The organism is Novosphingobium sp., from assembly GCF_036803765.1.
Classification (GTDB): Bacteria; Pseudomonadota; Alphaproteobacteria; order Sphingomonadales; family Sphingomonadaceae; genus Novosphingobium.
The window spans coordinates 54753-112423 of the sequence record NZ_DAIRTS010000009.1 but is presented as its reverse complement, the minus strand read 5'-3'; the positions used below and the strand labels follow the sequence as shown (position 1 = coordinate 112423).

The 57671-nt window shown below is 63.1% G+C and carries 44 protein-coding genes and 1 pseudogene (1 of these 45 only partly in view); 19 read left to right on the top strand and 26 right to left on the bottom strand.

Features of this window, described 5'->3' with window-relative positions; genetic code table 11:
- Nucleotides 1-483, bottom strand: partial view of a TIR domain-containing protein gene (locus tag V7Q48_RS08355; protein WP_333837473.1) — the start only. 1443 nt of this gene lie to the left of the window's left edge; only the first 483 of its 1926 coding nucleotides appear in the window; it begins with the start codon at nt 481-483; the stop codon falls past the left edge of the window.
- 195 nt (nt 484-678) lie between these two features.
- On the opposite strand from V7Q48_RS08355, the gene V7Q48_RS08350 reads away from it, so the two are divergent.
- The 8 genes from V7Q48_RS08350 to V7Q48_RS08315 all read left to right on the top strand — a co-directional run bounded on the left by V7Q48_RS08350 (nt 679) and on the right by V7Q48_RS08315 (nt 10421).
- Nucleotides 679-1797, top strand: a complete 1119-nt coding sequence (locus V7Q48_RS08350) for an AlbA family DNA-binding domain-containing protein (protein ID WP_333837472.1) — start codon at nt 679-681, stop codon at nt 1795-1797.
- A 20-nt stretch (nt 1798-1817) separates the two neighbouring features.
- The gene (locus tag V7Q48_RS08345; protein WP_333837471.1) at nt 1818-2516 is read left to right on the top strand and encodes a hypothetical protein; all 699 of its coding nucleotides are present in this window, start codon (nt 1818-1820) and stop codon (nt 2514-2516) included.
- Between the two features lie 42 nt (nt 2517-2558).
- Entirely contained in the window at nt 2559-3599 is a 1041-nt protein-coding gene (locus V7Q48_RS08340; protein ID WP_333837470.1) for a DUF3800 domain-containing protein, read from the top strand.
- 205 nt (nt 3600-3804) lie between these two features.
- The gene (locus V7Q48_RS08335; protein ID WP_442947109.1) at nt 3805-6780 is read left to right on the top strand and encodes a TrlF family AAA-like ATPase; all 2976 of its coding nucleotides are present in this window, start codon (nt 3805-3807) and stop codon (nt 6778-6780) included.
- A gap of 32 nt (nt 6781-6812) precedes the next feature.
- Nucleotides 6813-7766: a hypothetical protein gene (locus V7Q48_RS08330; protein ID WP_333837466.1), complete on the top strand. Its 954-nt coding sequence runs from the start codon at nt 6813-6815 to the stop codon at nt 7764-7766.
- 52 nt (nt 7767-7818) lie between these two features.
- Nucleotides 7819-8568 carry a GNAT family N-acetyltransferase gene (locus V7Q48_RS08325; protein WP_333837465.1) on the top strand — a complete coding sequence of 250 codons (750 nt, stop codon included), beginning with the start codon at nt 7819-7821 and terminating at the stop codon, nt 8566-8568.
- 82 nt (nt 8569-8650) lie between these two features.
- On the top strand, nt 8651-8950 hold the full coding sequence (locus tag V7Q48_RS08320) for a hypothetical protein (RefSeq protein ID WP_333837464.1): 300 nt from the start codon (nt 8651-8653) through the stop codon (nt 8948-8950).
- A 43-nt stretch (nt 8951-8993) separates the two neighbouring features.
- The gene (locus V7Q48_RS08315) at nt 8994-10421 is read left to right on the top strand and encodes a hypothetical protein (protein ID WP_333837463.1); all 1428 of its coding nucleotides are present in this window, start codon (nt 8994-8996) and stop codon (nt 10419-10421) included.
- Here the strand turns inward: V7Q48_RS08315 and V7Q48_RS08310 are convergent.
- From V7Q48_RS08310 to V7Q48_RS08295, 4 genes and pseudogenes are all read right to left on the bottom strand, one after another.
- Nucleotides 10414-10643, bottom strand: a pseudogene (locus V7Q48_RS08310) (arsenic resistance protein); the annotation flags it as partial. The gene V7Q48_RS08315 and the pseudogene V7Q48_RS08310 overlap by 8 nt on opposite strands.
- Before the next feature lie 206 nt (nt 10644-10849).
- A complete protein-coding gene (gene rpsI, locus V7Q48_RS08305) occupies nt 10850-11416 on the bottom strand; it encodes a 30S ribosomal protein S9 (RefSeq protein ID WP_333837462.1) in 567 nt (188 codons plus the stop codon).
- Nucleotides 11334-12458 (bottom strand): hypothetical protein, encoded by a 1125-nt coding sequence (locus V7Q48_RS08300; protein WP_333837461.1) that lies wholly within the window; start codon nt 12456-12458, stop codon nt 11334-11336. The genes rpsI and V7Q48_RS08300 overlap by 83 nt, the downstream gene beginning before the upstream one ends.
- Nucleotides 12455-13654, bottom strand: a complete 1200-nt coding sequence (locus V7Q48_RS08295) for a hypothetical protein (RefSeq protein ID WP_333837460.1) — start codon at nt 13652-13654, stop codon at nt 12455-12457. The genes V7Q48_RS08300 and V7Q48_RS08295 overlap by 4 nt, the downstream gene beginning before the upstream one ends.
- A 166-nt stretch (nt 13655-13820) precedes the next feature.
- On the opposite strand from V7Q48_RS08295, the gene V7Q48_RS08290 reads away from it, so the two are divergent.
- Nucleotides 13821-14273, top strand: coding sequence for a hypothetical protein (locus V7Q48_RS08290; RefSeq protein ID WP_333837459.1), 453 nt, complete (start codon nt 13821-13823; stop codon nt 14271-14273).
- 49 nt (nt 14274-14322) lie between these two features.
- On the opposite strand, the gene V7Q48_RS08285 is transcribed toward V7Q48_RS08290, so the two are convergent.
- The 19 genes from V7Q48_RS08285 to V7Q48_RS08195 all read right to left on the bottom strand — a co-directional run bounded on the left by V7Q48_RS08285 (nt 14323) and on the right by V7Q48_RS08195 (nt 43183).
- Nucleotides 14323-15759 carry a hypothetical protein gene (locus V7Q48_RS08285; protein WP_333837458.1) on the bottom strand — a complete coding sequence of 479 codons (1437 nt, stop codon included), beginning with the start codon at nt 15757-15759 and terminating at the stop codon, nt 14323-14325.
- Between the two features lie 124 nt (nt 15760-15883).
- The gene (locus V7Q48_RS08280; RefSeq protein WP_333837457.1) at nt 15884-17104 is read right to left on the bottom strand and encodes a hypothetical protein; all 1221 of its coding nucleotides are present in this window, start codon (nt 17102-17104) and stop codon (nt 15884-15886) included.
- Nucleotides 17101-18228, bottom strand: coding sequence for a hypothetical protein (locus tag V7Q48_RS08275; protein WP_333837456.1), 1128 nt, complete (start codon nt 18226-18228; stop codon nt 17101-17103). Before V7Q48_RS08275 ends, V7Q48_RS08280 begins: the two co-directional genes overlap by 4 nt.
- A gap of 21 nt (nt 18229-18249) precedes the next feature.
- Nucleotides 18250-18900: a gasdermin gene (locus V7Q48_RS08270; RefSeq protein ID WP_333837455.1), complete on the bottom strand. Its 651-nt coding sequence runs from the start codon at nt 18898-18900 to the stop codon at nt 18250-18252.
- Nucleotides 18869-19090 (bottom strand): hypothetical protein, encoded by a 222-nt coding sequence (locus V7Q48_RS08265; RefSeq protein ID WP_333837454.1) that lies wholly within the window; start codon nt 19088-19090, stop codon nt 18869-18871. Before V7Q48_RS08265 ends, V7Q48_RS08270 begins: the two co-directional genes overlap by 32 nt.
- 473 nt (nt 19091-19563) lie before the next feature.
- Nucleotides 19564-19839, bottom strand: coding sequence for an HU family DNA-binding protein (locus V7Q48_RS08260; RefSeq protein ID WP_333837453.1), 276 nt, complete (start codon nt 19837-19839; stop codon nt 19564-19566).
- 178 nt (nt 19840-20017) lie between these two features.
- Nucleotides 20018-20524: a hypothetical protein gene (locus tag V7Q48_RS08255; RefSeq protein WP_333837452.1), complete on the bottom strand. Its 507-nt coding sequence runs from the start codon at nt 20522-20524 to the stop codon at nt 20018-20020.
- Between the two features lie 27 nt (nt 20525-20551).
- Nucleotides 20552-20740 carry a hypothetical protein gene (locus tag V7Q48_RS08250; protein ID WP_333837451.1) on the bottom strand — a complete coding sequence of 63 codons (189 nt, stop codon included), beginning with the start codon at nt 20738-20740 and terminating at the stop codon, nt 20552-20554.
- Nucleotides 20741-20758: 18 nt separating this feature from the next.
- Complete coding sequence (locus V7Q48_RS08245) at nt 20759-21412, bottom strand: OmpH family outer membrane protein (protein ID WP_333837450.1); 654 nt, start codon at nt 21410-21412, stop codon at nt 20759-20761.
- Between the two features lie 4 nt (nt 21413-21416).
- Nucleotides 21417-22322, bottom strand: coding sequence for a SapC family protein (locus V7Q48_RS08240; protein ID WP_333837449.1), 906 nt, complete (start codon nt 22320-22322; stop codon nt 21417-21419).
- Between the two features lie 88 nt (nt 22323-22410).
- Complete coding sequence (locus V7Q48_RS08235) at nt 22411-34479, bottom strand: filamentous haemagglutinin family protein (protein WP_333837448.1); 12069 nt, start codon at nt 34477-34479, stop codon at nt 22411-22413.
- A gap of 107 nt (nt 34480-34586) precedes the next feature.
- On the bottom strand, nt 34587-34898 hold the full coding sequence (locus V7Q48_RS08230; protein ID WP_333837447.1) for a hypothetical protein: 312 nt from the start codon (nt 34896-34898) through the stop codon (nt 34587-34589).
- Between the two features lie 360 nt (nt 34899-35258).
- The gene (locus tag V7Q48_RS08225) at nt 35259-37004 is read right to left on the bottom strand and encodes a putative porin (protein ID WP_333837446.1); all 1746 of its coding nucleotides are present in this window, start codon (nt 37002-37004) and stop codon (nt 35259-35261) included.
- Nucleotides 37005-37138: 134 nt separating this feature from the next.
- Nucleotides 37139-37840, bottom strand: a complete 702-nt coding sequence (locus V7Q48_RS08220; RefSeq protein ID WP_333837445.1) for a TonB-dependent receptor — start codon at nt 37838-37840, stop codon at nt 37139-37141.
- Nucleotides 37840-38121: a hypothetical protein gene (locus V7Q48_RS08215; RefSeq protein WP_333837444.1), complete on the bottom strand. Its 282-nt coding sequence runs from the start codon at nt 38119-38121 to the stop codon at nt 37840-37842. The genes V7Q48_RS08220 and V7Q48_RS08215 overlap by 1 nt, the downstream gene beginning before the upstream one ends.
- A 14-nt stretch (nt 38122-38135) precedes the next feature.
- Nucleotides 38136-38555, bottom strand: coding sequence for an ExbD/TolR family protein (locus tag V7Q48_RS08210; RefSeq protein ID WP_333837443.1), 420 nt, complete (start codon nt 38553-38555; stop codon nt 38136-38138).
- A 29-nt stretch (nt 38556-38584) separates the two neighbouring features.
- Nucleotides 38585-40321: a DUF2341 domain-containing protein gene (locus V7Q48_RS08205; RefSeq protein WP_333837442.1), complete on the bottom strand. Its 1737-nt coding sequence runs from the start codon at nt 40319-40321 to the stop codon at nt 38585-38587.
- 2 nt (nt 40322-40323) lie between these two features.
- A complete protein-coding gene (locus tag V7Q48_RS08200) occupies nt 40324-41916 on the bottom strand; it encodes a ShlB/FhaC/HecB family hemolysin secretion/activation protein (RefSeq protein ID WP_333837441.1) in 1593 nt (530 codons plus the stop codon).
- A 382-nt stretch (nt 41917-42298) separates the two neighbouring features.
- The gene (locus V7Q48_RS08195) at nt 42299-43183 is read right to left on the bottom strand and encodes an AraC family transcriptional regulator (protein ID WP_333837440.1); all 885 of its coding nucleotides are present in this window, start codon (nt 43181-43183) and stop codon (nt 42299-42301) included.
- 251 nt (nt 43184-43434) lie between these two features.
- Between V7Q48_RS08195 and V7Q48_RS08190 the strand changes: the two genes are divergently transcribed.
- The 8 genes from V7Q48_RS08190 (at nt 43435) to V7Q48_RS08155 (ending at nt 55199) form a co-directional block, all read left to right on the top strand.
- Nucleotides 43435-44097 carry an energy transducer TonB family protein gene (locus V7Q48_RS08190; RefSeq protein ID WP_333837439.1) on the top strand — a complete coding sequence of 221 codons (663 nt, stop codon included), beginning with the start codon at nt 43435-43437 and terminating at the stop codon, nt 44095-44097.
- A gap of 64 nt (nt 44098-44161) precedes the next feature.
- The gene (locus V7Q48_RS08185) at nt 44162-44920 is read left to right on the top strand and encodes a TonB family protein (RefSeq protein ID WP_333837438.1); all 759 of its coding nucleotides are present in this window, start codon (nt 44162-44164) and stop codon (nt 44918-44920) included.
- Between the two features lie 100 nt (nt 44921-45020).
- Nucleotides 45021-45632, top strand: a complete 612-nt coding sequence (locus tag V7Q48_RS08180; RefSeq protein ID WP_333837437.1) for an RNA polymerase sigma factor — start codon at nt 45021-45023, stop codon at nt 45630-45632.
- A 31-nt stretch (nt 45633-45663) separates the two neighbouring features.
- Nucleotides 45664-46650 (top strand): FecR family protein, encoded by a 987-nt coding sequence (locus V7Q48_RS08175; protein WP_333837436.1) that lies wholly within the window; start codon nt 45664-45666, stop codon nt 46648-46650.
- A 225-nt stretch (nt 46651-46875) separates the two neighbouring features.
- A complete protein-coding gene (locus tag V7Q48_RS08170; RefSeq protein ID WP_333837435.1) occupies nt 46876-47679 on the top strand; it encodes a LysR family transcriptional regulator in 804 nt (267 codons plus the stop codon).
- A 57-nt stretch (nt 47680-47736) separates the two neighbouring features.
- The gene (locus V7Q48_RS08165) at nt 47737-48657 is read left to right on the top strand and encodes a DUF7146 domain-containing protein (RefSeq protein WP_333837434.1); all 921 of its coding nucleotides are present in this window, start codon (nt 47737-47739) and stop codon (nt 48655-48657) included.
- 31 nt (nt 48658-48688) lie between these two features.
- On the top strand, nt 48689-50776 hold the full coding sequence (locus V7Q48_RS08160; RefSeq protein ID WP_333837433.1) for a ParB/RepB/Spo0J family partition protein: 2088 nt from the start codon (nt 48689-48691) through the stop codon (nt 50774-50776).
- Between the two features lie 130 nt (nt 50777-50906).
- Nucleotides 50907-55199 (top strand): strawberry notch family protein, encoded by a 4293-nt coding sequence (locus tag V7Q48_RS08155; RefSeq protein WP_333837432.1) that lies wholly within the window; start codon nt 50907-50909, stop codon nt 55197-55199.
- A gap of 21 nt (nt 55200-55220) precedes the next feature.
- Here the strand turns inward: V7Q48_RS08155 and V7Q48_RS08150 are convergent, their stop codons facing one another.
- Nucleotides 55221-55514: a thermonuclease family protein gene (locus V7Q48_RS08150; protein ID WP_333837431.1), complete on the bottom strand. Its 294-nt coding sequence runs from the start codon at nt 55512-55514 to the stop codon at nt 55221-55223.
- A gap of 113 nt (nt 55515-55627) precedes the next feature.
- The gene (locus V7Q48_RS08145; protein WP_333837430.1) at nt 55628-56149 is read right to left on the bottom strand and encodes a MucR family transcriptional regulator; all 522 of its coding nucleotides are present in this window, start codon (nt 56147-56149) and stop codon (nt 55628-55630) included.
- Nucleotides 56150-56181: 32 nt separating this feature from the next.
- On the opposite strand from V7Q48_RS08145, the gene V7Q48_RS08140 reads away from it, so the two are divergent.
- Together V7Q48_RS08140 and V7Q48_RS08135 are read left to right on the top strand one after the other, a co-directional pair.
- On the top strand, nt 56182-56307 hold the full coding sequence (locus V7Q48_RS08140) for a hypothetical protein (RefSeq protein WP_333837429.1): 126 nt from the start codon (nt 56182-56184) through the stop codon (nt 56305-56307).
- A gap of 71 nt (nt 56308-56378) precedes the next feature.
- Nucleotides 56379-57572, top strand: coding sequence for a DUF932 domain-containing protein (locus V7Q48_RS08135; RefSeq protein ID WP_333837428.1), 1194 nt, complete (start codon nt 56379-56381; stop codon nt 57570-57572).
- Nucleotides 57573-57671 lie beyond the last annotated feature (99 nt).

Here is a 57671-nt window from a genome sequence, read left to right as displayed (position 1 = left end):
GGGCTTTGGGAGCGCATCGGCAACCGCGCCAGTGATCAGTGTCTTTAGAACTGCGCTGCTCTGCTGCCAGAGCTTGGGATGCGCCGTCTCGACGTCGGGGAATTTGCGCAGTAGCGCGATCAGGTCCTGTGGCCCGAAGATATCGCCAGAGCTCTTGAGCGCCGGGCCGATCGCGGCGGCAATCTGGGTCTTGTTGGCGGGCGTAAGCGCAGCCGACGTGGCGAGAACATAGCGCTCCGGATTCAGAGCATCGATAGCGCTCCGCTCCTGCTTCATCTTCGTTCGCAGCTTCGCGTAACCCGACCGATAATAATGCTTCGCCTGCAGGATGACATCTCCATCCGCTGCAGCGTGCCGCCCGTCCATTCCATCGTCGGGTCCGTCTGGAAAGGCTTCGAAACGGACTCCGAGTTCGCGACCGAGCAAATCCCGGGTCAGATCTTCAAATTCGGAGGGGGAGAGAGACGAAAAATCATGGGTCATGTTCTCTAATTGTCCCCGAGCATCTCTGCATGGTCAAGCAGAACATACCTGGACCATTCTCGGCAGTCGTGAGCTTCACTTGCTCAATTTCGGACAGAAAACGTCACGCTGAGGCATCATCCCAAAGCTTGCAGCCTTCACTAACCGCGGTGGCATTGCCGCAGACGCAACAGCGCCGGGATGCTACACGGCCTCATGATCGAACAGCCTCTGGACCAAATCACGCTCGACCACATCGAAGCATTGGTGACTTTTCAGCGAAGCGAAAGTCGAACGCTGGACTTCAAGGAAGCGTTTCCGGCCGGTGACCATAAGGGTGTCCGCGATTTTCTGGCCGATGTGACGGCGTTCGCCAACACTGACGGCGGCGACATCGTCGTCGGGGTGCGCGAGGACAAGAATGGCACGGCCGCTGAAGTTATCGGGATCGCCCGCGATGGGCTCGATCAGGAACTGAGGCGTATCGACGACCAACTGCGGGCGCTCGTCGATCCCCGCGTGCCTCAATTCACGGTGCGGGAACTGGGGCGGCCCGACGGGAGGGTAGTCCTCGTTATGCGTGTCGGCGCGAGCCTGATCGCTCCGCACCGGGTCGCCCACGACAAGAGCAGTCGCTTCTACAGGCGCGCGAACCGGAGCAACTTCGAAATGAGCACCGCAGAGATCCGGCAGGCTTTCGCCGCCTCTCAGGATTTTCCCAAGCGTGTCCGCGAACTCCATCACAAGGCGGTCGAGGCGATTACCGGCAAGGACATGCCGACACGGCTTCTCGACCGGCCGGCGCTGATCTTGACTGTCGCCCCGCTGTCCGTGCTTCGTGAGGCGCGTGACATCGCGGTTTCACGCGATTACGCCGTCTTGCCGCCGGATCCGATGGGCGGCATCCACTATCGCGTCGGCCTCGACGGTTTGATCGTCCTGGTCGATGTCGATGAGAAACAGGGTGCGCGTGCCTGGTCCGTCAATCACCGCCTCGGCTATGTTGATCTCGCCTGGACAATCGGCCGCGAGGCGGATGGAAAAAAGACCGTCTATCCCAAGACCGTCGTCGATCACCTCCCAGGCGCGGCGCGGAGCACGATTGCGCGCCTTCGGCACTACGGAATCGAGGGGCCGTGGATCGCGATGGCCACTCTCAAGGGGATCAAGGACTATCGGATGATCCTTGGCGATGGCTACCCGGTCGGTCCCGCCTGGCAGGACTCGGCCTATCTTGGGGAAGTCGTCGATGATGTAATGGCGGAAGATGCGCTTCTGCCGCTCATCAACGGGTTCTGGCGTCTGTTCGGGGTGGATCATCCACCGAAGCTTTAACTCCCAGCCGGAGATCAGGATTGGACGCGCTCATATTCCTCAAAAGCCGCACGGCCTTCATCCGCTTCTTCTACGAGACGAGTGCCGAAGGCTTTGTCGACGTAAAGCGTCGGATCGACAACGCACTCCCGCCCTTCGACAATCCTCCCTATAGTGAGGACGGCGAGCCTGCATATCTTGTCGAATGGCTCGACGCGGACACCGGCCTCGAAGTTCTCGGCCTTGCCTGCATCTCGATGCTGTCGGACGCGCTGAAGCTCTATTTCAACACATTGGCGGACCGGGTGATCCGCTTCTCGTTTGAGAACAAGAAAGCGGCCTTTCGGGGTGGCTTCGTCCCCGCCTATTTCGAGGCTTTGGGCGAGATTCTCGATACGGACTGGAGCGACTGCCCTGCTGACCGGGCATTGATCGAACAGATCGTCCTTGCGCGCAATCGCGGCCAGCATGGGGAAGATCTGACATCGTTCACGGTTACCCACGACAAGGCGACACTGGACAAGCACCCCAGACCCTTCTTCATCAGCGATACAGAGATGTCGGCGGCTACGACCGAGGCGGGCTCGCTGGCATCGCTTCTGATGCCCACGATCAAGATCAGCGCAGCGGGGCTCGAAAAGGCCATTGGCGAAGTCGACTTGCTGGCGGAATGGATCGATGCCCGGCTCGACCGGGCCTATGAATGGCGCAAACGCCAACACAACAGACCATCGTCCTGACGCTGGTACTGGCGAAAGACGCTGCAAACACGAAACGAGCCAATGCACATCTTCATCGACGAATCGGGAAATTTCAGCGGCACCGGGCAGGAAGACTCCGCAGTTTCGGTGATCGGCGCGTTGGCTATCGAAAGCGCGCGGCTACCCAAGCTATTCGCCAAATATGAAAGGCTGCGATCGGGCTTCCCCAAGAACAAAGCAGGCGAAGTCAAAGGCAGCAAGCTAAACGAACAACAAGTTGCCGCCGTCGTCGAACTTCTGCGACGCAACGGCGCCATCTTCTGCGCCGCGATGATTGACATGGCCGATCACCAGAAGGCGGACATCGCCGCGCACCGCGAGAAGCGGATCGAGAGCATGGGCGCGGGACTTACCGATGAACATCAACCCGAACTGCGCGCGGCCGTCGCGGATCTGCAAGCGCGCATGGCGGGGTTCTCGGACCCGCTCTATGTGCAGATGGTCCTCACCATCGACATGCTGCGCGACGTTCTGGAAGAAACAGTCAACTACCATGCCCAGCGCAATGCGAAGGAATTGGGGGCATTCCATTGGATCGTTGACGGCAAACAGCCCAACGGGGTGACGAACTGGGAAGACTGGTGGTCGAAAACCATCGTCATCTGGCTGCAAGCCATGGCGCTCGAAAAACCCGGCGCAATTATGGCTGACGGGGATTACAGCCACTTTGAGCGCTATCGCTTCGACGAATTGCCCGCCTATCTGGCAGAAGAAGTCCGCAAGCGTGGAATTCGAACCACCGGGGGTATCGACCTTGGCAGGTTGTTCACCGAGAACTTCCGCTTCTCAAGCGAGATCGAGCCTGGCCTTGAGCTGGTCGACATCGTGACGAACGCGCTACGCCGCGCCCTTGTCGGAAATCTGGGCGAAGCCGGCTGGCTTCCATTGCGCTCCTTGATGATCCATCGCGCAGATCTCTATGTTCAGCCGCGCAGCCTGCTCATCGCAGATAAGAAGCTGACCCGAACCTACAAGCGAACGCTCAATCATTTTCGCGAAGGCGGCAGACTCATGATTGCGCCGCGATTCAGATCGACGAAACGACCTGCCTCTTCAGTATAGTTTGCCACCTTATCCGGATCTCTGAATAACACTCGATCCTCATGGCCCATGTAATGCGGCGCCCAAGCATGTCGCCAGCCTGAGTGGCTTCCCTCGTTCGCGATGCTGTGGAAGTCGTTTCATTCTTTGTGCGAGTTCAATTCCAACTGGTCACATCATCGTCTATGCAGACGCATAGCCGGGGAAAGTTCGAAGCGGAGAGGTAATGATTGCTAGGGGGTCGGAGTGGCGTCGGTGGGAGCCACATATTCATGCGCCAGGAACCGTCCTCAACAACCAGTTTGGTGGGGTCGATCCGTGGGGAGACTATATCGCGGCGCTTGAGGCGCGCTCGCCCGTCATTAAAGCCATCGCTGCGACGGATTACTATGTGACCGATACCTACGAGCAGATCCTTGCCTACAAGGCCGCCAATCGTCTCCCGAACGTCGATTTGATCTTCCCCAACATCGAGATTCGGCTCGATGTTGCCGCCAAATCCGGTTTCGTGAATGTCCACCTTCTCGTCAGCCCGGAGGATCCGGATCATCTTGCCGCGGTGAAGCGCATTCTCACCAGGCTGCAATTCCATGCGTTCGACGATGATTTCGATTGTAGTCGGGCTGATCTGATCCGGCTCGGTCGCCGCGCAAATCCTGCCCTTGTCGACGATCGCGCAGCGCTCGCCCATGGCGCGACCCAGTTCAAGGTCAATTTCACCCAGCTACGCAAGGTTCTGGGCGACAATGACTGGGCGAAGCACAACATTCTCGTTGCAGTGGCGGGCGGGAGTAATGATGGGACATCCGGGCTGCGGCAGGCCGCCGACGCCACTGTGCGTCAAGAAATTGAGAAGTTTGCCCATATCATCTTCTCGAGCAGCCCCAAGGATCGCGCTTTCTGGCTAGGCCAGGGTGTGCTGCCCGTCGACCAGCTCAGAGAGGGTTACGCTGGCTGCAAGCCGTGCCTGCACGGCAGCGACGCCCACGACCACCAAGCCGTGGGCCAGCCGACGCACGATCGTTTCACCTGGATCAAGGGTGCGGTGACCTTCGATGCGCTACGGCAAGCCTGCATCGATCCTGAAGGTCGCGCCTATGTCGGCGCCGAACCGCCGCGTACGGCAATGCCCTCCCAGGTGATCGCGCAGGTTGAGATAACGGACGGAAGCTGGGCTTCGACCCCCGTCGTGCCGCTCAATCCTGGACTGGTGGCAATTATCGGCGCGCGCGGCTCGGGCAAGACCGCGCTTGCCGACATGATCGCGGCAGGGTGCGACGCGATCACACCGGCAGCCTGGAGGGCGGACGAGAATAGCAGCCCTTCCTTCCTCGTCCGTGCGCGTTCCCTCATCGGAAACGCCCGGGCCACCCTGACCTGGGGCGGCGGTACGCAAACCAGTCGCTTCCTCGACGGGCGCGACGCCAACGACCCTCTCGCCTTTCCGCGAGCCCGCTATCTCTCGCAGCAGTTCGTCGAGGAGCTTTGTTCCTCGAAAGGCGCTTCCGAGGGGCTGATCCGAGAGATTGAGCGCGTCATCTTCGAGGCGCACCCCTATGATCAGCGCGATGGCGCGGTGAACTTCGCGCAGCTTCGCGAACGACGCACCATTCGCTTCCAACAGGCTCGCCAGCGCGAAGCCGAGGCGATCGCCGATATTTCAGATCGCATTGCCGAGGAATTCGAGAAAGAGGCACTTGTCGCGGTGTTGGCGGGCCAGGTCGCTCAGAAACGCATACTGATTGCCGGCTACACCGCCGACCTTGCCAAGCTCGTCGTCAAGGGCACCGAAGCACAAGCGGCGCGGCACGGACAACTGAATCAGGCGGCGCAGGCGATCAACGCAAAGGCGCAGGCCTATGCCAATCAGCGCCGCACTTTTCTCGCGTTGCAGGACGAGGTGGCCAGCATGCGGGCCACCAAGGCTCCCGAGTTGTTGCGGCAGGCACAGGCACGCCATCCGGCCAGTGGTCTTGACGGCAAGCAGTGGGAGGATTTCCTGCTGATCTACAAGGGCGATGTCGATAACGCTCTGTCCGGCTATGTCCGCTGGGCCGACCAGCAGATCGCCGCACTGAACGGCGTGCCACCGCCACCCGCAGATCCGAACACTCCACTGATCGGTGAAGGTGTAGATTTGAGCAGCCTGCCGCTGGCATTGGTCAAGGCGGAGATGGGGCGCCTCGAACAACTCATCAGCGCGGATCAGATCGTCCGCAACCAGTATACTGCCCTGTCGGCCCGCATTGGACAGGAGAATAGCGAACTTCAGGGGATCGAAGCCCGTTTGACAGACGCGCAGGGCGCGGCAGATCGCCGAAAGGTGCTGCAAGGCGAGCGCGATGCCGCATATGGCCGCGTCTTCCAGGCCGTAATCAGCGAACAAACCGCGCTTGCAGGGTTGTACGCGCCGCTCATGGCCAAACTAGCGGGCTCTTCCGGCACGCTGCGCAAACTCAGCTTTTCGGTCACCCGTATTGTCGATGCCGCCGGTTGGGGCAATGTCGCGGAGGATCACCTGATCGACTGCCGCAAAGCTGGCCCGTTTTATGGGCGCGGCTCTTTGATCAAGGTGGCGGAGACGGTCCTGAAGCCGGTTTGGCAACAAGGCAGCGCAGCCGATGTGCAAGCTGCCATGTCCGGCTTCATTGCCACTTATACGCGCGACATCTTCGTCCATGCGCCTTATGCGCCGACACAACAGGCCGATTTCCGCGCCTGGTCGAAGCAGTTTGCGCAATGGCTGTTCGGCACGGACCACATCGCGGTGCGCTACGAAATCGCCTATGACGGCGTCGATATTCGCAAGCTGTCGCCGGGCACTCGCGGGATCGTCCTGCTGCTGCTCTATCTCGCCCTCGACGATGGTGACGATCGGCCCCTCATCATTGATCAGCCCGAAGAGAATCTCGACCCGAAATCCGTGTTCGACGAACTGGTGTCCCTGTTCATCGCGGCCAAAGCCAAGCGACAGGTCATCATGGTGACCCACAACGCCAACCTCGTCATCAACACGGATGCGGACCAGATCATCATCGCTGAGTGTGGCGCTCACCAGAGCGGCGGCCTGCCGCCGATCACCTATACCGCCGGCGGACTCGAGGATGAGCCAATCCGCAAAGCGGTCTGCGATATTCTCGAAGGCGGTGAGGAGGCGTTCCGTGAACGCGCGCGCCGTATGCGGGTGCGTCTTAAACGATAGGAACAGCCTGAAGGGGTGCTGCGGTGTATTTCATGGGTCTTTCCAAGGCGGACAAGAAGAAGCTGGAATCGGAGGTCATCTCCAACGAAGCGAGGCTCAAATTGACTCGGCTGGTGCGCAAACGCTGCGCCAGCAACGACAACAATGTCAGCCTCATCAACCGCAATCACTTCATCAATGTCGGACGGACGGTTCTCGATCTCCCGATCTACCGCCTCGAGCCCGACGACATGGGGATGTATATGAACGAGGAGTTCGGCTGGCACATTGCCGAAACCGAGCTCATCATGCGACGGCCCGACACCGTGCAACTGGTCGAGATTCTCGCGGACATGCTCCAGCAGGGGATGCTCGACACGCGATCGGTCAACCGTATCCTCGCCGACGACAACAGTTCGGTCCGGTTCAAGACCGAAGGCTTCGACGAGGACATCGAGGTAGCCATCCTCTCCGAGACGGAACTGGAGGAAGAGAATGTCGATCCCGATCACCCCAATATCCGTGTGCTGACGCAGCGGATGGATCAGGCGTTCGAGGCCAAGGACTATGCCGGCGTCCTGCACGCCAGCGCCAACATCTTCGAAACGCTCGCGAAGCTAGTCTTCAACAATCCGAACGTCGAGAACCAGACCCTGGCCAGCCTGTTCGACGGTTACCGCAATCGCTCGGAATTGCCCGTCCCCCTCCTGGACTACATTCTGGCGACCTATAAACGTCGTAACGTCGAGCCGCTGGCAGGTCACGGCGCCACGAACCCGCCCACCGTCACTGCTAAAGACGCCACGATACTGATCGAAATGACCAGGATGTGCGTGCGCCTTGAACGCCGCCTGGCACTGCAGGAACTCGATGCCGTCCCAACGACACGCCCAGGTGGCAACGTCGGCGAAAGTATCGGGACTACTCCAGCAACTCCGGCCAAGAATCCGGCGAAGGCGAAATCCAGCACGGCAAAGACCAAACCGAAGCCCAAAAAGAAACGTTGATTCCCCGAGATGTCAGCGGGCTGCCGGACCGCCCATGCAAAGGAAGACAGATTTGGAAATCGAAAAGGCAACAGCATCGGACCTGGCGACGGTCCTCGGTTGGCTTGAGCAGGAATATGCCGAGGATGGCGATGGTTTCTGGTGCAATCGCGCAATCATTGAGCGCTCACTCGAACTGGATGACCTCTGGGTGGTTCGTAAGGACGGGGAAGCCGTCGCGTTCCAGGTCGGAAACTATGCCGCGGACATCGTCAGCGTCCGCAAGGACTGGCGACGCAAGGGCCTCGGCGACGCGCTGTTCGCCGCGTCGCTTGAACGCGCCAGGGTCGACGGCGTCAACGTCCTCTCGATCGAATGTTCGCCGCGCAGTTCCTGGACGTTCTGGCAGCGGCACGGCTTCGTGCGCTTCGGCGACATGTGCGAGTTTGGGAAAATAACTGCCCGGCGGGTGCTTTCGCGCACCTTCGACATTCCCCCGGAGCTGCCGTCTGCGAAGGTCGTGATCAGCTTTTATCCCGAGCGCGCCACCTATAGTCGCCAGGAGACAACACCGATCGCGGCCCACCATGTTCGGGGCGGCCGCTTGGACGACGGCACCATCATGCTCGAACGCCGGGTCGTCGGCCTGTGCGACGATGAGCCGGAAGGGCGTGACTTGGCGGTTAAGATCGAAGTTGATGGTGAGCTTCGTTGCTTCTCCAAAGCAAAATATGAGGACGCCGAAGAATCTGGCGTCGTCCGCGACTGGAAAGGCGGCGCTTTCTATATCGACGCAGTGGAACCACGTGACACGCGGGCCTGATTGGCGAGTCGGTCCAGCACCGTCCGGGTTGCGCGGGCGACACGATGTTCTATAAAGGTTCTCATGGTGACAGGGGGTTTTATTGGCTGAAATCGTTCTCAATGAGCAAGCCATCGCCGATGGTGAGCCCTATTTCACGGTCTATGTCGATCGGCCCAGGGGCGCGGGCCAGTCCATCGTCGCCGAACTGGAGATGGATCTGACGGGGCCGGTGACACCCGAGATCGCCGCTCCGCGCAAGCTCAGTGGCTTCGAATTCCCGGCGCTCGAGCTCATGCACAAGGCAAAGTTGCGCGCGGCCGAGGCAGGCGTCCAGAAAATCCTGCTCGTCGATCCCCTCGGATTGTTGTCGCTGGCGCGGATCAACCGATACGATCGCTGATAAGGCATGGGCATGGCCATGAAGCTGCAAGGACGTGGGCACCATGCGGTCGTCTGAGCGGCAGCGCACCATCCGGATGGCCGATTTTGATCTGCCCCGTGGCGCAGTCTCGATCGAGGCCTTGATGGCCATGCCGCGCGAGCGGTGGGAGCATCTCCGGACCGAGATCAACGTGCGCCGCCGTGACGAGCCCGCGCGCCCTTTCGCGCGATGCCGGATTTGCGAAGGCGGCGTCTTCATCCGCGCGCAGGCGATCGCCGATGGCGATCACATGCCCCTCTATTGTCATTTTCCGGAGGCTCCCAAAGACTGCCCTTGGCACGAGGGCGGTACGATGACGCCGGACGCTGCCCGCGCCGCACAATATCAGGGCCACCAGGAATCCGCGCTCCACCGTCATCTGTGTCAGACTATCGAGCACTTGGCCAAAGCCGATCCGCGATGCGCCGCCTCTGCGGTCGACACCTATCTGCGACCGGCGGTCCATCAGCGCGGCCGATGGCCGGACGTCTTTCTCGACATGGGTGAACTTGGCCGCTTCGTTGTCGAGGTCCAACTCTCGAAACCGTTCGCCCCGGAGATTGCCGCACGCCATCTGCATTACGAACGCGAGGGGGTGCGGCTGATCTGGGTCTTCCGAGAACTGGAAAATCCGCTACCTCAGGGCTTCCACGACGTCATCACCATGCAGCGCGGCAACGCCTTCCTGTTCGATGACGTCGCTCAGGCGGCCTCCATCGACAGTGGCACCCTCATCCTCAGTTGCTATCTCGAAGATGGCCAAGGTGGGTATCTCGAGCCCCGCCTTGTCAGGCTCGACGATCTCAACACAGCTTCGGGACGTTCGGTGTTCCTGGAAGATCGGCGAAGCGAACGGCTGACGACCTACTGCCGACAGGTTCGCAATCATTGGTGGAAGGCGCTTCAGCACGCCCAGCGAGAGAGACCGAACTCCCCATTCTACAGCGAACGCTTCGCCCCGGCATGGACCTCAATTTGCGCCCAGGTTCCCGACCTGCCGGAATGGAAGGACGACTATTGGACGAGCCATTCCGATCGAGCGCAAGCCCATCTGGCGTCGCTGTTCGCGATCTTCTGTTCCGTGGCGCACAGCGCCGAGCAGGGGAAGGACACGCTGTACATCACGCGCCATTCCGGCGATGGTGCTCTGCTCGCCATGCTGAACAGCAAGTTTAGCGGGGCGGACTTTCTACCTTACGCCAACCTGCTACAGGCTTTTTTGGAGAACACGCCGTTCGCCGACTTGCTGAGCCGTCCTTCCCTTCAGAAAATCCTCGGCAATGCCCGTGATGCGCAGACCCAGATCGATCCGGGGCATGTCGTATGGCGGGCTGTGGTTCGCATGTTTCCCGAGGCTCTGGATGGTCTTGTCCGGGGCGAGCTATTCGATCTTGGGCAACTACCACCTTGGGCTTGCCGTTCGGGTGGCGAAGGTCCGGAACCTATGTGAGCTGTTCTGTCGGAAGTGGATCTTCATACCAGCCATGGCTCCGCATCAGGATGGCCACGACCGAGAGCATCACCGGCACCTCGACCAGCACGCCGATCACGGCGGCGAGGCGGCGCACGAGGTCAGGCCGAACAGGCTGATTGCGGCCGCCACGGCCAGTTCGAAGAAATTGGACGGGCCGATCAACGCGGCGGGCGCGGCGACACACCGGGCCACTCCGAACCCAGTTACCCGACTTTCGATCTTCTCGGCCTCGATGGCAAATCCTTTCAAGCCGACATCTTTTTTAAGAAGCAGCAGGCTTGTTCACAAAAAGAGATCGAGTTTAACAGAGCTGTACGCCTAGGTCGTAAACCTTCCAAAGGTCAGAATACATGTACTGGACCCGGTTCCAACGGTGACCGCCTATCGGCGGTAATCTAGATGATTTACCGTTTGGAGAATTGGAAGCTGCGCCGCGCCTTGGCTTTACCGTATTTCTTACGTTCCACCACCCGGCTGTCGCGTGTGAGGAACCCCTCAGCTTTGACCACAGCGCGTAGTGTGGGCTCGTATTTGGTCAAAGCCTGGGCAATGCCATGCTTTACCGCACCAGCCTGACCAGAAAGACCACCCCCCTTTACCGTGCAAACCACATCATATTGGCCAATACGCTCCGCCACCCCAAAGGGTTGATTGATGACGAGCCGAAGGGTCGGGCGAGCAAAATATTCCTCTTGATCTCGCCCGTTCACGATGATCTTTCCTGTCCCGGGCTTAACCCACACGCGTGCGACAGCCTCCTTTCGACGCCCCGTCGCATAAGCACGGCCCTGCTCATCCAGTTCCTGTTGCCGTAAGAGTGGCAGCACTTCGCTATCCGCATCATCAGCGCGACCGACAGAATTGCTCTGAATGCCGTGAAGCAAGAGTTCACGAACTAAATTTTCGCCCAGCAAATTTTTTTTTTGAGCCCTCATCGATATGAGCGGCTTCAGCGGTCGGATCGGGTTCATCGGGGCGAAGGCCGCGAAAGCTGGTATGTTCGGTGTCCCAGGCCATTGCCGAGGCCAGCCGCCAAAGGCGCTCAAGAAGACGCCTTGCGCCCGGGCCTCTCTGGATACCTGCCTCAAGCCGATCAGGATCGGCAGGGAGGCGCTCGCAAAGCAATCTCACTGCCCCCGTGAAGGTCGGAAGCTTACGGAGCGCTGTTTCCGCCACGAACCAGAAGCGTTGCCGGACCTCTTCCCTCTTCTCCGGAGGGGCGCTGCCAAGGTCGAGAACCCATTTCATGATCAGCGCGTCAGTACTGTCGGGCTGATTGGCCAATTGTTCGGCCAAAGGTTCAAGATAACCGGCATCATCGACACCAAAGCTTGTGACCCAATGTGCCGCGACCACCGCCTGGGCCATGGAGATTGGCCGCTTGATCGAGGCCCGCGCCATTTTTTCACCAAGGCTGAATGCGCCTTTGGCGATCGCGTGACGCGTGAACCCCCAATAGGCCGACACATCGGCGTCAGCGGTGGAGAACACAGGGCGCACAGGGTAGATTGAATCCGTCCGCTCGCACCGGAACTCAATATCGTCCATAGGCGGACAGCGTACGAACATCGACACGCCGCCAGTGGTTACGATCTGCAGAAAATCAATTCTGGCCTCTTTCCTCCTGGATGAAGCCATCAACCAGCGCCTGTCGGCCCTGCGATGCGATTGCAACGACCATTCCTGCTTGGACAGCATGGTGTCGCCAGACCAAGCGCCGACGGTCACTTCTTCGAGCGGCCTTGACGGACTGGCGGACCATGGCGTCATCCAAAGATCGCCGCCGTCTGTGGCATTTCGCAAAATCTTCGCGAAATGCTGATAGCCCAGCGGCTGCGGAGATCCAGGAACGGTAACCGTCGTTCGTGCGCCGTTCGGCGCGTGAAGCCGGCAGAGCCAGAGTCCATCCTCGAGCTTTACCTGCACAGCTTCATCGAGAATTTTGCGGCTCGGCAGGACGGAACGATCCAGGTAGCATTCCAGATAGATCGGGGCGGGATGTCGGCCTGTCATGTTGCATCCCCCTGCAAAGTCACCTCCAGGTTGAGGCAATCCGCATAAAATGACCGCTTGAAGATGCGATCGCCTTTGATGGCGTGATGACGGCCACGCGCAACGACTTGCCGCTCACCATAATCGACATCGATGTGCCAACAGCCGTCGCAGGCACATGGCTTTTCCTGCGGCATGGAATCGACTTCGAGTTGAAACCGGAAATGCGCCGCCGTATTTGCGCTGGGCAGCGACAGCTTGATGCTCGCGGATGGCGACGGGGCCTTCAACAACGCCCGGTCACGCCATATTACCGGCGCGTCATTCCGGGGGTTTATAGCCTTGTTCCCGAGATCACCTTGATGACAACTCTTCCACTGCCTGATCTTATGGTCGAGTATGTCGAATATCTGATCCTCATAGACCGCATAGCCGATGTCAGGGTCTCGTCTGATAGCTCCCAATCCGTCGAGCGCGCATAGCATCGCCTCGGTGAACACGGCGCCGCCGTTGAACCGCCCACGCATCTGTTTGCGGCTCTCGGGCGGTTCTGCCTTTCCAGGATCAGCGGCATCGACTGCATAGGCCGGTCTGTTCTCATCCGCCCCATAGTAGACATAGGCCTGCGGCAGCGTACCCTCGAAAGGATATTCCCAGACCCCCTTCCACCGCGGCCAGGGAACGGCTGGGTATGGCGACCTGCAGGCGTCGATGAAACACATCGCACGACCTTTGAGCTTCTCATCGATGACATTGAGGGTCGGCAGCCAATTGATGGCCGCTGTATCGCCAGTCACAGGGTCAAGATCGTAGCAATATAGTGCATGACTTTTCGAGAAACCCGACTGGCCGGGACTCGCTCCATGACCAATCCAGTGCAGCACCGCCAAATCGTCATTCCCGGCCTCGGTGAGCCCAAGCCAGCGATCAAATGCGTCGACCACCGTTTCGCGCGTCGGCAGGCGGGGTTTTGGCGTGCTTCCATCGGGCATGAAGACCATCAGATCCTCGGGCCCGGAAATCAGCACCTGAACCGACGCCAGTTCCCTGCCGTCCAGAAGCTTGTCGCCAGCTTTCGCCCACCAGGAAGCGGCGCGCACAGCGCTGCGGACGGCCCCGGACAGATAGTCCTGACGATCATTCTCATATTTGCCGACGCCGACGATCAGGACATGGACGCCCCGATCAGGTGGAGTGGCTGCCTGCCAAAGCGCCATTGCCGCTACACCCCAATCACTTTGGGACGCGTGACAGCGCGGGGCAGGCCGAAGATCGAAGAGGTGTCGCAGATGGGCACTCCTCTTGTGTTACGCATTGGGCGCCTCTACGTTATAGCTTGTTGCAAAGAACAGGGCAAGCTGTCCCAGCCAACAGGTGGGAAGAATGACGGCAATTTATACACAGAAGACCGTACGAGCAGTTGCCCGGATTCAGGAACAGCAGCTTCGGAGCTGGAAGACAAAAGTCAATATCGGTCGGCTGGACGAACCCAATGCCCGCTTCAATTTCTCCGAACTTTTGACGCTGTATATAGTCAGCCTGCTCGTGAACGAGACAGGCCTGCGGATCGGTACCGTCGCGGAATATGCCGACGAGATATTCGCTATCTGCTCGAGCGCCGCAATCGATCTTCTCAAGGACAGGAAGATCGTCATCAATCCCGGCAAGCCTACCGTTGCGTTGCGGCCTCTCACCCAGCCCGGTGCCGCTCATGTCGAAATCGTGATCCTGCTGGGCCAAGTGATTGACGACATGATCGCGGAATTGACAAGGATCGAGGCAAACGCCGGATTGCCCCTCTTTGCCGTCGGCGCAGCAGGCAATCCCAAGACATAGCAAACACGGGCTGACCGCATGATCGGGCTCTGGTGACACGGTAGAGCGTCTAACCGGTGGCCTTGGCGATCGGCGTGATGCTCAGAGAATTCGCCTCCACCGAGCCGAGCGCGAGAAGCGATGAATAGCGCTCATCCAAGCCGCCGCGAGACCGGGCGCCGCTCGACATGACCCAACTGAACGAAGCGCCGGCAACGCGTTGATGCGGGAGATGCCGGGACCAATATCCCATCTCTTTCCTGGCCTGGTCTCTTTGCTCGGCCTCTGGAGCACCGTCGCGCAACGCAGTCAGCATATCTCCCAGCAAAGTGTTGGCATAAGCGAAATAGGGGGCGCCCAGGCGCCTTGCGATCGACAGGGCTCGCAGGGCCTCGGAGGCCGCGACCTTGCGGTCGTCCGGCGCAGCCCCGATCAGGAGGCTGCGAGCCAGAAGAACGTGGCTATCTGGAATCCAGGCAAATTGCCTCGCCAGGTCCGGAGCCCATTGCAGGGCCTCGCGCTCTTCAACCCCAGGGAACCGAACCGCGCACAGCATCGCCAGGATGACAGTCCAAGGATCTTCGGGAATGTCTCCCGAAATATAGGTCGCGACCGGCGTGCGCCGGGTAAAGTCACTCCAGATTCCCTGTCCCTCGATCCCGACCGCTGAGGATAACGCCCTAGAAAGCGATAGTTTCTCCAGATCGACCGGCGCGACGTCGAGCAGCACCCCTCCCGAAGGGTCCAACGCGAACTCGATGGTTACGCCACCGGTGAACAAGGGAATCAGGGTTCGCTCGACCCGCAGGCCTTCGATCGAAACCGAAAGCCTCAGTCGCGCCCCGTCGTCTGGCAGCGGCATTCCACGAGCGTCGCCTTTGCCGGACACGAGCATGGCGTGCCCGCGGTCGATGTGCAGCCACGCACTCGTCACCTCTTCAAGCTTCGTGCCGCCATCAACAGGCGCAGCCCGGTTGCGCGCCGTTGAAAAGACGATCGGCCATGGCCCCTCATATGGCCGCCAGCCACCATAGCCCATCGGCCTGGTGTCGACCGAGAGGCCGATTGAAAAGCGGCGCGGGGCCATGGGGAGGCTGTCCGCTTCACGTCCGGAAGACCCGACCTCGCCCTCAACCGCAGACTTCTCCACATGTGCAGACGGCGAAGCCAGATCGACCTGATCCTCAACGTCATCGAAGCCCGCTTCGGCAATCCTGTCGTCATCGACCGGAGGTGAGGCCGAACGCATCTCCTGCGTTCGCGAACCAGGCGCTGCGGAACCTCCCATGGACTTGGACCAGGCGCTATCAGAAAACTGATCGAGCCAGTCTTTCGAAACCGATGCCGCATACAGGTTCGACAGGGCTGGCGTATCGATTGTGTCGGTACGATCGTCGACCACGAACGAATAGAAGGTCGGCACCTCGCCCAGCGGCTCGATCACCGCCGCATAAGCGCCAGGAACCGCATCATGGATCAGCACCTCGCGATCCGATGGCGTGGTCATGCTATCGGAACCCACACCCCGTCTGTCGAGTTGGACCTCGCCCTGCGGCCCCAGAATCCGGATGCGAGCGGCGACAGCGTCTGGCGGTGCCAGGAAGGACACGGTCTTCAAAGGCTGCCTCCACTCATCGGACGTTGACCAGGTGACGATAAAGCGACCGACTGGGGCAAAAAAGCTGCTCAGCATCGCGATAACCGCTGCCATTTATGAACGAGGCGCTGACGAAATGCGGCCAGATACTCGCCTGCATCGTCTGCGGCCAACTGTCTGCCGCCGTGCCCGGGCAGGTATGGAGCGTCGCACCTTGAGCATCACGGATGCTTACGGTTCCGACCGAAAGCGCCTGGGTCGGGTCGAGCACCACATTGACCGTCACGTCCGGCGGTGCCGGATAGGTCACGATCGCGGCCGTCGTGGTCGGCAGCATCGGCGACACCGGCTCGAACGGCTGCCGTTGCCAACGAGGTTCCAGCGAATAAATGCTCTTCAAATCCTCGTGGATCGCAACGGCATATGCTCCCCACTGGGCCGTCCCGGACGGATTGCGTGCGGCCTCGCCGCGAAGCGCACGCAACAGGGTTCGCGTGAAGCGGCCGCCGGTCGTCGGACTGTCCTCGAAGGTGAAATAATTGCTGGCCGCCGCCGCGATCAACGCAACCTTTTCCGTGCCCGCGACAAAGGGATCGGAACGAATGAACTTGGCGCCGACGCCGGGATTTTGAACATAGAGATCCGTCACCATCTCGCCGCAGGCATCGACGAAAAGATAGGCAGCCGACACATTGGGCGCCTGCTTGAGGCCGACGCCCAGTTCATACATGTTGAGGAACGCGCCCCACGGATTGACCGGATTCTGATTGAGGTCGGCCAACAGGACGAAGGGCTGCGAGGTCACAGCGACACCGTGACCACAAATGAAGACAAGGCCGGCGTTTCCGGCTGTGGCATTCAGTCGCGCTAGCCATTGCGTTCCTGCTGCCGCCACATTGCCTGTGTTCGGCACGCCGACGGCGGAATTGCCGCGGGGATCCGTCGGCGCATTGCCGTTCGAACCGGCGGGGGCCACGCGGCCTTCCCAGCCATATTGACCGTGGACAGGCGCGGGACCGTTCGACAGCATCTCAATGGAAGCAAGCGGCAGATCGAGCGCGGCCTCGCCGATCAGCCAATCGCAGAAGGCAGCTGCGCCCGCAGCGGCGCTCGGAAGGTCGCGCACATCCTTGAGCAATTCCGGCGTTGTGCCTGGAACGAAATTGTCGATCTTGGCGGATGGATAGGCACCGACACCGATGATCAAGGCATGGGTTGCCGGACCATTGACCTGGCGCTGATAGATGAGCGTCATGCAACCGCCTGCAGCCGTGACCGCAGACGCTCGAAAAAGCGCGGGCGCAAGAAATAGCTGGTGTGCGCATCGATCACGCCCGTCATCGAACTGAACATGAAATCCTCGACCTCCTCGAAGATTCCCTCGCAGCGGAAGCTCAGGACATCGACCGGGTCATAGACATTCCACCAATGCGCGACGGCCGCTGGCTTGGCCGCCAGGGGATGCGCGGGGGAAGGAATCGCGCCGTCGCTTGCCGCAAACAGCTTGAGCTCCTCGAAGAAACCCGGCTGCGAACCCACCGTCAGAAGCACGTCGATCGCGAAGCCTTGCGGCAGCCCGGCGCCCGCCGGGTCGGTCAGCAGATCGTAGAGAATGACGCCGCCCAGACTATGACCGATGACCACCAATGGCTCCGCGTTAGCGGTAGCCTCGGCACGCGCGGCGAGCAGGTCCGTAACGACCCTTTGACGAATGTCGGCCCGCGCGGCCCCTGCGCGTAAATAGACGAACACGTCACCGATAAACTTGGCCGCGGCCGGATTGATCTTATCACGGGTAAGTCCAAGAACCCCGGACGATACCAGGTTCCGGCCGCGATCAAAGACGGCGCCGGCCGCCGCCTTCAGGCGGTCCAGCAGCCCATAGGCGGCAGGCGTTTCAAGCTGGAGCCGCGCCCGCAACGCGTCGACGAAAGCCGCGTCGGTCATGTCGGATGCGACCCAGGCCGGGACCGGATTGGCCTCGGCATAGGCCGCCGCCGCCTGCATCTCCGCATATTCCCCGGCATCGAGCTGCCGGTTTTGCGCCGCTGCGGTCTCGACGAGCACCGCATAGAGCGTGTCAACCGCAGCCGGGAAATCCGCGGCCGCAATCTCGGCAATCGTGGCTCCGCCGGTCGTGCTGGCGGCGGCCGCGCCGCTGTCGCCCAGGCTGAACGACGTCGGCACCTCGCCATTGCGCGGCAGGCATTGTTCCTTAAACGCGAAGGCGGCGCCCAGATCACCCCAGAAGGGATTACGGATGCCGGCCCCCTCGCCCAGGGCAAGCTTGCGGAACCGCTCGTCGCGCAGTGCGACGTCGGCAGCATAAGCCGGAGTCTGCCGCGTCGCGACACCGTGTACGAAGACCAATTGGGTCATTTGCGCGCCCCCCTGCGCCCCTTAAGCGACTGGCTCAACCTCGCCGAGCTCTTCCGGATCGACTGTCTTGAGCTCGGGCAGCGCGCCCTCGAAATCAGCAAAGACGACACCTTGGCCCGCCCCCACGCCAAAGCTCACCGCGCCCGCCTTCACCGGACGGAAAACCAGATCGATCTCGCCATCATCGCCCCTGTCTCCGGCGGAAAGCTCGATCGCTACGAAACCAAAGGCCAGATCCTTGTCTCCTTCATAGGTGACAGTCGTGCTGGTTTCACTCTCCTTGCCCACCGACAGCGAGCCTCCGACCAGTTCCTTGATCACCGGGACTTCAAGACTGATGCTGCTGTTGTCGTGATTGTAGGCTGTGACACCCAGCTTTTTGGAAGTCACGATCTCAGTCAGAACGTAAAGGCGCCCCTTGCCGAACAGGTATTTTTTCAGAATCGGATGATTCCACCGCACTTTCGATGCCACGAGATAGTCGCCGATCTCGATTGTGTTGGCACGGAGGCGGGTCACGCCGGAATAGCTGAACTCGACTTTGCTCGCATGCTCATAGGCCGCTTTTACGCCCAGATTTCCTCCCATCGCACCGATAATGTTGCCAAGGATGTCGAGGCCAAGCTCAATGGGAAGTTTGCTACTCTTCTGCCCATTGATATTGGCGGCCACGCCCGACGTGATTTGCGGGAGGACAACCATCGTGCGCTTCGGTGAGTTGGCTGAGCGTCCCGATGATCCCGCGGGCATCGCCATATTCGCCAAGCAAAGCGAGGGGAGCCAGATCTTCCAGGGGATGCAATATGACGTTGAGATTCAGTGACTTCAGATAATTGACCGAACGATCAGAGCAGATACCCATTGAAATTCTCCCGCAAATTTCTGGTCGAGGTGAATTAATCGATGGTCGTCAAAGACAGAATGACATCAACGCTAGGCGATTCGCTCAATTCTTCGCACGTTCTCATACAGAGCCCGTCGAGTCGACATATGATTGCCTCAATATCGACTTATTTTAATATGTGACATTTATATGAACAATAATTATATTAAATATTTTCCCGTATACGACAAAATCGCGCCAAACAAAATATGATGTTTATGACGATTCTATGTGAAATGCAGAAACAAAGATCGATCAACATCGTATATTATGCTGAAACAAAGCGACTGTTCGAACAAGCTCTCTTGATCCTGACTGCCTCGAAGATTTCATCATGAACTTGCCGAGTTGATCATGATGCCCTCGGCCCTGGCGGTCGTTTCGGCAATGCGCCGAACAGGATATCGCCGGCCTTGCATACATGGACAGCAGCAAGGCCGGCGACAGCAAGGTCAGGCGTTGATCTTGTCCTTGAGCGCCTTTGCGGGCTTGAACGCGATCTTGGTGGCCGCCTTGATGGTGATGGGTTCCTTCGTCGCGGGATTGAGCCCCTGACGCTCGGGCGTCTTCTTCGTTGCGAACTTGCCGAAAGCGTTGATCGACACCTCTTCGCCCTTGGCCGCGGCATCGCCGATCGCGGTGAACACCGCATCGACATATTTCTTGGCGTCTGCTTTCGTCAAACCATGAGCGGTGGCCAAGGCTTCGGCGAGGTCATTTCCAGTCATTGATACGCTACTTTCTCATCTCTTGTTGAGGATCGGGATAGGAGCTGGCGGCCATGCCGCGATTGGTCCATCCGCTTGAAGGAACTGGCAGGACCGCCGGGAAAAGAGCAAGTGGCTATTCACAAGGCGCGGCATAAGTGGTTGTCGGCTCTGCCGCCCTGCGGCTTTCAGGCAAGGCCTAGGTGCGGTTGTGCGCAGGGGGCGCAACCTCTTGGTCTGGCGCCGCCTGCGGCGCGTCGAGCTGTACCGCGATCCGCAAGGGAAGCAGGATGTCCTTCGGGGGGACGCCTGCCAGCGACTGGCCGACCAGCAGGCCCTTGAGGTCCGCATTGGCCTCGGCAAGCGCAAAGGGCGTGAACTCGACTCGCGACACGATGCCGTCCTTCGCGACCCAGAGCTTGAGGATCAGCGGCGCGGTCGGTTGGTCAGGCGCAGGACGGGCCTGGTCGAGCCAGGCGCGCAGGCGCACGGCTGCATCGGCTGGGCCTTCGAGCAGCTTCGTCACCGAAGCGGTCGCGCCCTGCGCATAACGCACCCATTCGACCGGCGCGGAGGAAGGATCGACCGAGGCAGAGGAGGGATTCTGGGCTTGAACCGGGGCAGCGCTGGCGAGGCCGGCACCCACAAGGGCGCAGGCCCAGCGAAAGAGCCGGCCCATGACCGGATGGGACAAGGGGCGTTTCATGAACTTGATCCAGGAGCGAAGGCGGCATCAATCATGAGCGGCCTTCGCCAGCGTCGTGATCGATAGACCGGATGGCATGGGAAACCCGGCGAGATGCGTGTCGACAATGCGAACGGCCTCGTCATGAACCACACCGCAATAAAACAGGGCGATCATTCCGGTCAGCACCACGCCGACGATGAACCCCGCCAGAAGCAGCAAGATGGCCGTCAGCATGGTGCTTATCTCCTGTCGTTAACGCTGCGGTGCCGCAGCAGGTTGCTGGACCGCCTGCTGGATGGGAAGGCGCTCACGCTCGAAGGTGATGGTCTGGATCCGCCCGTCGAGCGCGCGCACCACGTCGGCCGTAAGGTCGTTGGCGAAATTGCCGCCCAGCGCCACACCGCGGTCGAACAGCAGGCCGCATTTCTTCGCCGTGTAGACCTGCGCGATCATCGGCTGGGCCTCGTTGGCGATACGCTCCAATGCTTTCGCACGCGTCGCCTCGATCTCGCGGCTCGTATGCGCAGCCTTTTGCTGGAGGGCCTGCCAGCGCGTGGCCAGCGCCTCGCGCTTCTGCTTGTTGGCGGCATTGTCAGGTTGGCCTTCGAGCGCCCTGGCTTCGGTCTCCAGCGGCGTGCGCTGGGCATCGACGTCGGCCTGTGCCGCGCGGGTCAGTTCTTGGAGGCGCGCCGACGCCGCCTTGCCGACCGCAGCATTGGCGAAGATCGCCTCGCGCGACAACAGGCAGACGCCCGGAATCACAGGGCCACCAAGCGGCTGGGCTTGTGGCGCAGCCGCCGGAGCGGATGCTGCGCCCGGAGCACCGCCGACCACCTGCGCGGAGGCGGTGGTGGTGAGGCTGGGGACTGCGAGCAGGAGCGCGGAGAGCAGGAGGGAGGATTTCATGGGATCAGGCTTTCTTCGGCTTGGTTTGTGTTGCCGGTGTTCCGGCGGGTTGTTCGGCGGGCGGCGCACTGGTGTCAGGCGCGTTCGGCTTTGCGATCTCGGAAGCATCCGCGAGTGACGATTGCGTGACGGCGCCGAGCGCCGACGCAGACAGCAGCGCCTGGCGATCGAGCAGCGCCCGGAAGCGGTCCAGCGAGGCCAGGTGGAAATGGATGAGCGCAAGGAGGCCGTTGCGCTGCCAGGCGACGATGGTCTCGTCGTCGAGCGCGGCGAACTTCTCGGCATCGACGATCTGGAAGCCGTCGAGACCGAGCTTGCGGCCGTCCGGCAAGGTGGCGTCGGCTCGCCGGTCAATCAGCAGTTCCTTCTCCTTGAGCGCTGTCGTGAACAGCGCCGTCAGCTCCACCTCGCGCCCGAAGGCGGCGCAGAACTCCAGCGCTTGTTTGGTCAGCGCGCTCGGCGCACCATTTTCGAACAGGGCCACGCCTTCGTCGTCGCCCTCATCGCCGGCTTGCACCACACGATCCGAACCGGCGTCGATCGCAAGCGCGAACCCGTCCGGGTTGACGGTCGCGACGAAGGCGAAGGGATAGCGCCGGACATAGGCGGGAACATAAGCGTCCGCCAACCAGCGGCCGTCCTCGACGAACAGGTTGCGCCGCTCGAGGCCGAGGATCGCCAGCGGCTGCGCGCTGTCGGCCGCGAACACGACCGGATAGTCGCGCGCCGCCGCCGCCAGCTCGCCGGCGACGATCGGTACGAACGGGGTTTCGGCGGCGAAACCGGCATCGCCGTTCTTCAGGCGCCAGCTTGCATGTGCTGACGCATGGAGCGGCCGGACGGCCTTGTAGAAAAGCGGCAGCAGCGGTTGGTCCGCCGCCGGGGCGGCCTGGGAAGCAGGATCGGTCATAAACTACTCACTTGCGATTGGATGGTCCGGGATGGCGTGGGAGACGCCATCCCGGTGGGTACGCCGCTCCTCAGCGGCGCGTTTCTGGTCAGGGCTGATCGCCGAAGCCCAGGAGCCGCACGCTTACGATCACCGGAACCTCGGTGCGAACCTGCGGCCGCGACCGCTCGGCGACGCGGGTGGCCTCGGCCGTGACCGCGCTGGCCGCCGACGAGGCCGCCGCCAGCGCCCCCACATTCACCACCGCCACCTGCGGTATGCCCGCGGCATTGCCCTTCACCTGGATATTGGCGGCGTTGAGCACCTGGAGCGCGGCAAGGTTGATATTGCCTGAGACGCGGATGCCGGCCTCGCCCGCGTCGATCGTGCCGAGCGGCGCGATCAGGTCGATGTCGCCCGCCGGCACTTCCGGGATCGGGTTAAGCGTGGCAATACCCGCGCCAGAGGACGGCGTCTGCGCCGAAAGGGTGGTATTGCCATAGGCATCATAGACCCGCTTGGGCGGCGTGTAGACCAGTGTCGTCTTGCTGCCGCGGCCGGCGTTGATGTCGCCGTCCGCCGACCAGCCGAGGATCGAGCCGCCGAACGTGGTCATGATCCGCGACAGGCCGAGCAGGATGCTTCCCTTGCTGTAGAGCGAGATATCGCCCGACCCTTGCGTAATGAGGCCCGACGAAGCCGGCGGCACGTCGCCCGTCACGCCGATGACGATCTGACCGCCGGGGACCAGCATGTCGATGTCGCCGCCCGCGAGCGTGCGGATGCCCGATCCCCCGAAGGCAGTGTAGCTGCCGGTACGGACGATGTCCTTGCCGTCCGCATCCTTCTCCGGGAACAGGGTGCCGACCATCTGGCGGCCGCGCAGATAACTGCCGAAGCGGGCGCTGTCGGCGTTGTTATATTCGCGGCCACCCTCGCGCAGCTCGGCATAATAGACATCGCGCAGGAAGATGCGCTGCTGTTCCGGCGCCAGGGCGTCGAAATAGGCGAGTGCCTCGTCCGTCGTTCCGATGAAATCGTACCGGCCCTTCAGCCAGTCAGCCAATTCCTTCGTGTAGACCTTGGCGACCTTGCCCTTGTTGAGCGGATCATCGAGCGGCCGGCCATTGGCCAGATCGGCAAGATTGGCGGGGTCGAGATAGGCGGTGCGGAGTGCGCCCCAGTCCACACCGTTCGCCATGCCTGCCATGACCGCGATCGACGCGCCGGGACGGGTGTCGCCTTGGGCCAGAGGGCCAGTCGATGTGATCGCCCCCTTGTCACCCTGATAAATGTCGCCACCTGCTGTCATCTCCAGCGTGCCGGGACCGCCAATATTCAAATTGGCGTAATAGATGGTGCCGCCGGCCTGGATTAGTGAAACATCAGTCGCGCTTGTGTTGAGGATCAAGCCTGGGGTGGCCGTGGTTCCAGAACCGAAATTGACGATATCGCCGCCAGCGTTCACGCGAGTAGCGCCGTTCCCGATGTACAGCGTGTGATAGGCGTTGTCGTAAAAAGCGAGAGCGTTGACCTCGCCGAAGGCAAGATTGAGGATGTCGCCGCCAAGCGCGTACACGCGGTTGGTCTGGGTCGTCGGATTGGCGCCTACCGTATCATCCTGGTAATTGAAGAAATTGTAGTAGTTCGTGAATCTCGCCACGGTAGCCGGTCGGAAGGGGTTGGGGATATCGTTGACCCCGGCGTCTGCGCCGGAGATGGCGATCCGCAACGAACCGTTCGGCGTAATATTGGCGCCAACGATCAAGCCATTACCGTAAATGGAATCGCCAGCCAGCAGAGTCAGGGATCCACCGATTGAAGGGGCCAACTCCATTGCGCTCGCGCTCTGCGCGCCGATAAACACGCTGCCGCTCGTCGCAGTCGCACTGAACCGGCCGGGCACCATCGGGCGAACGGCGCCGCCGGTTCGTGTACGCCAGACATTCGAACCCAAGCCGGCCCCGGTCACCGGCACCAGGTTTCCACCGGCCGAGGTTAGCGAAACGGCAGTCGTACCAGGCTGCCACAATGAGAAGTAATCCAATTGTGAGGTCTGACCCAACTGACCGGCATCGGCATAAGTGCCGACGACAAGGTCACCACTGGTCCGTACGGACATGGTGCCGTCACCTGGGACGAGTGCAATACCACCCCAGGGGCTGGCCACACTGGCCGTGAACGGATCGAGCTGGCGTGGATCTCCCGGTTCCTGCCGACCGTAGACCAGCGAGACCGATCCCACCGACCCTGCCGTTATCGTGGTATCGCCGCGCAGGCCGACGAACTGGCTCAGCGAACCATTCGCCGCATGATTCGAATTGATATAGTTGTTTCCGCCGTTGAGCACGCCACGCACCTTGACGGTGAGGTCGCCGCCACCCGCCTGGGTCAGCGTGCCGCCCGTAACGACGCCGCCATCCTTGTCGACCGATTGCACCCTGCCACTCGATGCCACTGCGACTTGCAACGCACTGTAAGTCTGTGTCCCTGAACTGGCGTTATATGTGCGCGTCTGCGTCCCGGCATTGCCGCCCGCGATCAGGGTGACATTGCCGCCGCCGAGCGTACCGAAACCGGAGAACCCGCCGGTGTAGGTCGTACGGCTTGCCTGAATGGTACGCCCAAAGGCGATGGACCAGGATGCAAGGCCATTGCCATCCACCCCGCGCAGCAGCCAGTTGTCGGGGGACCAGAACTGCACGTTATTCTGATCGTTGCTGTAGCTGTAGCCTGTAATGTCGCCCTGGGCGACCACGGTCAGGTCACCGCCATGGTCGGCCACATAGCTACCGGCGGCAATGCCACTAACCCCGGAATCCGTACCGGCCGTGTAGACGCCGTAGAGCGAACCTTCGCTGAAGTTGCCGCCGGCCAGAAGTTCGAGACTGCCGGTTCCCGTGCGGAGTGTGCTCAGCGTCAGACCACCGGCCGGGTTGGCGAGCCTCAGATTTCCAACGCCCCCGAACGTGCTAGTCGGCAATAGTACCCGACTGGAGGCCGCCGCAAGATCGGCACCAGAAACAAGGCGAATTGACGCCGATTGAGTCCCGGGGGCCAGCATCGCCGCCAATGGCAATGTGCCAGGAGTCGGGGGAAGATCAGGCGTACCCGGGCTAACAACCGTTGCCGTCAACGCGAGGCTCGGCAGAGGAGAACCGTTAGCCTTCTCAAGAAAGGTCGTCTCCGAATTAAGTCTGGTTCCCGCCGGCACCGTCTGGCCAGGATTGAATGTCAGGCCAGTTCGAGTGCTTATCGGCCCGAAAAGCCCAGCCAAGCCACGGTAGAAAGTATTGTCGGGGATGGTCCAGTCTGCTGTGACATAAGCGTCTTGCGGTAAGAAATAGAGATCTCCGTCAAAACCGCATTCGCCAACAGTGCAGCTATATGTGGCGAAGGTCGAGACTATGAGTGCGTTCGAATACTGGTAAACGGGAGGAGTACCGGGCACGCCCGGCTTGCCTTTGAATCCATCAGAGATGCTGCCATTGACCGTAAGGTTGCCGCCGGCACGAAGCACCAGCGCCATCGGTTCACCCGCGCCGTAATTCGTCGCAGCCGTATCACGGTTGGCATTGGGGCCATAGCGATAGCCGGACAGGTCGAGATCGCCGCCCACAATCAGATCGCCGGACGAGGCGATGGTGACGCCCGGGCGCAGATGATAGGCGTCGCCATAGGCCTTAAGCCCGGCAAGCCGGGATTGAAGCCCGCTGTTGCCAAGCGCGGCGTTGATGAAACCCGTCGACGCAGCGTCATAGCCGTTCAGCGTCGACTGGGTGACGGTGCTCCCACCCGCAAGCTGATAGGTCCACATCGCGTTCAGCGCGAGGCTGGCGATGCCCTTCAGCGTCAGCGGCCCGGAGGCATTGATGGCAATGTCACCCGATGTTTCGCCAGTACGTGCCGCGTTGAGCACCACCTGGCCGTAAGAAACGCCATCGGGCGTCGAGAGATCGATCACCGCATCGGGGTTGAGCCGGAGCGTGCCCGTACTGCTGGTCAGTTCGACGTGACCACGATTCTTCGCCTCGATGGCCTGCTTGTAGCTGTCGACCTGCAGCGTGCCGCCATGCGCGTCCAGCAGGCTGCCCGATGCAAGCGTCAGATCCCCCGACGCGGCAAGGCTGATGCTGCCCGGCGCGGCGCCCGAAGCGTCGATCGTGCCATTGACCGTCAGACTGCCGCCATCGACCGAGACGAAGACCTTGTGCGCCTTCACCTCGTTGCCGATGGCGAGATCACCTTGTTTGAGGTCGAAACTGCGGCCTTCAGTGAAGCCGTTCGTCGTCAGCGCATCGTTGAGGGCGGCGAAGTCGGCACTAACCGATGCGGGATTGGCGCCGATGGTTTGCGCGCGAATGTCGATCGACCCGCCCTTGTGGCCATCGCCGCCTTTCGCGACATATTCGCCACCAAGCAGCACCCGCCCCGCGTTCGCACCGGTGGCAGTCAGCGTGAGGCTGCCCGCGTCATTATTGCTGGCCGAAAGATCGATCTTCGAGCCCGCGCTTTGCAGGATGCTGCCCCGCGTGCTTTCAAGCACAACCTCGCCGCCCCAGCCATATTGAGTCACGTCGCCGAACGCCATGGCGCGGCCGGCGAGGTCCAGCTTGCTGTTCGCGCCAAGGACGATATCCCCGCTGGTCGTCGTCGCGGTCAACGTGCCGCTGGGCAACGCGATGGAAGAATCCAGGCTGATGTCATTCCCGGCGCTCAAATCGATGCGGCCGCCAAGCGTCGATACCGATCCTGTATCGGCCGCCTGCACGCCATCGGGCAATGCCACGGCCAGGGTGCCGCCAGTGCGCAAGCCCGCGACGCCGCCTGCATCCGTCGTTAGCAGCGGCGTGAGCAGGGTCAGGGACCCGCCCACACCCGCGTAAGTTTTGGGATCGAAAGCGGCGCTCGGATCGGGGCCGGATCGCCAGGACGAAAGCGTCGTCTTGCCAACGGTCGCGATCCTGTCTGAAGCCGCCAGCGTCACGTCGGAAAAACCGAGCAACAGATGATCGAAAGTGACGGTGGAACCGCCGGCCAACACCGGCGTATGACCAAGCGTCACAGTGCGCGCGTCGATCCGTAGCGCACCCGCGCCCGTGCCGGGGCCATCGCTGGAGACCGCACCCGGCGTCGCGCTGGCATAGTTGAGTGAACCATCGCTGTTGCTCGAAGCGACACGCTGGGTGACATCCCAGATAAGGTTATTGGCTTTCAACGCGGCCGTGTCGCCAACATCCCCCATGCCATAGATCGCCGGCGTCGTCAGCGTGATCGTGTCGAGCGCGGACAGATCGAGATGGACTGCGCCGAAGATATTGATCGAGCCCGGGCTGGAAAGGCGGAGATTCCGGACGCCCACAACGTTATTGGCCGGATCGCCTGCGACGAGAGATGCGAACAGATCCTGGGTGAGGTTGAGACCGACCGGCAATGTCCCTGCGGTCTGCGCTGTTGCCAGATCTTCCGCTGTCCCCAGGTTGACCCCACCTGCGGACAAGGCAAGCGTGTTGGCACCAAGCAGCGGCGCTCCGTCGAAGCTGACCGGCGCCGAAATGCCGATGGTCCCTCGGGTATAGATGGCAGCACTAGTGCCGATGCTGACCGTTTGGGTGCTTGTGAAGTTCGGATCGAACAGCAGGTCATTGTTCGAGACCGCGAAGCCAACGCCAATCAGCTGACCCAGCGACGAATCCAGAAGGCGGGCGTCGGCAAAGCCGCGAGTATCGATCCTGGCGCCGTCGTCGAGACGCAGCGCGCCACCGATCAGCACCTCGCCCCCGGTCAAAACTGCGCCGCTTTCAAGCCTGACAGTGCCAAGGCCGTTCCCCTGTCGATTAGGATCACCGAGCACCGGACTGGTCGAGAGAATTGTCTGCATGATCGGCGAACCGCCGATAAAGAGATTGGGGGCACCGATCATGTTAATGCTCGATGTGGAAAGGACGAGTTCCGTCGCACTGCGCGTGGTCGTGCTACCATCGGCGGCGAGGATAAGATTCTGATACTGTTGTTGCCCTCCACTAATGCCCAGGCTTCCGCCCATCAATGTGAGCGATCCTGCATAACCGTTCCCGGACGGGGCCAAGTCGGCCGTGCCTTTCCACACCAGCGCGGGGGTACGCGCGGCCGCGATCGCGACGTCATCCATGCCGCTGAATATGAAAAGCAAATTCTTGGCATCGCGCTCCAGACGCGGTCGCACCGTCTGGAAGGTCGCGGCCTTGGCGATCTCGAACTCTGCGTAGCTGGTTTCATTATACTGCGACAAGGTTCGTACGGTTTTTCCAGGCGTAATCGTCACAGTCGTTGGGAGCGCGTCACGGATTTCCGTGTTGGCGACACTCTGATATCCCGAAACCACATAGGAACCGCTAGGCAGCGCGAACGGACTTTGCACGGTCGTCGATGTGTTTGCCCCCAGTTCGACGCGATAGGCGTCGGGCAACAGGGCATAGTTGGCCGGAAGCAGTGTATAAGTGCCGGCGGGGAGCCCCGGCACGCCTGCCGGAATGGTGATCTGCTGGCCGATACCGGGCACATCACCGGACCAGGCCGTGGAATAACCGCCCGGCAGGGGGGCCGTAATGACCCCGGGAACGATGGCGTAGACCTGACCGCCCTCGTTGAAGGGGTTCACTAGCGCATCGACCGAACCGCCACGCCCCGAAATGAACGCGGCGCCGGTCAGTGTGCCCCCACCCGATACATCGACAAGCGCGCCCTCGTTGCTGACTATGCTGGTTGCATGCAGCGATATGCCGGTGTTCCGGCCGTTAATGTTGACCGTTCCATCAGCATTTCGGTACTGCCCAGTCAGGAGATCCACGCTAGCGGGAGCTCCGCCATCGATCGTCCAGGTAACGCCATCGGTCGTGCCACCATATGGCATGTAAAGGCCATTACCGCTGATCGAGGTGATGCTTCCCGACTTCAAGGTAAGGACAGACTCTGCCGTTTCGATCGGCAGCCCGTTCACGCCTTGGGATGATGCAAAGAGTGTTATCGCGCCAAATGGGGCGAACAACGCGCCGCCCTGCTCGATCGTCGGTGCGGAAATATCGAGCGTGCCGAACGCCGAATAGGGAACCGATACCGGCCCTGCTGCATCTGGCCGGGCGAAAACGAGCTTCGCCGCAGTATCCGCGATCACGAATGTGGGCGCAGCGTTACCCCCAAGTCCACTGCTGGAAGGACTGAGATCGTAACCGGCACGGATGGTCGCGGTCACACCCGTGGCCGGATAGAGGCGGGATGCCGACAGGACCAGATCGCTGGCGGCATAAATCGCAGGCGCATTGCCGCCACCGCCGTTCGTGAAGCGCAGATCGCCGGTGCTCGAAATGGATGTGCTGGCAAAGGTTGGAACGACGACCCCGGAAACATCGATCAGGTCGCCACTGATCGACAAAGTCCCGTTGGGCAAATATCTGGGAACGACTTTGTCTTCCGCCAGCCGCGTGCCGAAAATGCTGAACGTTCCCTGGCCGCTAAGCATTACATAGGACGCCGATAGCGATACATGCCCTCCAGCCAGGTCGATATACTGGCCGCTCTTCAGGCTGAGACTTCGTCCTAAGTTCAGAGAAACATCGCCATCGAAAGAAATCAACGAGCGGCCCAGCAGCGACAGGGAAGCAAATCCGCCGGACGTCACCTGCGAAACTGCGATCGAACCCTGACCGAGAACCAGGTTCGAATCCAACTGGCCTGCCTCGATACCGGGGGTAAGAGTTTGAATGAGATCGTTCGATACGGTCAGTGTTCGGCCAACCTGGAACGGTGCAGGAACCGGGGCCCCGGATGGCAGTGTTTGTGACTGGAGAGGAGACTCCAAATTGACGGTAAGCGACCCGCCCGATGCGCCGGCACCACCTGCAAAAGCGCGCATTATGCCTTCAGCATGGATACCGGAATAGCTCCTGAGCGCGATGGAGCCGCCATCACTTGCCACATCTATATTGCGAGCCCGGCCATCGCTGTCGACGAGTGTAAGCACTCCGCTTGTACCGGAAGCATCGAGGACCGCACCGGGCCGTACCACCACATAGGCATATGTCGATGCTTCGGTATCAAGCGTGGTGATGTCAGTATCGTCAAAGATCGTGGTCAGCTTTCCTTCGCTGCCGATATCGATGCGTCCGCCATTCGGCACTGTTCCGTAAAACCGTCCCAGATTATCGGTCGCGATCACCGCACGCGCAGAAACGTCGATTGCGGCATGGTCGCCTATCCAAACCGACATCGCACCGGGATCGACATAATAATCGCTTGTGTAGGTATTGACGATTGCGACATGCCCCCCTGGGGCCGTTATGCGTCCATCAACTGTCACCTGGCCACTCGATGCAAGCCGTATGCTCTGCCCGGGATCGACCGTGATTGTTGCGCCCGTTCCGATCGTGAGCCAGCCAGGTTTTCTATTGTAGCCGGAGCCATCGGTGCCAGCCCCCGACAACAGGCTGAGACTTACTCCGGCACGCTGGACAAGCCGTCCGCCAACCGCGTCTTCCTGATAGACAGGCGGTAACCAAAGAGGCACGATCGAAGCGATGTCTGCGCCTGTATGTGCGCTGAGGTGTATGCCGTCCGGTTTCAACACCTGCATGGCCGGCGCGATGACTACGTTATCCGCAACGCCCAATCCACTTTGCCCGTTGATCGAATAGGCTGAGAAGCCCGACTGGAACAGCGTCGGCGATAGAGTGGTGATGGGCTGGACCGGGACATCCTGGCTGAGGATCGTTCCTTTCGGAATGGCTGTCCCAGCTGTGTAGGTGACGTTGCTCGGGGCAACTGAACCGGCAACGTAAGTCACGGCCAGAGGGTTGATCGGTAACCCACCCTGGAATGTGCTGTCCGGTATGCGATACCCGGCCGGGAAATTACCGACAAAGCGGTACAGAGTCGTGCCAGCCGGGACAGTAGATCCCGCAGGATACTGGGTGTTGGTGTTGGTGACGGCAGTCAATCCGCTTGGTACCACCCATGCGCTGTTCAACACGACCTGCTGGAAAGTGGTCGTTGCGCTGGCTGGGATAACATCCCCATTGGCGACACGGGTGATAGTCAGCGCGGCATCAAGCGGCAGGATATCTCCCGCTGCGACCTCCAGACTGGTGTTCAGAACCAGTCCGATGGGCGCTGCCGTGCCAGCTGCCAGAGCAGTGCCGGAAAACACTGGATTGTCGGCGATCGACACGACCCCACCGGTTTCCAACGTCAGCTTACCGCCTTTGCCGAACCCGTAGGATACGAATGTGCCGCCAAGGGTCAGATCTCCATGGTTGCCTGCGCTGGTGCTGCCGTCACCGGCAGGCTGGGTGTAGCTTGCGACAAGGCTGATATCGCCGCCGTCGCCGCCATCGAATGCTCCAGAGGCGTGTACGGCGGCGCCTGCGGAAGCATCGATCTTCGAGTTCGTGGCAAGGGTGATATTGCCATAGGAACGCAACGTGACCGCACCGCCATCGATAAAGGCGAGTCGGGACAACGGGCTGCCCGAATCGGTAAGCAGATTCGTCCAAAGACCGCGCGTATCAAGCGCCACGCCGTCAGCGACGGTAACGTCCGTGTTGGTGACAAAGCCGTTATTTGTCGTCTGCCCAAGTACAATCGAACCGCCACGAGCGGTGAGATCGCCTTTGACGGTAACAGTTCCACCAAGAAGAACGGCATTGCCCCCATCTGCCAACGTCAGAGGAGCGTCGAGAGTGATGTCGCCAGCAACGGCCACTGAAAAGCCGCCGAGCCCGGCGGCATTCAACGTGCCAGCATCAAACCAAATCTCGCTATTTAGCGCACCATTATCCGGCACTGACTTAGTCTTGGAAACAAGCAGGCTGGTTTCGATCGCCTTTGTCTGAATAGCAGTGCCGTTAGAATCGTAAGTCTCGACTACCAAGCCACCCGCCTGCGCTACCGTGGTTTGGCCGAGCTTGTAGCCATCGGTGACGCCATCGGCGCGCTTGGTGATCTGGTGTTCGCCGCTGATAGTGCCTGCAGCGATGTCGGCCTCGAACAGCACCGTTGGGGCCGAGAGGATCAGCCGCCCAGCGTCTCGGCCGACCGTATAGCCATCCTGCCAGCGCGCACCGTCGCGCGCGCTGAACAGCGGCATGGAATAGATCTCGGTATATTGTTCGCCCCAGCGATCGTGCGCCCTGGTGAACGTGTTGCCGTAGCCGACGAACTTCATCCAGGCGGGCGCGGACGCGAGATCATAGAGCTTGCCGTCGATGCCGAGCACGCGGGTCGAGCGGATATAGCCGCCCTGATAGTCGAGGCTGCCGCCCGAGATGTCGAACGTCGCGCCTTTGTTGGCCACGACCTCCTTGGCGGCGAGCGTGATCGTGCCGCCGACCGAGGCCCATTCACCGATGGTATGCGCGGTGTTGCCGATATAGCCGCTGACCTCGAGCAGCCCGCCCTTGGTATACCAGCGATCACTGGCGTAGCCGCCGGTGCCAGCGGGCACGAGCACGAGATCGCGAATATCGAGCCAGACATCGTTGTTGCGCAAATAATCGGTGTCGCGGTTCAGCGGCGAATCGCGCAACTCGTTGCCCTGGACGTTCACCTTGATCGAGTTCGATGCCATGTCGAGCGCGACGCCCTGCACGCCCGACACGTCGATGAGCGCGCCATCGGCAACAGTGATCCGGCCCAAGGCCGCGCCCTCGGTGGTGGACGCCCCCGCCGCCTGCACCGCGACCTGCCCGCCCTGGGCACTGGTCTGCGATCCGCCCGCGAACAGCACATTGCCGCCGGTGACGATCTCGATGCGCGACTGATCGAGCCGGTCGGCCAGCGTCGAGCGGTCGTCGAACCCGCCGTTGGTGGTGCTGCCGCGATTGATGTTGGCTTCGCTGCTCTGCTTGATCAGCGCGTCGCGCTGGCTGTCGAGCGCGGTGTCCTTGCTGTCCAGTTCGGGCAGAATGATGGTGAGGCTGTCCGCGCCAAGCATCACCGAACCCTGACCATCGCTCGCAGAATTGAGCAGATGGATCGTGCCGCGCTGGTTGACGCTTGTGGTCGCGACCGCAACGCCGTCCTGGCGGATGGTGCGGCCGCCCAGCGTGATGTCACCCTGCGACGCTTCGATCAGGCCACTGTTCGTGACCGTGCCGCTGGTCGAGTCCGCATTGATGAGGCCGCGCACCTCATTGCCGCGCGTCGTCGAATAGGGGTTGGCGTCGGTGCCATAGCCCTTGCGGACGATAAAGTCGTCGCCCGCCGAGAGGAGGGTCTGGCCTTTGGGCGTGGTGATGCTGCCGGCGTTCGTCACCTCGGTGCCCATGAGGAGCACATAGCCGCCGCCGCTCGTCACCGACGTGGGGGTCACCGTGGTGATCTGCGCGCCGGCCTCGACCGTCACCTTGCCGCCGGCATTGGTGAAGCTCGGCAGATAGCTGGCCCCCGACTGGCTCGAATAGATCCCGCTGTTCAGGAACTGGGTGTCGGTGATGTTCGCCGCTGCCGCGACGAGGTTGCGGACATTGACCTGGGAGGCGCCGCCGAAGATGATCCCGTTGCGGTTGAGGACCAGCACCGTGCCCGGCGCCGTGATCGAACCGAGGATTTTGCTCGGATCGGCTGAGGCATCGGTGACGCGGTTGAGCACGACCGCGTCGGCAGCGGCCTGATTGAACCTGAGGTCGGTCTCGCGGCCAACGTTGAAGCTGTCCCAGGTAAGGATCGCCTTTTGCTGGGTCTGGTCGATGGTGACATTGGTGCGGCCATTGTCGCCCGCGCTTTGCGTCGGACCCTTGGCGCCGATCCACAGGCTGCCCTCGACCGGCTTGCCATCGGGGCCGAACACCACACCGCTCGCCACCTGGAGCCCACCCTGGCCGAGACCGTTGGGAATGCTCGATTGCGCGGCTTGCGCCGCAGCGCGCGCGGCGCGCTGTGCCTCGCTCATCGCCGCGCGTGTAGTGGCCGCGCGCTGGAAGGTCTCGATCGCGCGGCGGGTCGCGCTGTTGGTCTCGGCCGAGCGGGTGGCCTGGTCCTGCGCGGCGCGGGCAGCGGTAGCGGCCGGATCGGCAGTCCCACCACGGCTGCCGAACACACGGTCCTGCGCCGCCACGCTGCCGGCGATCATCAGCGAGCCGATCGAAGCGCCGATCAGGAAGGTGGTGCGCAGGGAAGCACGGCGCGTGTGGGTGCTGGATGTCATCGGTCAATACTCCGGAAGGCTGGCGGCCGCGCTGCTGGCGGCATCATGATCGGATTTTGGGTTGACGGCATGTCCGGCCGGAGCCGGCGCGCACGGCGGATCGAAGGTCATGGCCGCCCTCCCGGCCGCGGCGCGGGCGGCACAGTATTGGGGCGCTGGGGATAGACCGAGGTGCCGAACGTGTTGCCCATGCGCTGGCGAGTGGCGGTCTGGTTGGCGACGCCGGTGCGAACATCGGCCGAGGTGGCGTCGATCACCGGCGCGTCGATTGCGGCGCGGGCCTGTGCCTGCGCTGCGCGCGCAGCTTCTTCGAGCCGTCGGCTCGCGCAATCGAGATGACCAGCGCGATAGCCGCCGATCTCCACGGTCACACATGGGCCATCCGCCAACGGCTTTGGCGCGTCACCGCCGATGGTCATGGGCACCTTGGCCGGGGTATCCGCGGTCTGGCCATACGCGGCCGGGTTCAGACCCGCTGCAGCGATAAGGAGGGCGGACAGACCGGTCAGGACGCGGGCGCACGCAGGGAGCCGCCGTGCACCCGCGCCGGCCGGGCGCAACGCCGGCCATTCCGCAAGGGTCGAACGCAATGGCCGGACTCCGGCGCCGGCTCGCCGGAGGAACTGGATTTGCGAAACAGGGACGACGCCCCTCGACGACCGGCCCCGCCCGCTGAGGGATGTGACGGGCGGAACCGGGCGCCAATACCTGTCTGCGCGTGTGATCGGCCGCAGCCAGGCAGAAACGATGAGGCGCGTCTTAGTCGACATGGCCTCGGCTCAGAACCGGGTCACAAGATCGAGGAACAGCCGATCGACCGACAGCGGCGGCCCGGCGATCTCGTCGGACGAAACCCAGCGCGCGCCGAGCATGGTGTTGCGGCCAATCGCGTAGTTGCCGCCGAGATACCAGCCCTTCACATTGGTGCCGCCAAGTCCGAAGTCGGAGTCCGCGAACGCATCGACCACCGCGTCGCTTTCGAGACGACGATAGGCGAGGATCAGGTTCCAGCCCCCGCGCTTGACCGTCCAGTCACCGTCCGCGCTGAGGGAGAGCGCGCTGCCGACCGTCAGGCGAGCCTGCCAGCCGGTATTTCCGCCCTCATAGCCGCCGGGCTGGAGAATCGTCTTGGTCGAGTCCTTGGGATCGGGTACGCGGATCGCGGAGCCCAGATTGTTGATCGCCCGGCCGCTCCAGCCCCCGGTCTGAGTATAGGTGCCGCGCAGGAGATTACGGTCCCAGCCGAGATTCTTCACGAAGTCGCCTTCGAGCCTCATTCCAAACTTGCTCGACGGCTCGAAATCGACCGCCGCATGGACGTTGAGCACGCGGAACTTCGAGGCGAGGCCAAAATACTGGTTCTCGGGGCTGCCCACCGGATCGAGCGGATCGGGGATCACGTTGCGGATCGGGAAAAGCGTGTTGCCGAACTGCTGGAAAGCCGGCCGCGTCGCATCGGTCGAGCAGACCACCTCATAATATTGGCAGGGCGCCGACAATTTGCCCTGGATGTTGTCATAGTGGAAATAGGCGCCGGCAAGCCGCGCCGTCACTTTGTCGACCGGTTTGAACTCGACGCCCGCTTGCGCCGCGAACAGATAGCGATCCTGGCTCTTATAGGGACCGCGGATGCCCGGATAGGTGTCGGCGCCGCTGTCCGGCGCCGAAGGTGCGTTGCGCGACCCGAAATTGAGGTCGGTGTTAAACACCGGGAACGCGCCCGCCGTACCGAAGAAGGCAATGCGGTCATTGACCGACTTGCGACCCGTCACCGCAATGCCGTCAAAGCCCATGTCGGGATCGAACAGCAGATCGGTGGTGAAGAAGGGATTGCCGAACCGGCCGAGGTCGATGTTGACGTCCTTGACCGGCGTCAGGCGGATCGAGGCGCGGTCGAGCCAGACCTCATAGCCGCCGCCCCCGAAGGCGCCCAATGTCTGGTTGGTCGAGACCGGCGAGCGATCGTTGCCGGTGGCGATCCGGACATTGGCGCTGATCCAGTCGGAGACCTGCGCGCGCAGGCCAAGGCGCGCGCGCAACTGGGTGCGCTGGCGGTTCTCCAGTGTGTTGAGAAAGGCCGGCGGCACATAGCCCGCAGTCTTGTCGTTGATGTTCTGCGCCGATCCTGAATTGATCGCGCTGTAATTGGGGAAGATGTCGGCATTGCCCTTGTCGAAGAAGCGCGGCTCGAAGCGCGCGCGCACGTCGCCATAAAGCGTGATGCGGCGGGTCCATTCGGGCGTCTCGCCGGGCTTCGACCAGCCCTCGGCCTGCGCCTGACTGGCAAGCTGGCTCTTGACCTGCTCGGTGATCTGGTCGCGCACCACCTGCGGTACATAGGGAATGGTCTGGGTGCCATCCGCGGCGACACCGCCCTGGATCGGGGCCTGCGCCTGCGGGGCGGACCTGCTGCTCGCCTCGCCAATCATCGCATCGGCCTCAGCCCGGGTCACCAGCCCCTTGGCGACCATGATCTCGAGCAGCTTGTTGCTGTCTACCTGCTGGGCGAAGGCGGGCGTTGCCATGACTGCAAGACCGGCAGCGCAGGCCAGCAGCGCAGGTTTGAGGCGAAGATGAAGATGGTCGTGAAGATGGCGGCTTTGCATGTTTCTGTCCCCCATGGGCGTTGATGCGTCGGCAGGCTGAACGGACACGAGCGTCAGGCTCCGGGGCGCGAGTTGAGTTCGATCCGCATCACCGGCAGGCCGGGCGGCGGACGCCGTGAAAGCTGAAGGCCGCTGAGCAGGCGAGTGAGCCGGTCGTCGCGGCGGCTGTCGCCCGACCCGTCGACCACGCGCACATCAGTGATCCGGCCCTCGGCATCGACCGAGACGATCAGGCGAACGGTGTAGCGGCCGCGCGCCAGCTCACGGTCGGACTGGGCAGCGAGCCGGATTGCGGCGGTGGCAAGGCTGGCATAGGCGCCAAAGCCATTGTCGCCGCCGCTGCCAGCCCGGGTGCCGATCATCGTCCCCGAACCGTTGCCGCGCGCGAGGCCGTAATTGGATGGGCCGGCGCCCTCGCGGGCGCTGAGCGCGCTGTCGCCGGGCGCGGGATCGTTGTTCGCCTGCGGCGGCGGCGGGGTGTCGAGCGGCTTTTCCAGCGGCGGGGCCAACTTTGGCTCGGGCGGCTGCTCGACCACCTCCGGCTTGGGCGGCGGTGGTGGAGGTGGTGGCGGCGGCAGGATCACTGCCGTTGTCTTCATCTCATTGGGCCGGTCGGAGACCGACTGCCAGCTGAGCATGTTCCAGACGACCGCGATCACCAGGCCGGCACCGACCACCACAAGCACACGGCCGAAGGTGACGGGCGATTTGCGGCGGCGCCGACCATCGGGCACCATGAAGGACGCGGCCGCCATCACAGCGCCCCCATCGATGCACAGCGCTCATGGCCCAGACCATCGAGGAACAGGCGCACGCCGGTCCAGTCGGCATTCCAGCCGGACAGGTCGAGACCGAGACGAACCGCCTCCATCATCATGTTGAGTCCGCTTGATCGGATGCCGTTCCCGCCGCGATCGGAAGCGCACGTGCCGATCCAAGCAGAACCGCGATCGCCGCGATCAGCAGCAGGAGCAGCACCAGCAGGAGCCAGGCGCGGCCGCTGCGCCGCCATCGGGAGAAGGAGAACATCGGTCATCGCCCCCTCCCGCTTCACTGGCCGCCGCCCGGAGGGCGCGTGGACGCCATGCCGAGGCTGGGGACGCCGACCTTCGAGCACAGGTCGAGCACCTGCATGACCTTGTCGTACTGGACGGCACGGTCGCCGCGCAGGATGACAGCGAGGTCGGGGGTGGTGGCGATCGAGGAACGCAGCTGGCTCTCCAGTTCGCTCATCGACACCGGGATGGCGTCGATCGACACCGTGCCGTCATTGCTGACCGCGATCACCCGGCTCTTCTGCGCCTCCAACGTCTTGGCCGAGGAGGCGCTGGGGAGATCGACCTTGATCCCCTGGACCGCCGCCGTCGTCATCAGGATGAAGATGATGAGCAGCACCAGCACCACGTCGACGAACGGGGTGATGTTGATCTCGTTATACGGCTTCTTCGGACCGCCTACCTGTATGCCCATGGCTTGAGCCTCCTGTCAGTTCGTGAGGCTCAGGCGGCCTGGGCCGCTGCGGGAACATCCTGCCAGGTCTCGGCGATGCGCTTCTCCAGCTCGTCCACGAAGATATCGTGGTCGGCGGTGATCTCTTCGATGCGGCTGAGCAGATAGTTGTAGCCGAACAGCGCCGGGATCGCGACCGCGAGGCCCGCGACCGTCGCGAGGAGAGCCGCTGCGATGCCGGGTGCGATGGCGTTGATGTTCACTTCACCAGCGGCCGCGACCGAGGCGAAGGTGATCATGACGCCGAGCACAGTGCCGAGGAGGCCGATGAACGGGCCGCCCGAGATAGCGATGGTCAAGAGCACGAGGCGCGCGTTGAGCTTCTGGCCTTCGCGCACGCGGCCAGCGTCCAGAGCGGAGCGGATCGCGGCGATCGACTGGGCGCGGATCGCGAACCGGCTGCCGGTGGCCCGGCCTTCCTTCAGGCGCTCGGTCAGCTCGCGCCGACCGATATTGTAGAGCCGTCCAAGGGTGGAGTCCGCCGCCGTGGCGCCTGGATCGAACGCGGGAAGCCCGTCATGGTCGCCGGCCCGGCGTGCCTGGGCATTATAGGCATCGAGGAAGGCTTCGTTCGCCGAGCGCACCCGGCCGATCAGCAGGCCCTTGGTGATCATGATCGCAACCGCGACCAGCAGCATGAAGGCGCAGATGAGGATGACCACCCAGGCGTCGAAGGTCAGCGCCTTGAACAGCACCCCGAAATGGCCGCTGCCGCCGGTCTCGACCTGTTGCGCGGTGTCGGTGGTGACGAGCTTCGAGGCCTGGCCTTCGCTGGCGGCGGCAAGCTGGAACGCCGCCTGCGGCAGCGCGGTGCCGGCCACGCGGAACTCGTCGACCTCACCGGCAAAGCCCTGGCCGAGAACGGGAGCACCGCTGGCGGCCGCCAGCGCGCCGGCGACTTCGCCCGCAGGCTGACCGTTGATGTAGAGGATGGACTTGCTGCCATCGTTGACGAGAGCGACATTGACCCAGGCGTCGGCGCCGAGCGCCGCGCCAGCCGAGCGGGCGCCGCCCTGGTCGATGAACAGCTGACCGCCTTGGGCTATGAGGCTTACAGCGCCCGGCAGGCTGAAGATCGTGCCGTCGCCCTTGGGCTTTACCCAGAAGCTGATGGAGAGCGGGCCGTTAGCGAACGCCGCCGCAGGCAGGCCGACTGGGGTGGTCCCGTCGAGGACGAGACTCGATCCGATCAGGCCGCCCGCGTCGCGACCGGCGGCTCCCGTGGCGTTGTTGCCGTTCGACGTGGCGTCCTTGGCGGAGCCTTCGTCGTTGAAGTGATAAACCAGACGGTAGTCGGGACCGAAGGTGCCGGCGACGTCCTGGCCGGGCTTGGCGTCCTTGCTGCCATAATAGGCATAGATCGCCGAGGTCTGACCGGGGGCGAGGCCCTGCACGTCGACCCAAACCAGCGCCTGCTCTTCCTTGGGCGCCCACTTCTCGATGTGGAACTTGAGCGGGGTCCGGTCATCGCCCGCGACGAAGCGCAGGTCCGAGCCGTCCGCCTTCACATCCTTGAAGCTGAAGTTGCCGCTATGCAGACGGATCAGCACCGGCGCACGCGCGACCTCGCCGGTCACGCCAGCGGCCTGGGTGTTGAGGTTGATCTTCGTGCGATAGCTGTAACCCGCCTCCCACCAAGCATGGGCGGGCGAGGCGAAGGCAACAGTGGCGGCAGCGGCCAGGAGCGTTCCGGCCACGCCCTTCTTGAGACGTGCAAAGACTGACATGGTTAGAATTCCCCCCAGATGCGGAAGCGGATGAAGACGTCTCCCGACTTGCTGTCGGAAGTGGAGATGAGCGGGGTGCCGGCGTCGATCGCGCCATGCAGATAGGAGAGGAGCTTGACGCGGGCGCCGAGTCCGACGCTCATCGCCCGGAAATAGTCCTTCTGGGCCGGCAGCGGCTGGTTGATGCCGGCAAGGCCGACATCGTAGAAGGCATGGACGCGCAACTCGTCGGCGATGCCGCCGAGCAGCGAGCCCAGTTCGGGCGAGCGCAGTTCCTGCTGAATCGCGAAGCCCCAGTCGCCCAGTGCCGCGCTCTCATAATAGCCGCGCACGGATTGCATGCCGCCCAGCGAGAACTGCTCGTTGGAGATGAGCGGGGTGCCCGCCCATTGGCCGCTGACATGGCCATAATATTGGAAGCCTGACAGGACATCGCGCGTATGGCTGCCCTCGAGCTTGACGATGAAAAAGCTCGGCCGCGCCATGTAGCGCTTGGCGTCGAACCGCTCCCAGCCATCGCCGAGGCCGCGCAGACCGAAGGTGGTCGAGAGCGTGAGGTCGCTGTCGCGCTTGTCGCCGGTCCAGTCGCCGCGCCAGGACGCCGTGATCGGGAAGTATTCGATCGGCGCCGCTGCCCGGTCCGAGCCGAGCAATACGTCTTCCTTGAAATGCTTCCAGTCGAACCCGACGGTCAGCGAATGGTAGAATCCCTCATAGGAGCCGAGCGAGCGGATCAGCCGCAGCCCCGCCATATTGCCCTTGCCGATCACGCTGGTGCCGCCGATCACCGCAATGTCGCTGTCGGAATGGACGCCGTAGAGCAGGAGCTGCGTGCCGGTGCCGAGGCGCATCAGGTAATTGGCCGAGAACACCGTGGCATCGTCGGTGCGCCGCGGCGCGGTCTGCGCGGAGACCGAGAGCGAGTCGCCACGGCCCCACATATCGTCGTAGCGGACGGTTGCGGCAGCTCGCAGGTCGGTCGTCGCTGCACTGGAGAAATTGTTGAGTTCGGCCGAGGCGTGGAACGGCGAGCTTTCCGTGACCTTGAGCAGCACGTCGAGCGTGCCCGGCGCCTCGCCCGCGCGTAGTTCGGGCGTCACCTTGCGGCTTGGCTTCTGGTTCATCGCGATCACGTCGCGCTGGAACTGTTGCAGGTTCGGCGTTTGCCCAGGTGTCAGGGAGGTGGCCTGCTCGCGTACCGCCTCGGGCTTGCTTGCGCCTTCGACCACGACCTTGCCGATTGCCTGGGGCTGCACCTCGAGCTTGAGCACGCCGCCCTCGACCGACTGCTCGGGCAGGAACACCGACACCGCCACATAGCCGCGTTCCTCGAACGCCTTTTGAAGCGCCGCGCGCGCCGCCTCGACATCGGCCTCGCTCTTGTCCGGCCCCAAATAGGGATAGACCGCACGCTCGACCGTATCGGGCGGTAGCAGCCTATTGCCCTTCACCTGGAAGGCGCGGATATCGAAGCGGCTCGCGGGCGCGACGCCTGATGCTTCCTGCGCATAGGATGGCGTCGCCATCGACGATAGCGCGAGCACAAGCGCGGTCCCGCTCGGCGCAAGCCGCCAGCTCAGTCTCTCGAACTTCAAAACTACACCCCCCGCCAGAAGCGCCGCCACGGCATGAAGCCGGACGGCGCACGGTCACTCGCGTCTCAAATACGGGCCTTCGAAGACTCGAATGCTGCAGCGCAGCGCCCGTTGACGGATGCCTGTTAGGGGAACGAGGCGGAGGCTCTCAAGGATAAATACTCCGCCAATGTCGCTTCGTATAATACAGTACAAACTGTATGAAAGTTGTGTTACAAAGCATACTGATATATCGAGAACATAAATTAAGCGAATCAAGGCGGATTCAAGCCATTTTATGCAAAACACTTCCCATATATATTTTATGAATGCGCCATTTGTCGCCCAGAATATATTTCTGGACGGGTTTTATAACTTTAAACCCTCGAATCGGAGGGTGATGTCAGCCGCGTCGCGACCGGAACGCGCGCGTACGCGTTTGGCTTGGCGTTTCTCCAAAATGACGCTGATATGTGCGGTTGAGCATGCCCGACGCACCGAACCCGGCAGCGACCGAAAGGTCGCCGATCGACCGGCTTTCCGTCTCACTCTCGAGGCGATCCCGAACCCACTCGATCCGCAGTTGCAAAACGAGCTGCGTCACCGACATGCCAAGACATGCCGTGAAATTGCGGCGCAGCGTGCCGGGCGTGACGCCGGCCACCGCCGAAAGATCATCGATCGACCAGGCAAGCACCGGGTTCGCGCGAAGATGGTCGACAGCGCGCTGAACCGATCGCGCCAACGGGAATATGGCAACGGCCTGCTCGCTGGCGCGCAGACTATCGATCATGGCGTCGAGGATGCGTCTCTCGGATCGTACCGAGAGGCGTCCGCCGTCCATCGTATCGTAACCGAGGTCGAACATGCAGTCGATCGCCGCCAGCCTGCGCGCGTCGCCAAAGTGCCGCGAGGCGACCGCCTGAACCGAGGCGCGGGGAACATGCAACAGGAGCGCACGCGCGCCGGCGACAAAGACGCAGGTGGTCTTCTCGGCGCTGCCAAGCAAAAATGCCTTGCCCGGCTTCAGCGTGGCGCTTCCCCCGTTGCCGACGACGATCGCCTGGCCGGCGATCGGCACGACGACATGCACCATGGCCTCGGTCGGTGTGATCGAAACCGGACGCTGCGTCGGGAAACGGCGGATATCGACCTCGACGCGGCCGACCTTAAGGCGTTGCCGCACACGACCGTCGTCGCCAGGCACGGCACGCAGATACGCGCAGCCGTCCGCGAGGGGCGTGCGTCGCACGCGCGCCCTGGGTTCGACTTCGCTTCTTTCCAGCATGCCCGTTTGCAAAACCGTCCCCATGTCATCGGCCTACAAAAGTCCGACAGCCGGCGAAGCGCGATCGCGAACGCAAAAATGCGAGGGGCCTGCATTTTCTTGTCGAGCGCTGGTACAAGCCACGCGCAAGTCACGGAATTGCGCAATCCGCAGCACCCGCAGCAGAAGTGTCACGTTAGTCGCTTATCCGGGCGCTCGGGTGGCCCCTTGTGCAACATCGCCATGACGACCTTCATCCGCGCGGCGGGGCGATGCTAGAAATCCTATCGTCCCGGCTCTTCGCGATCATCCTGTCGCTGCTTGTCCATGCAGCGCTGATGGCTTTCCTGTTCCTGCTGAACCCGCCGTTCGGCGACGGCGGGCGTTCGCGCGTGCGGGGTCAGGCTGAACGCGTGCTTGTCGTTGAACTGTTGCCACTAGATCGAGGCACCGACGGCGACATCGCGAACCAGCCGCTTTCCTCGCCTCTTGTCCTGAGCCAAAGCACCGAGCCCGATCCGATGGCTCGCCCTCCCAAGCAACTGAAAAGCAGCGTGCCCGACCCGCTCAGCCCCGGCGGTTCACGCTCGGCGCCGACGGCGACGAATGCACAGGAACCGGGGCAGACGAGCGCTGATCTCTCGGGCGCGACCGCCCTCCAGTATCGCGACTTGCTGCTCGCGCATATCGCCCGTTACCGCCAATATCCCGAGGACGCACGGCTCGATCGGAAAGAGGGAACGACCTGGGTCCGCTTCCTTCTCGATCGCGATGGCAAGGTCTTGCGCGTCTGGATCGAGCGCGGCTCCGGAACGGCCTCGCTCGATACAGAGGCAGCGGCGGCCGTGCGCCGTGCGGCCCCACTGCCGCCCATACCGGCCAGCCTGCCATCGCAGATCGATATCACGGTCCCGATCGAATTCAGGATCGGATGAATGCCGCCGCGCCGCCATCCTATGTTCCCGCTGCTCATCCGCGCCATCTCCCGCCGGCGGCACCGTGGCTGATCATGATGCGCGCGTCACACCGATCAGTCGGCGAATGGCCTCCTCCTTTCGCGTGGGCCTTTTGTGTGCGCTGCTCGCCGCAGCCTGGCCGTTTGCCTCTCCCGCATCCGCGCAGCAGGCCGATGCCCCGTCCACATCGGATCGTCGGCGCTACGATATTGCGGCAAAGCCGCTCGATCGCGCCCTCACGGAACTGGGCACCGTGAGCCGGATCGACATCCTCTACGAGAATGGCGTCGTCGATGGGAAGCGGTCCCACGCCATCGCCGGCCGCTTCACCGAGCGCGAGGCGATCGCCGCCATGCTTGAGGGCACCGGGCTGTCCTTCCGGTTCACCAGCCTCAACGCGGTGCTGGTCTTTCCCCCCGAACGCCCGCCCGAGCCCGGCATGGATGCCTGGGTCAAGGCAGAAGGTACGCCCCGTCTCGTTCTCGATACGCTTCGGGTCACCGCTCCACCGATGATCGGTACATCGTCGCGAGCGCGCTTCGGACCCTTCGGCCGCACAGTCCAGGCGGCGATCAACCAGCGGCTGCAAAATGATCCACGCACCAGCGCCCGGCCATTTCGCGTGCGCCTGACGGTCGAGATCGATCCTGCCGGGTTGGTTCGGCGCCCGACGATCATCCATTCCAGCGGCGACGAGAAACTCGACAGGGATATTCGCCTGGTTCTCGACGGCGCGCGAATGCCCGTCCCGCCGCCCGAGGATCTGCCGCAGCCCGTCTGGTTCGAGGTCTCCGCGCGGTGACCGGGATCAGCCCTCAGATCCTGCGAACGCAGATTGTGCTGGAATCGACAGCATCTCCGCTTTCGCGTCCTTCCCGAACGCGGGACGATCGGTCTCAACCATGAGCACCGAGTCGCGCCCTGGTGGCCGGAGCGATCCGGTCGAGGAATCGCCCGTGTCGCAAGCGACACGGCACCAGTTGATGCGCGCTTTGCAGGACCGCTATGCGGAACTGAAGGCGAAGCTGTCGCGCAGCTTCGCACCGGACCTCGTCGAGGACGCGCTCCATGACACCTGGCTGCGGCTCCAGCAGCCCCGGGATCTCGGCGCCGCCCGCGATCCCGCCTCCTATCTGACCCGTGCAATCGCCAACAGGGCCAGGAACATCCTGACCTCGCGGGAACGGCTGCTCGACTTCACTGACATTTCGAATCTGGTCGATGCAGTCCACGATGCGCCCGGACCGGACATCATCGCGGGCGATCGCCGCGAGATCGCCCGCATGCAGGAAGCGCTCGCCGAGCTGACCGAGCGACAGCAGGACATCTTCTACGAAAGCTTCATGGGCAATGAGAGCCATCAGGCGCTCGCGGAGCGTTACGGCGTTACCCTGCGCACGGTTCAGAAGGAGCTTCAACGCGCGGTCGAGCACTGCGCAAAGCGCATGGCCAAGCGAAAATCGTTCGCGACCGGCCTTTCAAAATTGTCATCAGAGGAGGGAGAGGACGAATGACACCCCCGTACTGCGGAGCCGCACGGCATCCATGAACCAGAACGACGCCTTGAACGACGATCTCGACCCCCTGATGAAGGAGGCGTTGCAATGGCTCGTGCGCCTGACCTCGGGGAGCGCCACGACCGCCGACGCGCGTGAGTTCGAGGCCTGGCGCGCACAAGGGGCAGCCCATGAAGAGGCTTTCCGCGAAGCCGCCACGTTCCGCAAAACCGTGCGCGCGATGAACCTGTCGCACCCGGCCGCCCTGCGTGCCGCCAATGTGACGCCGATCCGGCCCCGTCCGCGGCCCGTGCTCATGAACCGGCGTGCCATGCTCGCCGGATCGGGCGCAATCGCCGCCTCCGCCGCCGCCGTCATGGTCGCAAATCCACCACTCGGGCTCTGGCCTTCCTTCGCCGAGCTGACCGCCGACTATCGCACCGGACAGGGAGAGCGCCGCGACGTCAAACTCGCGGGCGGCGCCAGCATCGACTTGAACGCGCGGTCCGCCCTGTCGGTCATCAATGACGGCCATGGCATCAGCCTCGTCAGCGGCGAGGCTTTTGTCGACCTCCCCGAGACCGCGCGGCCGTTCCTGGCCCGAGCAGGCGGCGAACACTTCGCCTCGCAGGGAGGGACCTTCAATATCCGCACGAGTGAGCGCGAAACCTGTGTGACCTGCCTCTCCGGCGCGATCACGCGGGAAAGTGGTGGTGGTTCGCAAGACCTCAGACCCGGTGAACAGCTCGTCGCATCGCCATCGGGCGAGACCAGGGTCGTGCGGGTCGATCCGGAACGCATTTCCGGGTGGCGGCAAGGATTGCTCGTCTTCCGCAATACGCCGCTCGCCGAGGCGGTAGAGGACATCAATCGCTATCGCAGCGCCAGGATCATCCTCACCAGCAACGATATCGGCCGGCGGCAGGTCAATGGCATCTTCCACACCGACCAGATCGAGAATGCGGTCGCCCAGATCCAGCAGCTCCTGCACCTTGGCGTGCGCGAACTGCCGGGCGGCATCGTCCTCATGGGCTGACGTCATAAATCTGTAAAAAACTGTTCGCGTTCTGGCCTCCCCATCTGTCTCAAGATGGGAGGCAATTCGCGTTCTTCGCACATCGTTGCGACCCGTTCCTCTCCTGGCGACGGCTGAAGCGCGCCACATGACGCCGCTGCCCCCAAGAAACTGGCGCGCGAAGGAGGACGCTGATGGCCAAGAGACAGCAGCCCAAGATGATCCGGATCGAACGGGAGATATCGCATGCCCTTTGATCTCAACCAGCTTCGTTCCGCGCTCTGTGTTTCCCAGCACGGCAGTTTCCACCTCGCCGCAAATGCCCTCGGGAGGTCACAGGCGCTATTGGAGGGAGAGGTGTCTGCCCTCGAAGCGCGGATCGGCCTGACATTATTTGAGCCTGTCGGTAACGAGCTTCGGTCCACGCAGCGCGGCGCGCATTTTCTCCATGACGCGGAGCATCTGCTCTGGCGCGCGGAGCAGGTTGCCTTGCGCCTTTCCGGCGCGCGCCTGGTGCCGCAGCAAGATGGTTACCCATTTCACGTCCCGGAAGATCATGCGACCGCGTGCGCCTGCACCCGCCCCATGGCCGCAGCCGTACCCATGCTCCATGCCATGGGGACCGAGATCGAGTCCTCCGCCCCAAGTCCCGACGACCGGACCTGCCGATATGTAGACCTTTGCCGCGCCATACTCGCCGCACACAAGCGCGCCGGGCGCGCGTTCGGCAATGACCTGATCAGCGATCCGGCAAGCGAAATGCTGCTGGATCTCTATGTGCGCGAACATGAAGGACTGACCACATCCATCACGAGTTTCTGGGGCGCGGCGAGCAGCGCCCTGGGGACAGCGCGACGATCCCTCACCATGATGGAACGGCGCGGGTTCGTGGTGCGCACCGGCGATCCGAGCGATGGCCGGAGGGCACTGGTCCAACTCACCCCCACAGCTCGCGAACAACTCGAGGAATGTTTCGAGGTCATCCTTTGCAGTGCGGCGCTCTCGGTTGACGAAGTGGCAAGAGGCGTCCCCAGTCGCTCGGTTGCTTGACATCGCGGGATTTTTGGAGGGGAGGATGAGGGGCATTGGCGAAAGGACAAGTCGCCAATGCCTCACGCCACCGCCACGAGAAATCTCGACCTCGAAACCGCGGCCGCCCGCATCGTCAAACGACTGGGCGGAACCTGGACGGGGCGCGGCGGCGTGTGTCTGTGCCCGGCCCATGCCGATCGTCGCCCAAGCCTCTCGATCCGCGTCGGCGCGTCCAGCCTCTTGTTTCACTGCTTCGCCGGCTGCGACCGGCTCGATGTCCTGCGCGCGGTCCGCCGCCTTCGGCTGGACATTCCGGTCGCGGATACACCGCTTGTCCAGCCGTGGCAGCCACGAGATGCGGCGATTGCCGCGCGCGCGCGCATGCTCTGGGATGACGCAGTTCCGCTCCCGCATTCACCCGGCAGACATTATCTGGATTGGCGGGGGCTGACCGGCAGTTGCCCTGAGCTGCGTTTTCATCGGCGAACGCCGCTGGGGGGTGGCCGCTCGGTGCGCTTCTGTCCCGCGATCCTCGCCGCCGTGCGCTCAGGCAGCAATGCGGTGATCGCGCTCGAGCGGCTGTTCGTCGATCTCCCAGCCGGTTTGCCGGCCGCCGATCTCGATCCTCCCAAGAGGCTGCTCGGAAGACCGCGTGATGGCACCGTGCATTTCGGGGTGCCGGGAACCACTCTCGGGCTCGCCGAAGGCTGGGAGACCGCTTTCTCGGCTCATATCCTGCTGGGCGTCCCGGTCTGGGCGACATTGGGCAGCGAACGCTTCACGCAGGTCGCGGTGCCCGATCGCGTGACGCGGCTGATCCTGCTGCCCGACAATGACCCGCCCGGCCGCCTCGGCGCCGGGAAAGCCGCTGTCGCCCACGCGCGCCAAGGCCGGACGATCGATCTGCTTTTGCCGGCTCGCGGTCACAACGACTGGAACGACCAGCTCCGCAGTGGAGGGAAGAGAGAGGGGATTTGGGTGCGGAAAGCGGCCTGATGGTTGGGATGCGCGCCGCACAGGAGTAGCCATGATGACTTATCCCATCCTCTACGTGCCCGCGGTCAACTGCCGCGTTGCCGAAGACAATGTCCGCAAGCACAGCAATGCCGACGCGGACGCACAGTTCGAAGCCCATCTCGGCGAGACCGGCATCGTCCTTCAGAACCTGATCGGCGTGCCGATCAAGCGCCGCAAGGACCATTACGACATCTATGCCGGCGGTCGCCGCCTGTCGCGCACCCACAGCAACATCGAGAAGGGCGTGCTGCCCAGGGACTTCGAGGTCCCGGTGATGGTGGTGCCGAACGCCGCCGACGCGATCTCGATGAGCCTTGCCGAGAATTTCTTCCAGCTCGCGATGAACCCCGCCGACGCCTGCACCGCGTTCCGCACGATCATCGACAAGGAAAAGAAGACGGTGGCCGACATCGCCAAGCGGTTCAGCCTGACCGTGCGCTTCGTCGAAGGCCGCCTGCGCCTCGCCAATCTCGCGACGCCGGTGTTCGAAGCGCTGGCCAGGGGCGAGATCACGCTCGACATCGCCAAGGCCTACGCCAAGACTTCCGATCCAGTTCGCCAGGCGTCCGTGTTCGAAAGCCTCGCCGGCACTTATTACTCGAACAATGTCGCCGAGATCGAGCGGCAGGTCAGCGCCGGCAGCTATAATGGCGGCCATCCCAAAGCGCTGCTGGTCGGGCGCGACGCCTATCTCGCGGCGGGCGGCACGATCGACCGCGACCTCTACTCCAATGCCGAAAGCGAACTGTGGACCAACCGTGACCTGCTCGATCAGCTCGCCGACGAAGCCCTCGCCGAAGCCGCCGAAGCGATCCGCGAGCGCGAAGGCTTCGCCGAGGTCCGCACCATCGCAGCCACCCATGTGCCTTACACCGCAACCATGGGCCTGCGGCGTATCGACGGCATCCTGCCATCCCTCACCGAGAAACAGGAAGTCCGTCAGCAGGCGATCAAGGCCGAGATCGAGGAGATCGAGGAAGCCGCCGCGGACGATCACGACTATAGCGAGGAACAGCTCGAACGGATCGACGCGCTCGAGGAAGAACTCGGCGCGATCCAGGACCGGCGGGCGGTCTATGAACCCGAGCAGAAAGCACGGGCGCTCGCCTATGTCGTGATCGGCGAGGACGGCCAGCCGGTGGTCGAGGAGACGCTGTTCGTCGCGGCGTCGGGCGAAGAGGACGAGGATGTCGATCCCGAGACCGACGGCGAGGACGACGACGGCGCTGACGATGCGGATGCCGCCGAGGCGCCGCGCAAGGCCGTCCTCAGCCAGAAGCTGGTCGATCGCCTCGCGCTCATGCGGACCGAATTGGTCGCGCTCCATGTCGCGAACGATCCGCACTTCGCAATGGATCTGGGCACCTTCATCATGGTCGACGGCGCCCATCGCAAGTTCGCCGGCGCCTATGACCTCGCGTCCGGCCTCAAGGCGCCGCTGCCCGACCGCCGCGTCGGCAATTATGTCAGCGAGACGGCGGCGGCGGAAGGATGGGCGAAGCTCGAAGCCGGCCTCGATCATGGCTGGCGTGACGGGGACGATGCGGCCGCGCGTTTCGATGCGTTCCGCGCGCTTCCCGACGAGGCTCGCGCGGCCTGGTTCGCCTGGGCGATCGCGCGCACGATCGAGCCGGTGGCAGACAGCGGTTCGGGCGCGCCGTTCCTTCGCCATCTCGGCCGCAGCCTCGACATCGATGTCGCCCGCTGGTGGCGTCCCACCGCGCGCAACTTCTTTGATGCAGTGACCCGGGGATGGATCCTCGACCTGTTCGGCGAGATCGGCGGCGAGGATCTGAAGTCCCGTTACGGCGCGGCGAAGAAAGCCGACCTCGCGGCCTCGGCCGAGAAGCTGTTCGCCGGGCAGACGATCATCGAAGCCGAGATCAAGGACAAGGTGGTCGCCTGGCTGCCACAGCCGATGCGGGTCGAGGAACCGGCGCCCGTTGAGGCCAGCGGCCCGACCCGTGCGGAACTCGCCGCCGCGATCGGCGCGCGGGGAGGCGATGCGTTGGCCGACGAACTGGTCGGTGACGCGGTCGATGCCCCGAACGATGTCGCCAACGACGTAGATGGGGATGATCTGGCCGAAGCCGCCTGATCGGACCCTTCCACCCTTCTCGGGCCGGGGCGCAGTGCGTTCCGGCCCATTTTTCCTTCTTTCCTCGCCGTTTCTTCGCGTTCGCTTCTGCGGACGGATGGCGCGCGCGTTGCTCCCGGAGATCACCATCATGACTATCCAGCTTGCCGCGGACCTCGACGTCCGCGCCGCCGATGCCGCGCGCAAAGCGGCGGGCCTTCATAGCGTTGCCTTTGCCATCGCCGATCATCTCGCTCGCGCGGGCACAGTATCGCGCCAGTATCTCGTCCGGCTGATGCGCGAGACCTTCGGGGCCGACGACGCCTCGGGCGCCTGGTCGATGCGCGACGCCTATGACGCGCTCGAAGCCGGGCAGGTGCTGTTCCTGCAGGGCCATGCGGCTTCGCCGCTCGCGCTATCCGAGCCGGCCGCGATCCTGCGCGCGCTCGCCGATCTCGAACGCGGCCTGCCGACCCAGACCTATCGGTCCGAGCATCAGGTCGATTTCCAGCAGTTCAGCACGCCTGCCGCGCTGGCCTGGCTCACTGCGCTCTGCGCGCGGGTGACGGCGTCGGATGTCGTGCTCGAACCCTCCGCCGGGACGGGCATGCTCACCATGCTCGCGGCGCGTGCGGGCGCGGTGCTGCATCTCAACGAACGCGATCCCCAGCGCGCCGATCTGCTGGCGCATGTCGCGGGCCAGCCGGTCACCCGCTATGACGGCGCGTCGATCGACGATTGGCTGCCGGCAAGCTTCGCGCCTGACGTCGTGCTCATCAATCCGCCCTTCTCGCGCAGCGAAGGCCGGGGCCGCGATCGCCATGCCGGTGCGCGCCATCTGCGCTCGGCGCTGCTGCGATTGCGCGAGGGCGGACGTTGCGTCGCGATCATGCCGTCGAGCTTCACCGCCGATGGCCCGGGCCGGACTGGCTATGCGGCGGTCCGCGAGGTCGTGCGCCCGCGCGCCGAGATCGACATCCTCGGCGACGTCTATGCCAAGCACGGCACCAGCGCGCGCATCCGGTTGCTGATCTTCGACAAGGGCTGGACGGGCGAGACCCTTCATTGTGTGGCCGAGACGCTGGCCGACGCCTTGCCGCACGTCCTGGCGCTGCCCGAGCGTCTCGGGCCACCGAGCCCGCCCGCGACGCCGGCGCCCGTCGTTCCGCCCAGGCCGGTCTGCACTCGCAGGCCGGCTCTTTCCATGTTCACCAAGGGGGCAGCGCCGCGCCTGCTTGCGCCGCCGGTGGTCGCGAGCGTCGATAGCGCCGCGAAGCCGGTTGACTTCGTCGTGCGCGACGCGCCGCTGCCGATCGGTGAGACGGCGGGCATCTTCGCGCCCTGGCGGCTCTCGCGTATCGAGATACCGGGTGCGGCCGAGCATCCCGACGATCTGGTCGAGACGCTTGCGATGGCCTCGGTCCTGCCGCCGGTGCCGGGCTACAGTCCCGCCTTGCCGCCGGGCAGCTTCGCGGCGCTGTCGAGCGCCCAGCTCGAGACCGTCCTGCTCGCGGGCAGCGCGTTCGCGCGCGATCTTCCCGGCCGTTACCTGCCCAATGAGGCCGGCGACCAGCTGTTCGAGAAGGAGGGCGGCCATGTCTATCGGCAAGGCTTCTTCGTCGGCGACGGCACCGGGGTCGGCAAGGGCCGCGAAGCCGCCGCCTGCCTCATGGACCAATGGTGCCGCGGCAATCGCCGCCATGTCTGGATCTCGCTCAACGGACCGCTTTTGGGCGATGCGAGACGGGACTGGGAAGCGCTCGGCGGCATTGCCGTCGATATCCAGCCGCTCGATGCGATCGGGCTCGGTCAGCCGATCACCCTGTCGGCGGGCATCCTGTTCCTCACCTACAGCACCTTGCGCTCGGTCCGCGACAAGGGACCCTCGCGCCTCGACCAGATCCTCGCCTGGCTCGGCGACGACTATGAAGGGCTGATCATCCTCGACGAATCCCATGCGCTCGCCAACGCCGCGCCGGCTGCCAGCGACTTCGGCGATGCCGTCGCCTCGCAGCAGGGGATCACCGGCCTGCGCCTCCAGAACGCCCTGCCGCGCGCTCGCATCCTCTATGTCTCGGCGACCGGCGCCACCACGCCCGCCAATCTCGGCTATGCGCAGCGGCTCGGCCTCTGGGGCGTGGGGACCGCGTTCGCCACCCGCGCCAATTTTACCGCCGCCATGGAGAAAGGCGGCATCGCCGCGATGGAAGTGGTGTCCCGCGATCTGAAAGCCACCGGCCTCTATACCGCCCGCTCGCTCTCCTATGCCGGCATCGAATATGAGCCGCTCGAACATAAGCTCACGCCGGCGCAAATCGCGATCTACGATGCCTATGCGGACGCGTGGCAGGTTGTGCATGCAGGGCTCGACGCGGTGCTCAAGGCGACCAACGTCGTCGACCGGGTCGGCGGCGACACGCTGAACGCCCAGGCCAAGGGCGCGGCGCTCTCCCGGTTCGAGAGCTCGCGCCAGCGCTTCTTCTCGGCGCTCCTGGTGGCGATGAAGATGCCGACGCTCCTGAAGGCGATTGAGGCTGAACTGGCGCAGGGCCATGTCGCGGTCGTGCAGCTGGTCTCGACCTCGGAAGCGATCCTCGAACGGCGGCTCGCGAGTATGTCGCCCGACGAACGCGCCAATTTGGACGTTGATCTCTCTCCGCGCGACGTCCTTGTCCGCTATTTGACCGACGCATTCCCCGTCCGGCAGATGGAGGTGTTCAAGGACAATAGCGGCGAGGTCCGCTCGCGGCCCGCCAGTGATGCCGACGGCAATCCCGTACTCAGCCAGGAAGCGGTCCGTGCCCGCGACGCGCTGATCGAGAAGCTCTGCGCGATGCCGCCGGTCGCGACTGCGCTCGATGAGCTGATCCGCCACTTCGGCACTGACCGGGTGGCCGAGGTCACCGGCCGCTCGCGCCGCATCGTCACCGACCGTTCGGGACGCCAGAAGATCGAACGGCTCAGCCCGATGGCCCGGATCGCCGACACCAATGCCTTCCAGAATGGCGACAAGGAGGTGCTGGTGTTCTCCGGCGCAGGCGGCACCGGGCGCTCCTATCATTCCGACCGGGGATGCAAGAGCGCCGGGCGGCGGCGTGTCCATTTTCTGCTCGAACCGGGCTGGCGCGCCTCGGCCGCGATCCAGGGGCTCGGCCGCACGCACCGCACCAACCAGATGACCCCGCCGATCTTCCGGCCCGTCACCACCGACTGCAAGGGCGAGCGCCGGTTCATCAGCACCATCGCCCGGCGGCTTGACGCCTTGGGGGCATTGACGCGCGGCCAGCGGCAGGCCGGCAGCCAGAACCTGTTCGACCCGGCCGACAATCTGGAGAGCGATTATGCCAGGGACGCGCTCCATCAATGGTATCATCTGCTCCACGCCGGGAAGCTCGCCAGCACCACGCTCGAGGCGTTCGAGGCGATGACCGCGCTCAAGCTGACCCAGGGCGACACCGGCGAACTGCTGGAGAAACTGCCGCCGATTCAGCGCTGGCTCAATCGCCTGCTGGCGCTGCGGATCGCGACGCAGAACGCGATCTTCGAGGAGTTCTTCGCGCTGATCCAGGCGCGCATCGATGCGGCGCGCGAGGCGGGCACGCTCGATCTTGGCGTCGAGACGATCCTCGCGCGCAAGGTCGACCTGCTCTCCGACATCATCATTCACCGCGATGATGTGTCGGGCGCGGAAACCCGGCTTCAGAAGCTCCAGCTTCATCTCAGGCGCAACGTCACCGCCTTCGAGCGGCTGATGAACCTGTGGGGCGAGACCGACGACATCGCGTTCTTGCGCAACAGCCGCTCTGGCCGGGTCGCCCTGCGCGTGCCCTCCTGGTCGACGATGGACGAGCACGGCCAGCCGATCGCGATGTGCCAGCTCGTCCGGCCCACGGGCCAGGATCGCACCCGGTTCGAAAGCCTCGCCCGCAGCTTCTGGCAACGGATCGACAGGCAAGTGTTCGAGCGGCTCTGGCGCGAGGAAGCTGAACAGGCGCGCGAACAGGTCGAGATCGAGACCGTCCATATCGCCACCGGCCTGCTGCTGCCGGTCTGGAACAAGCTGCCCGAGGACGATGTGCGCGTCTGGCGGATCGTCGACGAGGCCAGCGGCCAGACGCGGCTCGGCCGCATCATCTCCGCCGAAATGCTCTCCGAGACCGCCGCCAGCTTCAATGTCGCCGACGCAGTGAAGCTCTCGCCCGCCGACATCATCGCGGCCGCGAGCGGGATCGAAGGCGCGCCGATCGACGCCTTGCCTGGCGCACGGCTTTGCCGGGTGCGCGTCAACGGCCAGCAGCGGCTCGAAATCCGGGACTATCCCTATGAGCGGCTCGACTGGCTGAAATCGCTCGGCGCGTTCACCGAGATCATCAGCTTCCGCACCCGGCTGTTCCTGCCGCCGGACAAGGCCGAAACCATGCTGGAGTGCATATCGGCACTGTGACAGGCGACCGGCAAGTGCGGCTTAGCGGCCGCCCTCCGTTCCACCACGCCGGCGCAGTTCCTCGCCCACAGCCCGGCTGTCTCGCGTGCAAGTGGCGACAATGCGGTCGTAGCTGCGCCGGCCGGCCGTGCAGACCAGCCATCGGCCCATCACCAACTGGCGCAGCCGCGCCTTCGCCGGTTGGCCGCCGCGTTCATTCAATTCCGGAGCATTGAAATCCGCCAGGCGGACCTCGATCCAGCGATCCGGTTTCCCCTTCGGGCCGATGCAAAGGCTGTCGCCGTCGCCGACATAGCGCACCACGCCGCTGAACACGGTGCCGCGCGCCGGAAGCGGTGCGGTACAGGGATCCGCGTGCGCGACTGATGGGAATGCCGCGAGGGCTATTGCGATCAGCGCCGATCGAACGGACGCTCGACGGCTGGGTCTCACGCGGGCTGCGGCACCTCGCCGGCTTTCTTGCGCGGTCGGCGAACGGTGGGCGCCTTCGTGGGCTTTGCGGCTTTTGCAGGATTTGCGGCTGGGGCCGGCTCAGGCATTATCGCCGCCGCCTTGCGTCCGAGGCCGATCTTATGTGCCAGTGCGCGGCGCTTCTCCGCATAGCTAGGCGCAACCATTGGATAGTCGGAAGGGAGATTCCACTTCGCGCGATAGTCTTCAGGGGTCAGCTGATAATGCGTCATCAGGTGGCGCTTGAGCATCTTGAGCTTTTTGCCGTCTTCCAGGCAGACGATATAGTCGGGCTTCACCGACGACCGGATCGAAACCGCCGGTTCGGGACGGACTTCGACCGGCGCCTGCGGGGCACCGAGGCCGCTCAGCGCGCCGTGAATATTCTGGATCAGCAAGGCAACATCGCCAACCGCCACGCTGTTGTTGCTGACATGGGCGGCAACAATGTCGGCGGTCAAAGTAACCAGTGTCGCTTGCCTGTCTGTTGCCTCAGTCATTGTTGAATCCTTCTCGAAACAGGGAAGCGCCAGTGAGCCTGTCGCTATCGCTGTTCATCGGCGATGTGAAGCTGAACTTGCTTCTCACCCCGCCTGAGATGCTGCTGGATTCAGCAGCAATTCGGATCGGCCCGGTCTGGAGGGAAGGAAGAAGGTGAGTGGTGGGTTCGTGCTCGGCAAATGGGGCAGAGCACGGAGTCCCGATCCTCACCAGACAGGAGTTATCCCGATGGCAACGCTTGCCCAGGCTTCCGCTTCCCCCGCCACGGGAAGCTACCGCGTCGATGTCTCGCGCGGCAAATCCAACAGCCGCGTTTCGTCCGAATGGTTCAACCGTCCCGACGACGAACGCTTCCTCTCGCTCGGCGACCTCTACGACAGCGTTCATCGCCGCGCGGATCGCGCGCACACCCAGATCGTCGAAAGCCGCTCGATCCGGGTCGAGGCCAGCCGCGACGAGCCCGAACGGCTTGCCCTCATGCTGCCGGGCAACGACCGCCCGATTGCTCCCACCAACTGGTCTTTCGGCCAGGCGTGCAGCCTTGTCGGGGCGCCCGCATCCTATCTGCGCAATCTCCCGGCCGCGCTCGCCGGCATCAATCTCCAGCACGGACTGCTCCATCATCGCGGGGAACAGGTGAAACTGCTCCAGACCGACGACGGACGCACCGAACTGCGCGCGATCACCGGACCCGACTATGGCCGTATCTGGGATCATGAACTGGTCTCGGCGGTCATGCGCTTCGCCGGCAACGGCACCGGGGACACACGCTGGAAAGTGCCCGGCGTGCTCGACTGGGCGACGCATCAATACAATCCCTATGTCGATGTCACCAAGGAAACGACCACGCTCTATGCGTCGGATAGGGATGTGTTCCTGTTCCTCGTCGACGACACCCATCCGATCGAGGCCGGCAAGCTCCCCAACGGCGATCCCGATCTCTTCTTTCGTGGATTTTATTGCTGGAACAGCGAGGTCGGAGCGAAAACACTTGGAATCGCTACATTTTATCTCCGTGCAGTTTGCGCGAACAGGATTTTGTGGGGCGTCGAGCATTTCGAGGAGATCAAGATCCGGCATTCCAAGTTCGCCGCCGGACGCTTCGCCCAGCAGGCCGAACCCGCACTAGCCCACTATGCCGATGCCTCGCCGCGCAATTTCATCGACGGCATCCGGTCCGCGCGTGAGCGCGTCATCGCCCGGACCGACGAGGACCGCACTGACTTTCTGCGCAAGCGCGGCTTCTCGAAATCTGAGACCACGAAGATCATCGAGACCGTGCTGAGCGAGGAAGGCAAGCCGCCCGAGAGCGTCTTCGATTTCGTGAGCGGGATCACCGCGCTCGCTAGGACCAAGACCCAGCAGGACGGCCGGCTCGAACTCGAAGGCAAGGCCCGCCAACTCCTGGAGCAGGTTCGCTGACCGGCCGACGCACAAAGCGTCGATAGGCGCGGCTTCGACCGGCAAGCGCTACATTCCTCGGACCTGCGGGTCCGACCCCATCATGAAATCCATGTAGAC

What these genes read in the sequence shown, in the direction of transcription:
- V7Q48_RS08350 (WP_333837472.1), top strand. Translation starts at nt 679, where the DNA reads ATGATCGAACAGCCTCTGGACCAAATCACGCTCGACCACATCGAAGCA.
- V7Q48_RS08340 (WP_333837470.1), top strand. Translation starts at nt 2,559, where the DNA reads ATGCACATCTTCATCGACGAATCGGGAAATTTCAGCGGCACCGGGCAG.
- V7Q48_RS08335 (WP_442947109.1), top strand. Translation starts at nt 3,805, where the DNA reads ATGATTGCTAGGGGGTCGGAGTGGCGTCGGTGGGAGCCACATATTCAT.
- V7Q48_RS08330 (WP_333837466.1), top strand. Translation starts at nt 6,813, where the DNA reads ATGGGTCTTTCCAAGGCGGACAAGAAGAAGCTGGAATCGGAGGTCATC.
- V7Q48_RS08315 (WP_333837463.1), top strand. Translation starts at nt 8,994, where the DNA reads ATGCGGTCGTCTGAGCGGCAGCGCACCATCCGGATGGCCGATTTTGAT.
- rpsI (WP_333837462.1), bottom strand. Translation starts at nt 11,416, where the DNA reads ATGAACCCGATCCGACCGCTGAAGCCGCTCATATCGATGAGGGCTCAA.
- V7Q48_RS08300 (WP_333837461.1), bottom strand. Translation starts at nt 12,458, where the DNA reads ATGACAGGCCGACATCCCGCCCCGATCTATCTGGAATGCTACCTGGAT.
- V7Q48_RS08295 (WP_333837460.1), bottom strand. Translation starts at nt 13,654, where the DNA reads ATGGCGCTTTGGCAGGCAGCCACTCCACCTGATCGGGGCGTCCATGTC.
- V7Q48_RS08290 (WP_333837459.1), top strand. Translation starts at nt 13,821, where the DNA reads ATGACGGCAATTTATACACAGAAGACCGTACGAGCAGTTGCCCGGATT.
- V7Q48_RS08285 (WP_333837458.1), bottom strand. Translation starts at nt 15,759, where the DNA reads ATGACCACGCCATCGGATCGCGAGGTGCTGATCCATGATGCGGTTCCT.
- V7Q48_RS08280 (WP_333837457.1), bottom strand. Translation starts at nt 17,104, where the DNA reads ATGACGCTCATCTATCAGCGCCAGGTCAATGGTCCGGCAACCCATGCC.
- V7Q48_RS08275 (WP_333837456.1), bottom strand. Translation starts at nt 18,228, where the DNA reads ATGACCCAATTGGTCTTCGTACACGGTGTCGCGACGCGGCAGACTCCG.
- V7Q48_RS08265 (WP_333837454.1), bottom strand. Translation starts at nt 19,090, where the DNA reads ATGGGTATCTGCTCTGATCGTTCGGTCAATTATCTGAAGTCACTGAAT.
- V7Q48_RS08260 (WP_333837453.1), bottom strand. Translation starts at nt 19,839, where the DNA reads ATGACTGGAAATGACCTCGCCGAAGCCTTGGCCACCGCTCATGGTTTG.
- V7Q48_RS08255 (WP_333837452.1), bottom strand. Translation starts at nt 20,524, where the DNA reads ATGAAACGCCCCTTGTCCCATCCGGTCATGGGCCGGCTCTTTCGCTGG.
- V7Q48_RS08250 (WP_333837451.1), bottom strand. Translation starts at nt 20,740, where the DNA reads ATGCTGACGGCCATCTTGCTGCTTCTGGCGGGGTTCATCGTCGGCGTG.
- V7Q48_RS08245 (WP_333837450.1), bottom strand. Translation starts at nt 21,412, where the DNA reads ATGAAATCCTCCCTCCTGCTCTCCGCGCTCCTGCTCGCAGTCCCCAGC.
- V7Q48_RS08240 (WP_333837449.1), bottom strand. Translation starts at nt 22,322, where the DNA reads ATGACCGATCCTGCTTCCCAGGCCGCCCCGGCGGCGGACCAACCGCTG.
- V7Q48_RS08235 (WP_333837448.1), bottom strand. Translation starts at nt 34,479, where the DNA reads ATGACATCCAGCACCCACACGCGCCGTGCTTCCCTGCGCACCACCTTC.
- V7Q48_RS08230 (WP_333837447.1), bottom strand. Translation starts at nt 34,898, where the DNA reads ATGACCATCGGCGGTGACGCGCCAAAGCCGTTGGCGGATGGCCCATGT.
- V7Q48_RS08225 (WP_333837446.1), bottom strand. Translation starts at nt 37,004, where the DNA reads ATGGCAACGCCCGCCTTCGCCCAGCAGGTAGACAGCAACAAGCTGCTC.
- V7Q48_RS08220 (WP_333837445.1), bottom strand. Translation starts at nt 37,840, where the DNA reads ATGGCGGCCGCGTCCTTCATGGTGCCCGATGGTCGGCGCCGCCGCAAA.
- V7Q48_RS08215 (WP_333837444.1), bottom strand. Translation starts at nt 38,121, where the DNA reads ATGACCGATGTTCTCCTTCTCCCGATGGCGGCGCAGCGGCCGCGCCTG.
- V7Q48_RS08210 (WP_333837443.1), bottom strand. Translation starts at nt 38,555, where the DNA reads ATGGGCATACAGGTAGGCGGTCCGAAGAAGCCGTATAACGAGATCAAC.
- V7Q48_RS08205 (WP_333837442.1), bottom strand. Translation starts at nt 40,321, where the DNA reads ATGTCAGTCTTTGCACGTCTCAAGAAGGGCGTGGCCGGAACGCTCCTG.
- V7Q48_RS08195 (WP_333837440.1), bottom strand. Translation starts at nt 43,183, where the DNA reads ATGCTGGAAAGAAGCGAAGTCGAACCCAGGGCGCGCGTGCGACGCACG.
- V7Q48_RS08190 (WP_333837439.1), top strand. Translation starts at nt 43,435, where the DNA reads ATGCTAGAAATCCTATCGTCCCGGCTCTTCGCGATCATCCTGTCGCTG.
- V7Q48_RS08180 (WP_333837437.1), top strand. Translation starts at nt 45,021, where the DNA reads ATGAGCACCGAGTCGCGCCCTGGTGGCCGGAGCGATCCGGTCGAGGAA.
- V7Q48_RS08175 (WP_333837436.1), top strand. Translation starts at nt 45,664, where the DNA reads ATGAACCAGAACGACGCCTTGAACGACGATCTCGACCCCCTGATGAAG.
- V7Q48_RS08170 (WP_333837435.1), top strand. Translation starts at nt 46,876, where the DNA reads ATGCCCTTTGATCTCAACCAGCTTCGTTCCGCGCTCTGTGTTTCCCAG.
- V7Q48_RS08165 (WP_333837434.1), top strand. Translation starts at nt 47,737, where the DNA reads ATGCCTCACGCCACCGCCACGAGAAATCTCGACCTCGAAACCGCGGCC.
- V7Q48_RS08160 (WP_333837433.1), top strand. Translation starts at nt 48,689, where the DNA reads ATGATGACTTATCCCATCCTCTACGTGCCCGCGGTCAACTGCCGCGTT.
- V7Q48_RS08155 (WP_333837432.1), top strand. Translation starts at nt 50,907, where the DNA reads ATGACTATCCAGCTTGCCGCGGACCTCGACGTCCGCGCCGCCGATGCC.
- V7Q48_RS08145 (WP_333837430.1), bottom strand. Translation starts at nt 56,149, where the DNA reads ATGACTGAGGCAACAGACAGGCAAGCGACACTGGTTACTTTGACCGCC.
- V7Q48_RS08135 (WP_333837428.1), top strand. Translation starts at nt 56,379, where the DNA reads ATGGCAACGCTTGCCCAGGCTTCCGCTTCCCCCGCCACGGGAAGCTAC.